This is a genomic window from Paenibacillus algorifonticola (assembly GCF_050481745.1).
GTDB lineage: Bacteria > Bacillota > Bacilli > Paenibacillales > Paenibacillaceae > Pristimantibacillus > Pristimantibacillus algorifonticola_A.
Genome location: NZ_JBCNGR010000030.1, coordinates 57,188 through 114,858 on the forward strand (window position 1 = coordinate 57,188; position 57,671 = coordinate 114,858).

The following is a 57,671-nucleotide window of genomic DNA, read 5'->3' on the forward strand; positions in this document are numbered from 1 at the left end:
CGCCACCGCCTGCCCCTCCGTCCGTGCCGAAAACAATCAGTTGCCTTGGCTGCGGTGCGAATAAGGTTCTGCTTCCCCAGCAAAGCGAGGAATGCGACTATTGCGGGAGGATGATCATGTATCGTTAATCGCATCTAAGCAATAGGATTTGTTTGCGAATCCTTTTTTTAGGGTAAAGTAACATAGAGCCCAAACAAGAAGGAGCGTGTAAAGGATGACGCAAATGAAGAAGGTGGCTTTTCTGCTAGCCGATGGCTTTGAAGATTCAGAAATGCAAAATCCGTATGATGAAATGGTGAAAAATGGTCATGATGCGGTTATTATAAGCTTGCGCAGCAATGAGGAATTAAAGGGCAAGCAGGGGACAGTTGCCTACAAGTCGCATCTGGCGATTCATGAGGCAAAGGCAAGCGACTATGCGGCGATTATTATCCCTGGCGGCGCTTCGCCCTCCCACTTGAAGGAGGATGCGGACGTGCATGCTTTTGTCAAAGACGCTGATGAAAAGGGCATTACCATTGCCGCCATCTGTCATGGTCCGCAAGTTTTGGCGGAGGCTGGACTGCTGCAGGGACGGACGCTGACAGCTTATCCGGAGCTCGCGCAGGAAGTGCAGGCAGCCGGTGGACATTTTCGCAATGAGGAAGTCGTGGTAGATCGCAATTTGATTACTTCCCGTACACCGGAGGACGAGCCGGCTTTTATTCAGGCAACGATTGAACAGTTGGGCGTCAACGCCTGGTAGACTCTCTAGCAGAACAGCTGGATCGTCCATTCCATTCATTAACGCAGCGAGTTTTGTCTTTGGGCAAAGTCAAACTGCAGATCGAAAGAGCAGCAAGCGTTGAGCCTGCTTAAGGTTTAGCGGATGCTGCTTTTTTTACTATGCAATTTTTCCTTAATTAGTAATGACTATTCAAGCCAAATGATTGCGGCAACTATTTAACTGGATTATAATTGTTGTCAGCATGGCAGAGCTTGTGAACGAGTGGTTATTTCGATTATTAAAGGAGTCAAGCATGAAGGTTATCCTTGTAGATGATGAATGCCTCGCTCTGGATTACTTGGAGCGACAACTCGTGAAATTAAATAATGTCGAGGTTTTGGGGAAATATGCGGATCCGATGAACGGGAAAGAGCGGATTTTGCGCGATCTGCCGGATGTTGTATTTTTGGATATTAATTTGCCTGAAGTCAGTGGCATTGCGCTTGCAGAACAGCTGCTTGAGGTCAGGCCGGAGCTGAATATCGTATTTGTAACCGCTTATGATGAATACGCAGTGAAAGCTTTTGAGCTGAATGCGCTGGATTATGTCGTCAAGCCGATTCATCCGGAGCGGTTAATGAAAACGATGGAACGGATTCAGAGGCGCCTGGACTCGTTTGCGAAGGAGAAAGAGCAGACTGTACAGCTAGTGAAAAAAGCGAATGAAGAGCAGCATCTGGTTTTGCAGCTATTGGGGCAGTTCAGTGTGGAGTTTTCCGGGAAAAAGGATGCAGCCATAAGGTGGCGCACGACGAAGGCGCAGGAACTGTTTCTGTATTTGCTCCAGCATCGCGAACAGCTGGTAAGAAAATCGATATTAATCGATTTGCTATGGCCTGATAATGGGACGGAAAAAATATATGCCCAGCTGTATACGACGGTGTACCATATTAGAAAAACGCTTGATCAATTTGGAAAGTGTTTTCACATTGCCAATACAACAGAAGGATACATATTGACGCTGAATCAGGTTGTGCTCGATGTAGAGGAATGGGAGCGGGGCATTGCTGCTGCACCGCCGCTGGCGGCGGCAACGCTTGCGGAATACGAGGAGGCAATGAATCTTTATAGAGGCGATTATTTAAAGGATTATGACTATTGGTGGGCGGAAAGCGAGCGCCAGCGCCTGAAACGCCTGTGGCTGAATACGTCCTATCGCTTGGAAGCGTGGCATGTCGAGCATGGCCAACTGGATAAAGCGATAGCCGGATATATCCGGATTATTGAGGAGCATGCGCAAGCGGAAGAGGCTTATTTTGCCTTAATGCAGCTGTATGCGTCCAAAGGGAATCATCTTATGGTTAATCAGCAGTACCATGCATTAACCACCGTGCTGATGGAAGAATTGAACGAGCAGCCAAGCGCGTACATTACAGAATGGTATAAAGAGTGGAAAAGCAGCTTTAGCACGTTGTAAGGACTATTTTGTAAATTTTCCGAGATTAAACGTCAGATTTTGTCGAGAAATTGTAGAGTTTCCCTATTTATAATGGAGGAGTAGGTGAAAATGGAGACGGACAAGCTTTACGGGCTTCATTTTCAAAAAAATAGCATGTTCAAAGGAATGGGAATGGTTGAAGAAGATGATGATAACCGAGAAGCGGCAAATGAACGTCATTCGCCATTTTCGCTATCCTGAGCTGGCTTGCTGTATAAGCGAGGGAGCCCAGCACCTACGACAGCTGAATTTGAATCAAATGACCAATCACACCATCGTTCGTGGCTTTTATACCCATCATAGAGGTCATTTTATTGGCATTACAGCTACTTCTGAGGGGCCTTTGTTTTTTTATGACAAGCAGTATTTCCAGCTTTCGGAAGGGAAATTTATGATTACTCTGGAGCATGATGATAAGCGGAACACGTTTTCTTTTTGGTGGGACGGGGTGGAAATATGCCGCCTGAACTACCAGCGTCAGCTTTATCAGTACAATGAGGGAATCGTAGATGATGGTATTCGTGATTTTTTTGCGTGGCTTTATTTGTCGACAGGACCAAGGAAGTTTTGGAGATTCCAAAAATTTTATACGGTCAAAAGCAGCTAGACGCTGTTTCGGGTATAGGAATTTTATCAACCGAAATTGGATTGATAAAACGCATGATGGAGTTGAAGTGAGATGGGCGCAGAACATTTGAAAGAATTTCAAAGCTTGAAGCACGAAGATGAAATGCGGTATATGCTCCTGCTAAGAGATGTAAAGGGCATGCTTAAAGAGCGGAAGGAAGAGCCTTTTATGAAACGGTTAAAGCGGAGATGGATGAAAAAAAATCGGAAAATACAAGCCTCAGCTTGGAAATAAAAAAGGTTTAACGTATTGTTTATTGCAAATGATGGGTATATACTAGAGATAATCATAGTTTAATATAAGGTAGTTTTTCTACCTAACACTTCTTACAAAACTTTACACGATAACGGCAAACCTGTCGAAAGGCAGGGACGCAAAGCTAAAGGGCCTTCTCTATTATTTAGATGGCAGCCTAGCCACCGAAGGGAGTTTTTTTATGCGCAAAAGTTTAACAGTTATGATTTTACTTGCACTTATTCTGTCCGTGTTCCCCCAAGCAACTGCTCAAGTGGCAGCGGCAGCTGGGACAAGCTGGCTTGATGAATCCAATGTGGATAAAGGAAGCATCGGTATTCGTTATGGGGTTAAGTCGGGCGTAGATACAAGGCTGGTTGTAGCCAAAGACGGCAAAAATTATACGTATTCGCTCCGGACAAACCAGACAGAAGAGTGGTTCGCGCTTCAACTGGGCAATGGAGAATATACGATTACATTATTGGAAAACGTAAGTGGAACCAATAAATATAAAGCAGTTCAAACGGGCAAAGTTACTTTGAATTTGAGTGATAGCAGCCTCGTCTATTTGAATTCCATTCAAAATATCGATTGGAGCAGCAACAGCAAAGCGGTTAAGAAAGCACTGGAACTGACTAAGGGTAAAAAGACGGATACCGAGAAGGTAACGGCGATTTACAATTATATTGTAGCGAATATTTCTTACGATCATCAGCTTGCAACGAAGGTAACCAACGATTATCTGCCTCAAATCGATCGTACATTTAGTTCGCGGAAAGATATTTGCTACGGCTACGCTGCATTAATGGCGGGCATGCTTCGCAGCTTGGACATTCCAGCCAAGATGGTGATGGGCAAAGCAACCGATGTATCAATTTATCACGCTTGGAATGAAGTTTATTTAGACGGCAAATGGATTACGATCGACACGACGCTTGATGCTGGCATGAAGAACAGCAAGAAAGCGGGTAAAATGATTAAAGACAGCTCGCGCTATACGGCTGCTAAAGTCTATTAAACGGAAATAAACCTATATATCAAAGGGTACACATAGAAGCTTCGTCTTTCCTTTATGGAATGGACGAAGCTTCTTTTGCTGTTATTTAAGCTGTCGAATGAAGGGAAGCTTGTAAAGTTTTTGTACAGTTGGGCTGGATATAATTTTCTTATTTACATGCAAGGAGGAAGAGGATGGAAAAAGACATCGCAATCGTAAGGTAATGTTTTTTACTTGGCATTATTTAGTAGTTACAACAAGAGAGCAACTAGAGGAGATAGAGAAAAAGAGAGGATTGATAAGATGCCCGCAAGTAGACAGAGAGCGATCAGGCACAAGATTTCCTGGATTATGCTGCTCGTTTTGCTGCTGCAAGCTGCATTACAGCCATTCGCAGCACCGGCACAGGCGGCAGGACCGATTACTGGTCTGACTTTTACAAAGACAGCCAGTGTGAGCACCGTTAATGTAGGAGATACCTTCAAGTATACGATCTTGTATCAGGCAGATGGAGCGACTCATGTCGGTAAGAATGTAACGATAGTTGATACCGTACCGGCACAATTTGAAATTGTAGATGGCTGGGAGGATGGAGGCTGGGATACGAAAAATGGCCAAACTCTAACCGTCAATGCACATCCATTGCCTTCCGGTACTTCGGTGAAGCTGGAAATTCCCGTAAAAGCGAAGCCGACTGGCTCAAGCTCGGTTGTGCCTACAACGAATACGGCGACGATTACACTCGTTGATTCAGCGGAAAGCACGACGGCATCGGCGAATGTAACGATTAACGCGGACCCCAATCCGGTAGCGACACCAACGCCAACACCAATAGCGACGCCGACGCCAACAGCGTCGACCTACGACAAATGGTGGGCTTATAAAAGCCAAGCTACTGGATTTGGCAGCACAGTTCCGATTATTGGCGGAGCGGTTGAGTATACGGTAGGCATTAAAGGCGAAGCGGGCAATGCTAACCCTGGCAGCTTGAAAAATGCGACGTTAGTCGATACGCTGCCGCCAGATGCTGTATATGTGAGTTCAACAGAAGGCGGAGTCTATGATTCCACAGCTCGCACGGTCACTTGGTCGAATATTGAGCTTGCTTCTGGACAATCCTTCGAAGCGAAAGTATCGGTCACCTTCCCTGACGATTTAGGGTATGGTCATCCAACCGGAACACCGCTGGAACGCAAAAATAATGTTGAAATTTTGAGCGGCTATACGCTCGAAGGCGGCGGCTCGGTCACTGATCCTGACGCTGATGTAACGACTAAATTCGGAGAGCCGATATCTGGCGTTTCCGGACTAACCAAGTCGCGCGTTTACCAGTATCGCTGGCATGGCCAGACACAGAAGTTCAACATCGGCGGCATCAGCAATACGGGGACGAATGTAAATACGTCCTTGTCGAACCTGGTATTGACAGATGTGCTGCCTGCGGAAATGGACTACAGCAGCATTAAAATGCCAAATGTGTTTACTTCCCAGCTTCGTTATAAAACAAGCGATGGAGTGACTGAAACTTGGCATGCGTATAGTGGCAGCCTTGCTCCTAACGGCACAATAACAGTGAGCACGACAGCTGGCACGAACCGCATTGTGCTAAATGCTGGCGAATATTTGGTTGCCTTGGAGTGGTCGTTCAGCACCCTGGCTCCAGGCGGTACAATTGGCGGCATTGAAATTACAGGGACCGTTAGAGATTTTGCTAATGGCACGAACGCCCCTGTCGTTCACGGTGATCAAGTAACGAATCAAGTCACGCTGGATTATCAAGCGCTCAACGTTACCATTCCGGGCCAATGGGATGACAAGCCTCAGAAAACGGCTCAGGCAGATTTCAACATCAACAATGAGAAGCCATGGCTTGTAGCAAATAAAGCGATTGGAGCGGGAAATTTCCGTCCACTCAGCACGGTGCCGTTCACGCTTACGGTCCGCAACGATATTAAAGCAACGGGACCTTATATTAATCCAGTTGTCTATGATTTATTGCCAACAAGCTTTGATTATTACACGAATCCTAAAATAGCTGATCCTGCTGCGGCGCTGGCAGCCTCGTTTACGTTTACGGGCACGCCTGCTGGAGCAAGTGCTCCACAGCTGGAGCTTGTTGATAAAAACTGGAACGGTACTGGACGGACCCTTGTGAAATGGTCATGGTCCGACGGCACCTCTTTTGATCCAGGCACAAGCTTTGAAATCAGCTATAAAGGCGAGGTCCGTGCAGGTACGCCTCAAGGTACTACCTACACGAACGATATGTATATTACAACAAGTGATCCAAATACAGAGTTCTGGCATGCAGGGGATTCCGCACAGGATAATCCGCAAAGTTCGCCAGCGTGGCAAACACGCAACAATGCGATTAAAGATACAGTCCTGGGCTTTGATCCAACAGCGGGAACGAATGAATTTTTTGTTCATGCCTCAGCAAATGTAACGGTACGCAAAGCATCGCTCGTCCAGTCGACAAAATGGAATCAAGGCGATTTAGAGCCTGTTTTCCGGTCTTCAGATGATGCTACGTATGATGGAGAACCAGCTCTTCCTGTACAGCCATTTGATTATGATGGCGATATTGAATACACCGAGTACCCGCGCTACAGCGTAACGTATGAAGGCGGAACAGCGGATTACAGATTGGCTGTTCGCAATAGCGGCAATACGAGACTTGGCGTCATTGATGTGCTGGATATTTTGCCGCATGTAGGCGATAATGCGCTGCGCGTCAACAGTGGTTCACCTTATGAAGCAAGGGGCACACAGTGGCAGCCTAACTTGGCGGAAGTACTCTCGTCCGGCAATAAAACCTTTACATCTTCCGCGGCAGCGGGAAGCAGAACGGTGAACTACACGCTGTCCACATATTACAGCAAGTCGGTTAATCAGGAGCAGGTTGTCAATTTCACGAATGTGAATGACAGCAAGCAAGGCTGGATCGAGCAAGGCAATTACCAAAAGGATGATTTGACAGACATTAAGTCGCTCTACTTCCAGCTGTCGAACATTGTAGGCAGTGATGGAGCATCTGGACTTGCGCCAGGCGACTACATTGTATTGGATTGGAAAATGGATGCCCCTGTAGGAGCACCTACGAATGAAGTAGCTTGGAACTCTTTTGCCATTCAAGCAACTGAAATCGGCGCAGGCAATGATGAAGGCAGCAAGATGCTTCCGACAGCGCCTAACAAAGTAGGCTTCCTGATTCACCCGAATGACGAGCATGTACCGCTTGGCGAAATCGGCAATTTTGTCTGGTTCGACAGCAACCGTGATGGCACGCAGGATGAAGAATATCCAGGCGACAGCGGCCAAGGTGCAGGCATTAATGGCGTTACTGTAAATCTGTACAAAGCGGGTGAAACGTCACCGTTCAAGTCAAGCAAGACAGGTTATCATTACAATGGAAGCCCAGGCTACTATTTGTTCCAGGGGCTTGAGGCAGGCAATTATTTCGTAGAGTTTGTGCTGCCAGATCGCTACATGCCGACGACAGCCAATGTGCATGGCGCAGATCCAAGCCACACGAATGACAATGACTCCAACCTGGTAACGAAAGGCGCTTCAGTAGACGGTTATACGCCATATCGTACGGATACGATCAGCTTGGGTACTGCTGGTAAAATTCCGACAATCGATTTGGGCTTAATCGAAACAGCATCACCTACTGGCGAATCTTACCCAACCATCACGTTTGAGAAAGAAATTACAAGTGTGACGCAAGGCTCATCGACAATTGCTCCATCGCAGCAATATGTAGTGGTAGGAAACGATGTGCATTATAAGCTTTCTTTGAAAAATACATCTTCTGTTACTTTGCATAATTTTAAAATTTCAGATGAGCTTGACAGACTGCAAGCTGGCTTTGAATTTACTAAGCTGACGTATAATGGCGAGGAAATTGCCTTGAATGGCGGCAGCCATGACAGACCAGACATTATTGGACAGTTGGCTAACAGCGGAACGAATCCATCTATTGTCATTAAAAATCTTGCGGCAGGAGCGGGATTGACGCTTGAAGGCGTATACCGCGTCACGAGTGCTGATTTGGATTTGACAGATTTGGATAATGTAGCAACCGTGTATTACAATGAATCCCCTGATCCGATTAAGGATGACGCTAGCATTCCGACTGCCGGGCTCAAGATTGAGAAAAGAGGCAGTGCAGTCGCTGTATCCGATACAGCAGCAGGAAGCTGGATTAACTACACGGTTAAAGTAACGAATACAGGCAAGCGCGATTTAACGAATGTTGTGATTACGGATACGAAAGTATCCGGCATACCGAGCATTCCATCGCTAAAATCTGGGGAATCGAAGGAATTTACGTATTCCTATCAAGTTACGTCAGTAGATACAGCAGCGGCTTCCATTATCAATGTGGCTAAAGCTGTTTCCGATGAAACACCACCGGTGACGACTGAGCATGAAATTCCTGTCGTTTCGGATGAGCGCGGCTCCATCGGCAACTATGTATGGCTTGACCGTAATGAAGACGGGCTGCAAGATGCAGCGGAAACAGGCATTAATGGCATTATCGTTAAGCTTTATGACGATGCAAACCATGTATTGGCTGAGACTGTGACGCATGATGAAAATGGCAAGCCAGGATTTTATTTGTTTGCTGGATTGCCGCAAGGCGATTATCATGTCCAGTTTGTCATTCCAGCAGAATACGGCGTAACGAAGCCGGAAGCTGGAGCGGCAGATGTGGATTCCAACAAAACGGATGGCCAAGGAATAACTGAGGTCATTACGATTGGACCAGCAGGCTGGAATGATCTGACGATTGATCTGGGCCTTGTTCCACGCGGCGAAATCGGGAATTATGTATGGCTCGATCGCAACCGTGATGGCTTGCAGAACGAAGATGAGAAAGACGGTATTAATGGCATTGTGGTTAAGCTGTATAAAGGCAGCAGCACAGGTACGCCTGTAGCTGAAACTACTACAGCGAATGATGCAAGTGGCAAGCCTGGTTATTATTTGTTCGATAATTTGCTTGCAGGCGAATATTATGTTCAATTCGTTTTGCCAAGCGATTATGTGAAAACAAGCGCGGAGCAAGGAGCGAACGCGGCCCTTGATTCCAATGCAACGGATGCAGACGGCATAACAGCCAAAATTGTTATTAACGAGACGGCTGGCTGGGTTGATCATACGATTGACCTTGGCGTAGTTGCCAAAGGGGTTATTGGCAATTATGTATGGTTTGACCGTAATGACAACGGCAAACAGGATGAACTGGCTGCGGATGGCCGCAATGGCGTTACCGTACAGCTTTTTGATCAAAACAAACAGCAAATTGGAGAAACCATTACAGCTAATGATGCGAGTGGAAATCCCGGCTACTATTTGTTTGATCAACTGCCAAGCGGACAATATTTTGTGAAATTTATTGTGCCAACTGGCTACACCATAACGAAAGCTGAGGCAGACGGCGTTTCTGCTGAGGAAGATTCGAACAAACAGGTAGATGGATACACAGAAGTTATTGTTATTGGTGAAGGAGCGCCACGTGGCTGGGAAGATTTGACGATTGACCTTGGGCTAATTAATAAGCCAACTAGTCCAGGTGGAAATTCGGGCAACCCATCAGTACCAACGCCGACACCAACGCCAACAGCAACACCATCTCCTACACCAACACCTGCTGTAACGGAGACGCCAACAGCGACGCCTACGCCAACACCGGTGGCTCCAACTCCTGTTCAGCCAGGCACACCGACACCAGCACCAACGGCGACTCCTGTAGTAGAGAAAGATAAGACTAAGGAAAATACGCCAGTTGAAGGTAAAGTTGACGTTCCGAAAGGTGGAAATACAGACGTTGGCAAGCAACCGGAGCATGGACAAGTAACGGTTGACGATAATGGACAATGGGTGTATACGCCTGACCCAGGCTATACAGGCAAAGATGATTTCTCCATTATTGTAAAAGATGCTGACGGCAACGAAGAGGAAATATTGTTTGAAATTGATGTGGATGAAATCCCACTCGGGGTAGTGGAGGATTCGGATGGAAATGGAAATAAGCCAGCACCGAATACCCAAGGCACACTTCCGAAGACAGGTGAGTCCAGTCAATTGCCAATCCAGCTCGCAGGTGCTGCATTAATTGCTCTCGGAGCTATATTGCTAAGAAAAAAACGCTCACGTCCTTAAGCTTGATGCATCAAGCTCCATAAGAGTAGGAAAAACTTGATACTGAACATATTCTACTCTACACATACGACCTCCAAAACGAAGATTTTTCATTCGTTTTGGAGGTTTTTTTATAGAAGCGTGCGGCCTGTAGAGAAACTGTAGAGCCAGGCTCGGCATAATAGAGAAGCCTATTAAGTTTAATTAATAGACATATAAGCAGAGGGAGTTGAGAAAGAATTTGCGTAAAATCGCAATTATATTGGTAGCGCTCGGAGTGCTGCTGCTCATTTATCCGCAGTGGAATGAATGGATGGCTGATCGGGAGCAGGACAAGCTGTTAAAAGAAGCGCTGCTGCTCATGGATACGCCCGAGCCTGTAAATATGGGGGCCGCGCAAAGCTACGCACAGCTAAATGACATGTTAAATGCAGGAGAAGAAACCGAGGATGAGGCAGCTTCCCTATTAAACGATTTTCAAAATGGCAAGCCCATTGCAACGATTACGATAGATCGTATTGATGTCTTATTACCGATCCTGGATGGCGCTACTAAGGCGAATATGAAGCATGCGGCTGTACATATGCGAGAGACCGCTATTTTTGGGGAGGAGGGCAATGCGGCTGTTGCAGCGCATCGTGCCCATACAACCGGAAGATTATTTAATCGGCTGAATGAAGTGGAAATTGGCGATGAAATTGTCGTGCAGACGAGCACCGCTAAATTTATTTATAAAGTGTACGAGACGTTAATTGTGGAGCCAACAGAATTATCAGTCTTAGATAGTGTCCCGGGAGAAAATATACTTACACTTATTACCTGTGATCCGCTCATTAATCCGACGCACAGGCTAATTGTACACGCCCGTCAAATAGGGACACTATAGAGGAAAGCGATTGCTAATAGGAAATAAAAAGCAAGGAGTAACTATCGTCGATCCACTGATTAAGCGGACGAAATAGAACTCCTTGCCTCTTGGCTTTATGACTTAGCCTGATTGACATTGCCGTATTTTTCTTTCGGGAGCTTGCTTCTTCCTTCCCGGAAGACAAAAAATCCATTTTTGCCTTGTTTCTTGGCCACATACATCGCAGCATCCGCTTCTTTTACAAGCATATCGTGCTCAGCATTGCGGGACGTGCACATCCGAATACCGATACTAACAGTAATTAACACGTTATAACCTTCGACTGCATAAGGCGTCGTCAGTTTATCCAAAATTTGCGTGGCAGCCCGTTTCGCCAGAATAGGATCGCAGTTTTTGAGAATCATCACGAACTCATCACCGCCAAGCCGGAATAGCTCACGGCGCTTTTTAGACTCCACCTGTTGTAAGCGAACGCTGACCTCCCGAAGCAGTGCGTCTCCAACATGATGACCGAAACGATCATTTATTTCTTTAAAGTGATCCAGATCGAGATATAGAATGGCCATACTTTTCTTGCTGCGATATGTTTTCCAGAATTGTTCAAGCCCATGACGATTATATAGACCGGTAATACCGTCCCTAAAAGCAAGCTTCTTCAATACTGCTCTCTCAACAAGCATGGCACGCATTATTATGATAAGTACGGTAATGATGATGACCATAAAGGTGTTGAAGAAGAAAGGAAGGTTCTGGTTAGAGTAGAATGGCTCGGGGAGTGTGAACAGTTGCGTGAAAAACAGCACCAGCATTCCCGTTATTGCGGCAATCATAATGGAGGTCGGGAGAATCTTAACCCATTTTTTTAAGCGCATGTTTTATCACCATATTTATTTTTTTTGTTCCCCCAACATTATACACGCAACTTCTATACAATTTCTATACTTGCTCTATAACTCATTTGAATTTCCTTCATCGGTTGAGGATTTTGGGACAGAAAAGCTTACAACCGTACCTTGTTTTTCTGTGCTTTCAATGCGTAATCCCTTACCGTACAACTGTTTCAAGCGACGGTCAGTATTGCGCAGGCCAATCCCTCCACGGTTTTGCTCGAGAACGCTCTTAACCTTTTCATCCTCCATACCTACCCCATTATCTATAATCGCAATTTCAATATAATCGTCGTAATCTTTCAGGCGAATACGCACGCTGCCCCCACTTGAACGGGCGAGCACCCCGTGACGGACCGCATTTTCTACAAGCGGCTGAATGGAAAGCGGCGGAATACGAAGCCACGGCAGTTCATCAAGCTCCCATTCAATTTGCAGGCGATTTCCAAAGCGTTCTTTCTCAATGAAAAGATAGGAATGAAGCAGGTCGAGCTCATGCTGGAGGGGAACTACACGCTCTGAATTTTTCATATCAAAGCTCGCTCGCAAATAGTTCCCGAATTCCTCAAGTAATTGCACCATTCGCGATTGGTCAATTACACTTAAGGAGGCAATGGAGTTTAACGTATTAAATAGAAAATGTGGTTGAATCTGCGCTTGAAGCCAAGCAGCCTCAATACGCAGCCGCTCATTTACCGTTTGTTTGAGATCTGTTAAAGCTTGTACGCGAGACTTGAGCTCCATTGCATCGACAGGCTTAGTAACATAATCATTTGCCCCTGCCATAAAGCCTGTGTTGACATCCTCAGGACGGCTGCGAGCAGTTAGCAATAGAATAGGAAGCTCAGAAACGCTGAATCGTTTGCGAATCGTTTGGGTCAACTCATAACCTGACATGTGCGGCATCATAACATCGGCAATAATGAGATCCCATTCCTTCGTTTCAAGCAGCTTGAGTGCTTCTTTGCCGCTCGTAACGGTAGTTACTTCATAAACCTCTGAATCCAGCAGGTTGAATAATATTTTCAAGTTAACAGGATCATCATCCACAGCGAGCACAGTAGCTTTATTTTGTTCCGATTCTGAGGCTGCTTTTCTCTGATCAAGGCGCAGTAATTGAGAATCAGCAGCAATGAAGGACTTTGCAGATACGGCTGCTTCAGTTGCGCTTGGCAGTATAAATTCTGGTTCGTCAGCAGCTGAATGAGAGTCAAGGAGCATGGTGAAAGTGAAAGTAGAACCTTTACCTGGAACCGAATGAACCGTTAGCTTGCCTCGATGGAGCTCGACTAACTGTCTGCAAATGCTGAGTCCGAGTCCAATTCCGCCGCTCATAGCCGTCATGCTAGAATCGCCCTGCTCGTAAGCTTGGAAAATAGTGCGCTGTACGTCCGCATCTATGCCGACTCCAGAATCCTGTATGTGGATATAGGCTTTATCACCAATAGCTTCTGCATGGACACTAACGATTCCCTCGTTCGTAAATTTAATTGCATTATGAATGAGATTAAATAATATCTGAATCAGCCTGTTTTCATCCGCGATTATTTTAGGAAATGAACGGGGGATATTCATTTCAAGCCGGACAGGCTTGTCCTCAGTTAAATAACGCAGCATATCGAATACACCGGAAATAATGTTTTGCAGCCGGACGCTTTCCTTATTCAAATGAATATCTCGATCCTTCAGACGAGTCACATCGAGCAAATCATTAAGCAGCAGCGACATGCGGCGTCCTACGGTAATGAGCAGCATTAAATTATTTTTGCTTGCTTCACTAATGGAAGTGGTGGTATTTTCCAAAACGGTCTGCGCCATATTAATCATGCCATGCAGCGGATTCCTCAGCTCGTGAGAAGTATTAGCGAGAAATTCATCTTTCGCTTTATCGGCTTTTTGTAGTTTGAGAGCAAGCTGCTCCAAATTGGTTCTTGTTTGCAGAAATTGTTTAAACCAGAAGGAGGCAAAGCAGATAAAAGCAAAAATTAAATCAAATGGATAATAGGGCAAATCCCCAGCTGTTCTTAATTTGAGCGTTCCCCATACAATGCTTGATACGACGCTTATAGCAGCGAACAGCAGGAAAATCATATGCTCTTCTCCCCTAAGTGCTAAGCGCAGAATCATAATAAATATAATAAGGGGCGGTAGTGAAATCGTTAGAATCCTAAGGGGAGACAAGGAAATGACTTGTTCAAATGGCAGCAGCAAAATGAAGAGCGCGTAAAGAGCACAAAGCAATAAATAGATGCGTATAACTCTACCTTTACGGTATATCGGGAAAAAATTGGCAGAGAACGCTAGCAGCATTGTGGATGCTCCAATTAAACAAAGTCTTAATAATTTTAAACTCCATTCTAAAGATATAGGCAGCCAAGAGACCAATAATTTATTATCATCTAATAGAGTACCTAACATCATGCAGAATATAACGATTGCCAAATAAACAAGCTCCTTCTTCCGTACACCAAGCAGAGGGAGAAGAGCAACATAAATGAGATGAAGCATGTAGATGATGGTTACCGATAGCTGCATGGCAATTAATAAATGATCCTCGCGTTGAACAGCGGCGAATGTCCCGAATTTAATCGGCTTGGTAATGCCGCCTCCTTCAGGGAAATCATAATTGGATATATGAAGCACCAAATTCATTTCATTTGTGTGTTCAACAGAAGCAATAAAAGGATACATCTTCCCTATATGCTCTTGTGGATTTTCTGATGGTTGGCCAAGTTTGGATACAGAGCGGCCGTTAACAAATAACTCATAGTTGCTTGATATAGACATAGTCTCGATCCCAAACTGCTGAGTGCTATTATCAGGAAGCAAAATTCGGAGACGATAGGTTCCAAAGCCAAAGCCAGAACCATCAGTGTCTTTATTCAAATAACGACCCCATTCATCTGGAACAGCAGCCCAGCTTTTGCTGGAAGGCGTGACGTTAAAGGGATTAGGCGGGAGAAAGGCATTCGGATAAAACTCCCACTGTCCATTAAGTCTAATCGTTTCTTTATCAGTAAAATGCCAGCTGCGCAAATCCAGTCCACCCTGTTGTGCAACAGGATGGACAGGGGGTTTAAACGCTGCGTTCCAGACGAAATGCAGGCAGGTTAGAAAGCTAACAAATAGTACGATATAAATAAACAGTCTGAGTTTGGGCGTGTTTTTTAGTATCATACTATTTACAATTCGACAGAAATAGACAAGTTCCTTTTCAGGCAAAGTCTAGGGGAAACAGAAACCTGTTTTAAGAAGTGATTACTTTTTCTTTTTGCTGAAAATGTGACGGAATTCGTTCTAGCAGACTGTCTGCATAGATGCTTCCAAGCTCCAGCTTTGGTATATGGATATAGCCGATATAGCATCCGCATTTCTTCATGCCGCATGGCCGTTCTGCGGATAAGCCTTCCAGTCCATCTCGATAGAGCTGACCAATGATACGCCGATCTTTGTAGCAATGTTTGACGACACCGCTTCCTTGAACATAAAATACCGAGGAGCCAGCGGAGCAGCGTTGCCCGAAGCTATCATAATCTCTCGTATTCCATAGAAAATAAGGATCAATGGCTTCAAGCCGTACAATTTCCGCCTCTGTGTAATAATTGGGCTTATCTTTAAAAGCATTCACCCAAACATATACATCCTCTGGCAGGCTGCTCCGAAGCTCTTCAATTTGCTCGAAGGCGCTTCGCAGCCCTACCGTTCCAACGCTAAAATTAAGCCCTTGTTGGTACAATTGCATGCACTGTGACCGCATCTGGCTGAGCGTCGTCTGACCAGGGTGGTAGGTAACCCAAAAAGCAGCTTTCTCCGGGTTAAGCCGACTTGTCCAATCCAACTTCGTAGAGAGATTTGTCTGAACAGCTACTTTGGAAATATGAGACATATGTGACAGCTCAATCATAGCCTCGCGATACCAGCGATGGATCAGGGCTTCGCCATAGGGGTTGAAAAAAACAGACAATTCATGGCCAGCGCTACCTTGCTCCCGAACCCAATCCATAAACGTATGCAATTGCTCCTCGTCCTTGCGAAGCGTAGCAGCACTGTCTTTATTTTTGCTAAATGGGCAATAGGGACAGTCATAGTTGCAGGAAGAAAGCGATCCCCGATAATACAGCACGGCCTTCATGACAGCATGTACCCTTCCATCAGTTCTCTAATATCACCAGAAATAAATTCATCACCGATTGCATCGGAATAAGCCATGCCAAGCTCCGTTAATCGAATGGTTTGCCCGGCGTCCATTATTTGTGCAAAGCCGAGTTGAATCAGCTCTGCCAGCTCGGAGTGATCGGCAAGCGCTTCGCTACCAAAACGTTCTGAATAGCTTGCAAGTAACAAGCCTTCGGCGTGCAGCAGCGCTTTTAAAACAAACCTCCGCTTCTGTTCAGCGACATTTAGTATAAATCCGTAATTCGCGAATTTAAAATTTTCTGTGGCAACATAATCGGCAATGATGCTTCTTGTAGCCGCTGCGCTTACGCCATAACGGGAAGCATAGTGTACTTCACGCGTATAAGAGCGCGCACCGCAGCCCAGCCCTGCCATACCTTCCTCCTGACAGCTAAACGGTAAAATGTTTTTGTGCGTAAACGTTATTTCCTTAGCGAATCGCCGCATGGAAAATTGCTTATACCCTGCCGCCTTAAGGCGTTCGCATGCAATATGATAGAGTTCCAGCCGTGCATCGGTGCCTTGGCGCTGAATTTGGTCTGGCTTCAAAATGGTATGCTCTCGCGTATACAGCGGGTAAATGAAAATTTCCCCCGGAGAGAAGCTAATTGCTTTCTCTAGCGAATAAATCCATGAATCGGCCGTTTGGCCTGGCAAACCATAAATCAGATCAATGTTCAGCAATGGAAAATCAAAAGCCTGCAGCATCGTAATAGCTTGTTCAGCAAGCTTAGGCTTCTGTGGGCGATAAATCGCCGAGGCCTCTTCATCGATAAAGCTTTGCACACCAATACTAACCCGGTCAGTTCGGCGGTCTTTTAAAATTTGCAGCCGCTCTTCACTTACTGTATCAGGAGAGGTTTCCACGGAAATAGAAGCCTGCGAGGTATCCAGCCCCATAATATCTTCAGCAATTGTGAACAGCCGATTTAGCTGAGTAGCTTCAAGCAGCGTAGGCGTGCCGCCGCCAATGGCGAAGCGGGAAAAAGGCTTTCCTGTAATAATAGGAGCCCACTGCAAAGCTTGGCGTTCAAGTGCATCTACATATTGCTCATGCACATGGGTACGGCGATCAGGCAGTGTAAACAAATTGCAGAATCCGCAGCGCACGCCGCAGAAAGGGATATGCATATATAAGAAATAATAATCAGCCGCTTCGTGCTTCCAGAGCTCATCAAGAGGCAACGCCGGCGTTATTGGTCGATAAGCAGTCTTATGCGGATAAGAATAAAGATAGGAGCGGTAAGGGGAGGCGAACCAGCGCTTGCCCCATTCCGGCAAATCTGCTGGTCTTGTTAGTGATGTTGGCATAGACATCCGGCATCTCTCCTCTTTCATTATAAAATAAATTCACGGTACGGGACGTTCCATACAACCTCATGTGCCAGTCGATGTCCGTCGTATCCGTCTTCGCCATAGGCGGTTCCATGATCGGAGAAGGCAAGGCAAAGGGTTTTGCCGCGGCTTCGCAGCGCATCGAACAAGATGCCAAGCTGGCTGTCTACGTATCTGAGTGCTGCACGCTGTGACTCAATGGAGTCTTTTCGTGATCCGCCAGGGAGAAAATAATGATTTGGCCCATGAATTGCTGAGATGTTTAGGAACAGAAACAATCTTTCATGGGGATCAGCCTTTTCCAGCAGCTTTAGAGCATGATTAACTTGATGTTCAGTAGAACGAGGGTTGGTAACCCCAAAAGTCATACGCCAGTAGCTTTCTTGGAAATATCCGGGTAGTACTTTTGCCAGCTTATTTTTCTTAGTGAAAAAAATGACGCCTCCAATACATATCGTTCGGTAGCCTGCTTCGGCAAGGCCGCTTACAAGATCAGGTGCGTCAAACTGCCACGTATGGGAATGTGTTTTTAAACCAGTATTTTTGGTATGGAATAATCGCACATGCGATGCTTTATCTGTATTGGCGGGTGTAGGGAGAAAGCCGCCAAAAAAGGCGTGATGTGCAGCATATGTGAAGCTGCCAGGCGTATGCCGTTTCTCCCATGGTCCATCTGCGCATAAGTTGCGGCAGTTGGATTCTTCGAGCTTGGCTACATCATAACGCAGCGTATCGAGCGTAATCATGACAATATCATGGGAGCCCACGATCTGGTTCATATCTATCATCCTGAGCATCCTCTCTACTTAAGCTTTTACTACTTTAAATTAGACATTTGCCATTCGTAAGTATTCATTCCCTTATGCTCGGCATGATAAAGTAAATCACCGAAGGGATTAACATCGCATATGTAGACCCGGCCCCGTTTTTTTTGTACAAGGACATCTATTCCCGCGACTGACGAACCAGTGAAAGCGGCAAGTGCAGATACTGCGGTAGCTTCAACCTGTTCTTTCAATTCAGTTGGCAGCGTGCCATCTGTTATTAAAAGCCTCTCATTGCGCAAATGCAAATTAGTAATTGGCGTGCGGCTTAGCCTTGCCATGGCATGGCAAGGGGAACCATTAACGACAAGCTGCCTAATATCATAGCTGCTGCCTTTGATACTGTCTTTTTCAATCCAACGCTCAATTTGAGCACCCTCACGACATACCCAGTCAATAATTAAGCGAATTGTTGAATGATCGGTGTAACGCCGCAATTTGCCAGAATTGTAGTAAAGCTGTTCGCCGTTATGCTGTTCTACACCAATCGTTGTAATTGCAATTTCTGAGCCGGTTGCAGGATGCCGCTGATAAGCGATAATGCCTGAGGCTGCAGAGCCATAAGCAAGCTTAATGAATAGGCGGTTCATACGGCTTGATTGAACAGCCGCCAGCAGCGATTCATAATCTTGAATAGAGCCAGCAGGAGCCGGCAAAGCAGGTGTAGGAACACCACTTTGTGAAAGCAGCTCCTGGCAGCGGCGCTTGTCGAACATAACGGCAACATCCGCCGGATCGTTGACCCAGCGGATAGGAGAATCACTTTGCTGTGCAGCTTCACGGAGCTCGGCCAGCAAGCGGCAGTAACCACGGTACCATTGCCCTGGAAAAAGGATTCTTCCATATTGTTCGGGAAGCCGCAACGATTCGGCAGCAGTAACGGATAAACCGCTGCTTAAATCTTTCCTGCTGCTTTCGAATTCTGCTCCCCAAGCAATTAAGTCACGCTCCACAAGTGGATTTTCCCCGGGAGCATCCAGCCGGATAATAATAGGCTTGCCCTCAAGGGGCTGTGAGATTGCTGCCATCTGCTGAAACAATTCACCTAAATGAATAGAACGTTTCAGCAAATCGGAATAAGGAAGAACGACAGCGGGGGAAAGCCCAAGCTTGTGTCTGGCAGCTTGTAGGCCAAGCGTACGTTTGTTGCCCGGGTTCCCAATTATCAAATAGGGCTGTGCTGAAGCGGAAGCGGCCATTATTCTGTAATGCAGGGATAGCGCCAATCATCCTCATCAGCATCTTGTTCATCGCTAAGATCAACAGAAAGACCGGTAGCTTTCCAGCGCTCAATCATTTTTTCGCTCATATAGTGGTAATTAAGATCTAAATGTTTAAGCTTCTTTATCCGCTCGCTCGTTATGAGAGCTTCTGCGCCTACGTCGGTTAGTGTACCGTAAGACAAATCAAGCGTGTCCAATTGGTCAACAATTGATGAGTCAGCGATCGCAATGGCTATCTCATCCTGAATCTCACTATTTTTCAAACCCAAATAGGTGAGCTTAGGAAATAGCTCTGGTTTTGCGACTGCCAAAACCTCTTGCAGCGATGCATCAAACCCATAATTATCTACACCGAGATAAAGCTCGAGTCTGCGAAGCTCGGGAAGCTGGGAGCCAGCAATTTCTTTAATTACACTTTTCGGCAATCCGCCGCAAATAATTTTCAGTTCCTGAAGTGCTGCATGCTGCAGGGGCTCAAAGCTTAAATTGGTGCTTCCTTTAACCGTCAGGGAACGAAGATTAGGATAGGCCTCAAGCAGTGGAGCAATGTTTGTCTGATTAATCCAGGATACTTCGCATTCCTCCGATTCCATATCTCCAAGAAACACGCTGCTCAGCCCTGTGAAAATATGTTTGTGTTTAATTAGTGATTCGATGGCATCTTCAGGGCCGTTCTCATAGGCTTGTCCCCAATCACCGATTGTAAGAACGGAAATATTAGCTGCGTTCGGTTTTTCAGTGAGCTGTTCAATAAGCTGGGAAATGCGAACACCATTTTCATATTCATCGTAATCAACGGATAAGCGAATCTCAATCATTCATAATCCCTCCAAAAGTTTCCATGTCAAGTTTAAAAATAACATGCTCTGCTCAGCAGCGTCAATCCAGCTGCTTTCCTGATAATCCAAATAATCAAATGCAGAAGGAAGACGCTGGAATTTCATTGACTAAGAACGTATGTTCCTGTAATATGGATTATAGAACCTTTGTTCCCATTTGGCAAGCCGTAAATATAAAAGGGCATTTAAACATACATGATGACGAAATATTAAAAGTTTATGCATCGAGTTTTATAACTGCGATAGGTGTAAATAGTCTATGTCACGTATTTTTGAGTGTAATTGGTCCTAGCTGTTTAGAGAAAATTTCATTATTTCCTCCTAACGGCATGAAGGGCGTCCTTTCCTTATTATGGTACTATTATGGTAGTCAGGGGACATTATAAGTATCCGGAGGTAGTCAGCCATGATTGTGTACATAACGGTAAAGAGCCTTGGTAAGAAGAAAAGCTATTTAGATCGTCTCGAGTGGACATTTGCAAATAAACCGGATACGTTGAAAGCGCTAATTACGGACCTGATTACTGTAAATGTTCAGAAATTCAATCAGAAGGAGACGGACGTTCCGCTTGTGCCATATTTGACGCAAAGTGATGTGGAGCTGCAAGCCGAGACGGGAAAAGTCGGTTTTGGCTCTATATATAATGAGCAAAGGGCGAGCCTAGATGAAGCGCTTTGCACCGCATTGCTGGCGTTTGAAGATGGACTATACAAGGTATTTATTAATGGCGATGAAATCGAACAAATGGATAGTCCTTTACATATACAGGATGGAGACGATCTCGCATTGATTCGATTTACAATGTTGGCAGGTAGAATGTGGTAGCCAAATTGATTCATATTTCATTTTAGATATACAGGAGGCTGTTACAATATGGAGTTGGAAGCGGGTAAGGAATATTTTAAAGAGATGCTGGATAAAGCGGGTACCTTATATAAGGATGAATCTTATCGCAAGCTTGCCGTTCTAGTAATTGAATCTGCTAAAAATAGATATATGGACAGCGACATGAAGAAAGAATTGAAGCAGCTGTTGATGCAAATAGCAGCAGATGGAAATAGCAGTTGGTTTGAGCCACTCGTTATTATTATGGACAAGCTGTTTGATGACCCTTATGCAGCCGTATTCCGTTATATTGTTAACTATTGCGTGGAGTATCCGCACAGCAATGGTTATTTGCGTCGTCCATTCCGCACGTCAAATTTAGAAATACATACAGAAAGAGTGATGGAGAAATGCATCTCCCTCTTTTATATGCAGGCGGCGAAATTCAATGTAAAAGATTATTTAACAAAAGTGGAGCATTCTTCTCTTTCGAATTACAACCACCTTATGCTTGCCGCAGCAGATATGATTGCCTATGAGATTGACAGAGGCAACGAAGAAACATTTGAAGATTTAAGAGAAATTATATATGGGGACAATAACACCGCACTGCTTTCCCGTTCTATGATTTCCGGTTTATTTTTGAGTCACAGTAAGCGGGCTTATCATATGATAGGCGAGCTTCTTGTTGCTGCCCGTCTGCAAGAAGGCCTCAGACAAAGTATTGTTGAGCAAATGGACTCGGGTACGATTGAGGCTATGATATTTATGCTGAAAATTGTCGAGGACAATAATTTAATTCGCTTTAGTTCAGTTGTTCGTGCGCTGGACGTGTGGACAGGCCTGAATTTGGAGGCTGCTAATGCGCGTGTAGCGAAGCAATGCCTAAGCTATGCCACCCAGTCTCTTAGTAATAAGGCACTATGTGAGCAGTGGCTGCAGAGCAGCAACGTAAATGAAGTATTTATGGCTTTGTGGGCGACAGCTGTTCATGAGGAAGATGATTTGAAAGACAAGATCGCGTATTTAATGGCAAGTCAAGAAACGTACCGTAAAGTGGTTGCCCAGTATGTTCTTGCACAGAGCACCAATACAGCGATGCGTTTTGCCATTGCTAGAAATTGGCTTGATGAGACAGATTTTGAACTGCAGTATTGGCTTCTTGATAATTATGCCTATGGATACAGCTATGAATGGCATATGGATCGAGATAATACGTTGACCTATACAAGTACGCCCTTGCTTGAAGAGAAATCGGAGCGACAAAGTCATTTCCTGAAATTTTCCACGATGCTGTCCGGGATGAATGAAAAGGAAATTATGAGAAACTCCTGTGTATTTGATTGGAGAAGTTATACGCTACGTGCCGATGATATAGTAAGTAAAATGCTTTATCTTATTGCTTACGATATGGACAATGAAATGATTGCTGAAATGATAGCCATTAAAGATACATTGAGCCCTAGCATGCGGGGCGAGCTGTTAAAGTATTTCCTTCCCGATCTGAAAAATAAAGCACAGCGAGGCTTTTTGTTTGCAAGCCTTTCAGATAAAAGTACAAGCAATCGTGAAATCGCGATTAGTAAAGCTGCCAAGCTTCAACTTAATGAGGAGGAGCTGTCCTCCATATCCGCGCTTCTAAAGCTTAAGAAGGGAGCGCTTCGCCAAGGTGCCATTGAGCTCCTTCTTAATCAGCCAGCGTCCAGTCTTAAGGCTGTAACAAAGGAACTGCTGCAAAGTAGGGTGGAGCTGCAGCGTTTGGCTGCGTTGGAATTGCTGACTGAGATGAAGGAAGATGAGCAGCACGCAAAGCTGTTTGCGGAGCTACAGGATCAGGTAGAAGTCCTTACTGAGCCAACGGACAAGGAACGGCTATTACTAGCGAAGCTGAAACAAGAGACCACCTATTCTTTAGCAAATGGTTTTGGCTTGTACAACCTTCCGGAGAAAGTGGATCGGCTTTTGCAAATAGAACCAATGCCGTTGTCAGCCTTGGAAGAAGTTAAGCAATATTTTACTTTGCCGGTGGACAAAATGCAGCGTTTTCTGGAAGGGTTATCTGAGCTTGTGCACGAGTATCGGGAGCATGAGTATGAAATTCAAGATTATTATGAGGCTAAACAGTCTGTACTACTCGGGACAAGGCTGTCCACCACTAGCTGGCGCTATGATCCCGAGGATCCAACACCCGTATTGGAACGATATCCCCTTGCTGAAATATGGAGAAGTTATTTGGATTCGAGCGGCTTTGGCCCGCTTGAGCTAATGCAGCTGGAGTTTTATCGTCAGGCCAATTTCCTGCATCGCTGCTGCACGGGAGAATTGAACAGCTGGGAAATGTACAGGTCCAACGTTAAGGCGATAGAGAACTGGGGCAAGGAACTGATTGAAGCCATTTATCCAATGAATAAGGTGGCGGAAATGCAAGCGATTTATAAGCAATTGAATTATGAGAATCAGGTCAATGAAATTATTGGCGCTTATATTTCAGATAGTGATAAGCTGGAGCGTTTTGACAAGGCGAATCATGCGCTGCGTATAATAATTAGCTGCTTTCCGTATGACAAAGAGGATGAAAATCAAGGCATTTTAAATGCATTGACGAGTTTCTGGCGAAGCTGGCAAAAGTCTGAATGGCATAGCGATAATGCATTCAAAACGTATTTTGAAGTTTATTATTGGTTATTTGCCCTTCAGGACTACAATGGCTATTTGCTTGGACTTAATGATTTTGCAAGGGCGTACAGCTTGGAAATACTGACCGAACATGAACTTATTCGATTATTAATGTCCAGACCAAGAAGCGATAACTATATTAGGGAAATGACTAGCCCGAAAAATCATGATTTAGACTCTTATCCAGCAATCGAAGTTATTAAAGATCGGATTATCGAGCGGATTTTGGAAATTGAACTTAACCGCGGTGATCTTCCAACAGACGTCACCAAGCTCGCAACAAGCATTTCGCATATTCAGGGGACTTCTTATTTCCTTCGTATTTTGACAGGGCTGGATAAAGAATCATTCGTCCGGGGCTACATTTATAGCTATGGCAAAGATACGACGAAGAAAGAATCGTTCAGCCAAATGCTTAAAGTATGCCACCCCGCTGCGGGGGAAAACGAGGAGACGTTGAAAGAGCTGCTTAAAGGAAGCAAAATAAGCGAGGTCAGGCTGCTTGAAGCAGCGATGTATGCACCGCAATGGGTTGAAATTATCGCAAAATATTTGGGCTGGGATGGTCTGCGAAGTGCAGCCTGGTATTTCCATGCTCATATTAATGAGACGTTCTCAGGGGAGAAAGAAACGATTGTAGCACATTATTCTCCAATTTTGCCGGAGGACTTCAACGATGGCGCCTTCGATGTGAACTGGTTCCATTCGGCCTATAAAGAACTGGGAGAGACACGGTTTGACCAACTCTATCAGTCTGCAAAATACATTTCGGCTGGTTCCAATCACAGACGCTCTCAATTATTTGCCGATGCGGTTCTGGGCAAGCTTAAGCTTGCAGATTTGAAAAAATCAGTAGCAGATAAGCGCAATAAAGATCATTTGCTGTGCTATAGCCTAGTTCCATTGGAGCAGGACAAGCAGCGTGATGTACTGGAGCGTTATGAATTTATTCAGCAATTTCTTAAAGAAAGCAAAACATTCGGAGCCCAGCGCCGGGCTACAGAGTCAAAAACAAGCTCTATTGCATTGGATAATTTAGCCCGAAATGCAGGGTACACAGATGTTGTTCGATTAACCTGGGATATGGAAGGGCGGAAAATCGACGAGCTTCTGCATTACTTTGATCCTGTTGCTTTAGACGAGGATGTGACGGTACAGCTTATTATTGATGAAGAAGGAAAAGCAGAAATCCGTTTGCTCCGCAAAGACAAGGAGCTTAAGTCGGTTCCAACCGCTTTTAAAAAGCATGAATACATGGAGACGTTAAAACAAATTAAATCGGAGCTTTCCGATCAATACAAGCGGGCTCGCAAGGAGCTTGAACGCTCCATGGAAACAGGAAGCCTCTTCACTAAGGAAGAGATTAACAAGCTCGCGAAAAATCCGGTTATTGCGCCTTTAATTAGAACATTGGTATTTGGTGCCAATGGGAAGCTCGGTTATTTTGAAAATGGGGCGTTGCTGGGAGCAGATGAGGGGTCATATGAGGTTGGCGAAGGCGAGGAGCTGTTTATTGCCCATCCTCTGCATTTGCTCAATAGCGGACAGTGGAGTTTGTACCAGAAGGATATGTTTGAAAGGCAGTTGAAGCAGCCGTTCAAACAAGTATTCCGGGAGCTATATATACCGAATGCTGATGAACTGGCTAGTGGTGCGATATCCCGCAGATATGACGGACACCAGGTACAGCCTCGTAAAACCGTTAGCTTGCTGAAAAGTCGTTTATGGACGGTAAGCTATGAGGAGGGGCTGCAGAAGGTTTATTACAAGGAAAATATCATTGCGAGCATTTATGCGCTTGCTGATTGGTTCTCGCCATCGGATGTCGAATGCCCGACGATCGAGACCGTCCGTTTCTTTGACCGCCATACGTATAAACCGATTGATATTGAAAATGTGCCGCCGCTCGTCTTCTCTGAAGTGATGCGTGATGTGGATTTGGTTGTCAGTGTGGCGCATGTAGGCGGAGTAGATCCTGAGGCCAGTCTGACAACGATTGAAATTCGCCAAGCTATTGTTCGTGAATCGTTACGCTTGCTAAAAATTGACAATGTAAGATTGGAAGGCAATCATGCTTTGATTGCAGGACAATTAGGTGAATACAGCGTTCATCTGGGCAGCGGTATCGTATATAAACAGGCTTCTGGTGCAGTTGCCATTATTCCGGTTCATTCTCAGCATCGCGGCAAGCTGTTTCTGCCGTTTATAGATGAAGATCCAAAGACAGCAGAGATTTTATCCAAAATTGTTCTGCTTGCACAAGATACAAAAATTAAAGATCCGCAAATTCTTGAGCAGATTAAACGGTGAAAAAAACAGTCATTTTATATAGGAAAAAGAGGAGCAGATTTTAAAATTCTGCTCCTCTTTTTTTTAAAAAAATGATTTTACTTATTAGGATTAAAAAATAGCAGCTTATTGTTTAGCGACAAGCAAAACGCGGCTGATCGATTGCTCGCTAAGCTTGGATGCCGTTTTGCCATTGCTGCTCAGTTGGAACAACTGCCCGTAGCCAGTATCCTTGGAGTCGTCATTGATGTAGTAAATGCCATCAACGTCTTCACTAAGCTGCATATAGTCCCAGTTCAATCCAGGTATTTTTTGAACCGACAAATCCGAGTTCAGCAAATAGCTGGCATTGTCACCAAAAAAGATTGTAGAAGCGATTTTGCCGCCTGACATAATGTTGTATACGGAATGAAGCTTGGAAATGTTAAGATTTTTTTTGCTGGTCACTTTATTGTTTTTTATCGTGGCAACATAACCTTTGTCCGCTGAATCAATAAAAGCTACTTTGTCAGTGCCTACATTTGCAATATCATAGACGCCTGTGCTGTGCAGGGAGAAGGTTTTACCGCTAGTGTTCAAGAGGTAGCCTTTACCGGTGTTATAGTTGAAATGCCCTTCGGAATCAAGGCGAATGCCTTTGTTGAAGAGGTAGTACGTATTTGTTGCCCAAATACCGGAATATGCAGCATTTGCATCAATTGGAGCATTTAAGTTAAGGGCTTTGGCTGCGCCGCCTTTTTTAGGAACACTATAAAGCACGATGCAGTCAAGCGAATACATTTGTTCTTCCGGCTTGGTATTGACAATAATATTGACGGAATTAGAAGTTGCTTGGATATGGTGGTCCTGCTCAATTGCACCCGCTGCAATGTATTGCACTTGCCCTGCGCCTGTAACCGCTTTGGAGGCTACCCATGTGGAACGACCATTACGCACGGTATTGTAATAGATTTTTCCATCAATGATTTTGAATTCTTCAAAGTCTGTATCAGCTTTATCAGCGATTTGTTTTGCTTCTGATACAGCAGCATTAGCAGAAACAGAATAGATTTTCCCAGCGCTTGTCATGTAGTAAAGCGTTCCATTCACAATGGAATAGTGCAGCACATCGTTATAAAATACTTCATCTTCGGTTGCTGTGCCGTCGATCGGCAGGCGCAGCAGCGTTGTTGATCCGCTGTAAGACAAATAATACAAATAGTTGCCACCGCGATTCAGTGCAGTACCGGGAACGTCAAAATCCTCCATTATGAGAGCGGCACCAGTGCCATCTGTTTTAATACGGAACAGGTCTTGGTCGGATGTGTAATAAACATAACCGCTGGCGTTTGCTGCTGCCTCGGCTGTCGGTGCTGTTACTGTGCCAAAGCTAGTAAACAGCAGGGTGAGAATAAAAAGCATGCAAACATTCTTTTTGGTAAAAAGGTGAAGCTTATTCATTACTTAATCTTCCTTTCTAGTACTGTGGAATAGTATTTGCTGTAAACAACTCTCTTTTAGTGAAAAAAAGGAAGCTGCTTGAATACTTATCGGCTTATAGGACGAAAAACATTATACTAATAATATAATTATTTATACAAATTTTATTGAATAAACATGGGAGAAGCTAGCGCGAGTTATTTTATTTGACGCTTGTTGTGGCAAGTTTAGTGAGAAACTGCAGGACAGCAGCACTTAATTGTTCAAGTCCTGGCTGTTCAATCGGAAAATGTCCGGCTCCTTCCAGCAACACCAGCTTTTTTGGACAAGCCAATCTATTATAGAAGCTTTCGCTAAAAGCATAAGGGGTCATGGGATCAGCTTCTGGGTGAACCAGCAGCACAGGACAAGAAGTAAAGTTTTCTGGCTGCACTTCCGGTGTCATGTTCAGAAAAGTTCTTAGCAATTTAAGAGGCACACGGGTTGCTGCTGCACGGGGATCCTCCATAATAAGCTGAGCTAATTCAGGATGGTTGGCTATTAGATTCATGCGCGATACTTTGGAAACAGGCAGCCGAAATGAATCTAGTAAAATTGGGAATGCATCCATTAGCCATTTGCCATATACCGCTACATATTTATTAGGGGCAAGCTGGAGGCGCATAGCAGCGTCACTAGTATCTACGAAGGTTGTAGCAATTAAGCCTTGCACATACGGACTGCGTGCAGCAACATGATAGGCGAGCATGCCGCCAATGCTGGCACCGAGCAGGACGATAGGTTTGCCATCACGTTTATACTCGCTTTCCACTAAATCAACTAAAAGCTGAATCCATTCTTCATAACGGATCGATTTGGAGGGAGGGCTTAATTGGCTAAGCCCATAGGGAGGAAGGTCCGGTGCAAGCATTTCATAGCCGTACTTTTGCAGCATTTTACCATAAGGGGCGAATAAACGGCCATTGCCTCCAGCGCCATGCACGAGTACAATTTTGAGCGGACTTTCGGGTGCGGGCAAACGATCTAAGTGAATCTCACCATTATTCCATTGCCACCATTCTTCAGTAGGCAGGTTGTTTTCCTTTAGCTGTATTTCTGCAGGGAAAAATCGTTGATAGCTCTCCCAGTAGCTGCTGTTATTATTATAATTCCTTTGATTGTTCATCCTTGATCGCTCCTATTCTGCTATCTATTATGAATGGTTGAATTCATAAATAGCAATGCAGGATTATAGGACGAAACGGCTAATTTTCGTAATCCGATCCCCTTTTTCTAGAGGATCTACTGCAGTACCTCTTTCTTCTTAGCTCTACCCGGAGCTTTAACCGGGGCCTTAACGGGTAACGGAGCGCCACCACGGCACTTCCATTTTATTTCAGAGGCGACGACAGCAAGCAGCACAAGCGCTGCTCCGACATAGCCCTGCGGCGGCAAAATTTCATGGGCAAACCTAAAGCCTACGGCTGCCGCAAACACAGGCTCCAGGGCAAAAATAAGCCCCGTTCGTGTTGGTGTCGTGTATTTTTGGGCAATGGGCTGAATAATGAAGCCAAAGGCGCTGCATAAAAGGCTTAGCGCAAGCACAGCGCCCCAGCTGGCGGGAGTTTGCGGCAAAGTCGGGGTCTCGAACAACAGCATGCCAATTAAGCCAAAACTACCCGCAAAGCCTAGCTGTAAAATGCCCAGATTCAGCGTATTTGAAGCTCTCGCCGCCGAGTTCGTTAATATAATATAAAGGGCATAAAAAGCAGCTGACAGCATGCAAAGAATATCGCCGCCTCCAATGCTGAATGGCAGTTTTAGCGTCAGCAGCGCGATGCCGGTAAGGGCAAGCACAACACTGAGCCGCACGGATGGAGCAAGCTTCTGCTTGAACATTAGAACCGACAGCAGCGGAACGAAGATGACGGTCATGCTTACGAGGAAGCCAGCATTAGACGTCGTAGTCGTCTTAAGTCCGATCATGATGCAGGCAAAAACAGCGAATAGCAGGAAGCCGAGCACGGCACTATATTTGATCGTGCGCCAATCTGTCTTGCGCAGCGATTTCCAGAAGAGAAGAGACGTCAGCAGGAAGGCGAGTCCGAAGCGCAGAGCAATTAAATTAAATGCAGCAATGGATTCAAGCCCTATTTTCATAAATAAATAAGAACAGCCCCAAAATACGGTTGCGAGCACGATGAGTAATTCGGCGTTTCTAGGTTTCATGAGATATATCTTCTCCGACTTTAATTGAGTAGGCTTAAGGGCCGAAAACTAGTATACTGGGGTTTGACATATAAGTATAACGGGGAATTCTTGTTTTAAACATGAGAAATGCTCATGTAAATAGAGGAGACACAGGATGAGCATTAATAAATATGAAATATTCGTACAGGTTGCGCGGCTTGGCAGTTTAACGAAGGCGGCGGAAACGCTCGGCTTTACCCAATCGGGCATTAGCCACGCGATCAACAGCTTGGAGAGTGAAATTGGCTTTAGGCTGCTGCAGCGCAGCCGCGCGGGCATTCAATTAACAGCGGAAGGCGAGCGGCTGCTGCAACCTATGCGCGAGGTGCTGCAAGCAAATGTCCGATTACAAGAAGAGATCGCTGCAATCAGGGGGCTGGAGGCTGGTACGATTCGTATCGGCACGTTCACAAGCGTATCCGTCCACTGGCTGCCGCGGATGATGAAAGCTTTCCTGAACGATTATCCGCAAATTGAATTTAAGCTGATGGAGGGAGATTATCAGGAGGTTGAGGAATGGCTGGAGGAGGGGCAAATCGACTGCGGTTTCTTCTCCTTGCCCACGAGCGACAAGCTGGAGGTGTTTCCGTTAAAAGAGGATCGGATGCTGTGCATTTTGCCCCAGGATCATCCACTTTGCGGAGCCGCTTTTTTCCCGCTTGCGCGGCTTGCGGAGGAACCCTTCATTATTCCTAAAGCGGGCTCGGATCATGACGTTCGGCGTGTGCTTAAGAAGGCGGCGATTACGCCAAACGTCAGATTTGAGGCGGGTGATGATGCGGCTATTATTGCCATGGTTGAACAGGGACTGGGCATTAGCGTATTGCCCGAGCTCGTAATTGAAGGGCGCAAGCATCATGTCCACGTCATGGAGCTGGAAGAACCAAGCTTTCGGTCGCTTGGCATCGCCGTCCATTCTATGAAGTTCTGCTCGCCTGCTACGAGGCGATTCCTTGCCCATGTACAATCATGGCTGGAAAAGCAGCAGCTATCGCAGGTCAATAGTACATAACTAAAGTATGGAATCTATTATAGCTATGAAGTCTATCAAAAATGCAATTACAGGGTAAGATATTGGATAGGAGCAAGATTGATAAGATTGGCACAAAGTGGAATACTGGTACATAAGGAGCGTGAATCAGATGGCAAAAAACCATGAGCAGACGGCGAATAAAAAGGTTGTTTTGAGCAGCATCAGTCCAAAGGATAAAGGTTCCTTTAGCCATAAGGAAGAGGTGGAGGAGGAAGCACTAAAGCTCAAGGAGGAATTGGAGCAGCTTCAGGAGAAGCTCGCAGCTGCCAAGGAGCAGGCGGTGCTGTTCGTCATTCAAGGGATGGATTGCAGCGGGAAGGATGGCGTAACGAAGCATGTGTTTGCCGGGCTGAATCCGCAGGGCGTGTCCGCTCACAGCTTCAAGGCGCCGACGGATGTGGAGAAGCGGCATGATTTTATTTGGCGAGCGCACAATAACGCACCCGAGCTGGGGCAAATCGCGATTTTTAACCGTTCCTATTATGAGGATGTTCTGATTACAAGGGTGCATGGTGCAGTGTCTGATCAGGAGGCAAAGCGGCGCTTTAAGCATATTAACCATTTTGAGTCGCTGCTTGCGGATAGCGGGGTTAAGGTTGTCAAAATCTTTTTGCACATTTCCAAGGAGTTTCAGCTGGAGAAGCTGAAAAGCCGAATCGAGGATTCTTCGAAAAATTGGAAATTTGACCCGTCGGACCTCCAGGAGCGGAAATACTGGGAGCAATATCAAGGCTATTACGAGCAGCTGTTTGAAAAATGCAGCAAGCATGCACCTTGGCATATCGTGCCTTCCGACCATCGCTGGTACCGCAATTATGCCGTGCTGCGCATTGCTGTGGACGCCTTGAGAAGCATGGAGCTCCAGGACCCGCCAGCGAATCCGGAGCTGAAAGCTTTTTTGAAGGAAATCAAGGAGCAGGAGCGACCATAACGAATGCGTTCCTAATGAATTACGAAACGAAAATAACCGGTCATGCATCGCAAATCACATCGCGGTACATGGCCGGTTATTTTTTAGTAAGCCGAATCAATCCCTAGCTAAAGAAAAAATCCAAATATTGCTGTCCGTGCTCGCGTCCTATAATCCCCGGGGCAAGCTCCATTGCACGTTCAATAAACTCGCTCTTTACTTCGGAATCCTCGTCTGTAGCATCGAGCTCGAATTCCTCTTCCTCGATCTTCATCAAAGCAGTGGTCATGGCGAAAAAGTCGGCCAGCGAGGCAGCGATTTGCGAATGCCGCTTCTGAATGCTGCCATATACCGGCCCTTGCGGATCGGTCGAATCAACGATAAGCGCATCTCCATTGTAATCGGCGAAGACGATCCAGCCATCCGGCCATTTCGGATCAGGAGCGAGCCCTGAAGCCGTCATTATCCAGCGCCAGCCCTGCTGCGCCCGTTCCAGCTCCGGCAAACGGAAAAATTGCACGGCCAGAACACCGCCAATCATCGGATGCTCCTTTAACTCTATACAGCTATAAAAGGTGTGCAGCGCTTCTCCAAGTGGGAGCGGCTCCTGAACAGGCAGCGGCTCATGATAATAAACCTCGCCAAGGTCAATGTCATGCCTCCCAAATACAGAAGCGAATTGTTGTAATTGTGTCATTAATGTACGGTTTACGCTCATGTAGCGTTCCTCCTCGTCGTCCATTTTTCCAAAATATCAATTAAATCCAGCCTTAATAAATCCACGCGGTAGTTTAGTTTTTTCTTGCGCAGCTTCTCTTCAAGCAGGTCCACAATAATGAGCATATCCGCTTTAAACAACTGCTGCTGCTCATGTATTGGCAACTCGCCTTCCGCTCTCGTAAAATGCCTCGTCACTTCCAGTGTGAGCTCGCCCTTGCGTGAAGCCAGCCTGCTTCCCTCCGTGGCAAAAATAGTAATCAGAGGCATCTGGCTATCTCTTATTATGCCATACAATACCGTGAATTTCCTGTATAGCGAATGAACGTAAAAACCTTCGATAGCCGCAGCAGCTTCAGCGGAATCGAAGGTTTCTCTAACTCTAGCATAATAGCGTTGTTTCATTCTGGTCTCTCACAGTATGTGGAAATCAGGTTGTAGCCTTCTGGAGCAGCTCGACCTCCAGCTCGTAGTTGCGCTTCTCAATCGGCTCGTTGTTGATCTGGCGAATTAAATAGTCCATAGCTGTCCGGCCAATCGTATAAATTTGCTGGGAAACGGTGGATAGTTCTGGGTAGACCATATCCATCCGGATGCCGTCAAAGCCAATCAGCTTGATCTGGGACGGGATGGATACGCCAAGCTCATGCAGCGCCTTGAGCGCCCCTGCTGCCATAAGGTCATTGCCGGCAAACACGCCGTCCACGTCGGGATGCTGGCGAAAAATATGCTTCATGGCCTCGTAGCCGCCAGCGACGCTGAAATGACCGGACGCGGTTAGGCTAGGCGTAAACCATGGCAGATGAGAACACATTTCCTCATAAGCGAGCGTCCGCTCACGGGCGGAATGCACATGAGATGGCCCGCATATATGGGCGATTTTGCCGCAGCCCGCGTATAGCAAATGCTGCACGGCGAGTTGGCCGCCGTAGCGGTTAGCTGCTGTAATCGTAACGATCGGATGGTCTGGAAAGCTATTATCAATGACGACGATCGGAATCGAGCGTTTCTGCAGGGAAATAATTTGCTCGGGTGAAATCGTATAAGAAGAAAGGATAATGCCATCGATTTGTTTATTGATAAGCGCTTCGATATACATTTTTTCCTTGTCGGGGTTATTGTCTGTATTGCAAAGGACAAGCGTATTGCCTTGTGAAGCGGCTGCATCCTCAGCAGCACGAGCAATTTCTGGGAAAAAGGGGTTTAGGATGTCGGGTACCATTAACGCGACGGCAGCTGTTTTTTTGCCTGCGAGGCTTCTGGCGATTGAATTAGGTTTGTAGTTAAGCTTCGCAACGGCTGCCTGAATAGCGGCTTCTGCTTCCTTGCTCACGTAACCGCTCTGATTGAACAGGCGTGAGACTGTAGCAACCGACACGCCAGCCAGCTTGCTGACATCTCTGATCGTGGTCATTTCTGGCAAATTCCTTTCAATGGTCTGGCCTTTTGAATAAGCGAGCTAGCGGGCGAGCAAAACAAGTGTGCTCACGTTTGGGAAAACGTTAGCACACTTGTTTTGGTCCGTCAAGAGAACAGGGGCCAGCTCTTATTTTGCAGCTGCGGAATCCTTCGTTATAAGTTCAAGATCAACGGGAATTGATTTTTCAACCGTTTCTCCCTTAACGATTTTAACGGCCGTTTGTACAGCTAAAATGCCCATCGCATCCGGTTTTTGAGCAACGGTTGCGCTCATGGTGCCTGCGAATACTTCCTTCACCGCATCATCCGTTGCATCAAAGCCTACGACGATAATATTTTTCAAACCAGCTGCTTCAGTATTTTTGGATGAAGTGCTGCGTTATGGGTCGTCATCTCTACGGCGATAACAGCCTTCTCTACCTCCATATCTGCAAGCACGGCCCCGAGTGTAACCATAAAAGAAGGGAGGCCGGGCATAAGCGCCAGATCAATGCGCTTTACCGAATCGGGTATCGGCAGGCCGCAATCGGCAATAACGATGCAGTCTGTATGCCCAAGTCGACCAAGTACGGATGTAATTTCGCTGTTTAGTATGCCTATTTTTTTCATGGAAATATCCTTTCAAATCAATTCAATTTCGGTAAGGGCATCAGCTTGATTGCTTAATGAATGCCTCGACAGCATGTCGAAGCGGCATACCGCTTTGTGCGCCAAGCTTTGTGACAGACAATGCGCTTGCAGCAACGGCAAACTGGGCAGCTTCCTGAAGAGAGGCCCCTTCGCTTAGCTTTACAGCTAAAGCGCCATTAAACGTATCGCCTGCACCTGTCGTATCTACAACTTCGACCTTATAACCAGGAATATGGCCCAATTCGCCATTTGCTCCTTTGTAATAAGCACCGCTGCTTCCCGCTGTCATTACGATTGGATTCGGATATTGCTCCAGCAGGGATTCTGGCGTGTTCTTGCGCCCCAGCCCCGTTACAATAGCCAGCTCGGATTCATTCGGCGTAATAAGATGAAGCTGGGCTAGCAGCTGCTCGGGCAGTCTTACCGCAGGGGCAGGATTCAAAATGACTGGAATACCAAGGGAATGGGCAAGCTTAATGGATGCCTCAACGGTTTCAAGCGGTATTTCATGCTGAAGCATCACCATATCGGACGCGGCGATGACTTCTTTCAGTGCAAGTATATCCTCCGGCAGCAAGCAGTGGTTTGCACCTGGAATGACGATGATGCGATTGTCGCCTTCCGTGACGGTTATCGCAGCGATACCGGTTGCCTTATAGGGAACCGTTTTCACATATGTCATATCAATGTTCTCCGCACCAAGTGCATCCCTCAACTGCTGCGCCATTGCATCCTCGCCGACACAGCCAATCATCGTAACCGCTGCTCCAAGCCTTGCACAGGCTACAGCCTGGTTCGCGCCTTTTCCGCCTGTAAAGCTTGAGAAAGCGTTGCCAATTAAAGTCTCGCCTTGCTGAGGCATAACATCCGTTTCTGTTACCATATCGATATTTAAACTGCCAATGACGGTAATTTTCGCTTGAGCCATAGGAACACCTCTTGTTTATGAATGTGTGATGTAATCGGTTACACATTGATATTTCTCATTTTAAGTCGCTAGATGCCGATTGTCAATAGGCAGGCGCAAGAAGAAGGGATTATACTAGTTCTATTGGCATGGCTGGTGTAAATAATCAGTCGACAGGCTGATATTATCGGGTTATAGCCGTATGATACAATTGTAAAATCATGTTTTTTGAGTTCCGGGGCATAATGGCCTTGGCTGGGAGGTGCTTTTATGGGGAAAGCAGAACTTACATATAAGCTGATCACGGATCATGCGGAATATAATAAAGAAGCGATTGAAGCATCGCTTATCACGGATGTCATATATGGATTTGAACCGGATTATGAGGATTTTATCGTGCTTGAGCCGAGCTTGCCGCTGGAAAACAGCATCTATTTGCAGGCCGCAACCGAAGGGAAAGGCATGAGCGGCTTCGTTGTGGAAATCCGGTTCGTGTATGCCGATGATTCGTTTAAACACTATGATTACAAGACGACGGATAAAGGCGAGATTGTTCGAATGTTTCTTGAATATTGGGGAGCACAGAAGCTGCCTGACCACTCGCAATGGAATGATATTACAAGCACGTTCGAGTAATCGTTACATAAGCTTAAGCGGAGGAGTAACATGCAGTACAAGCGTTTTATACTTTTTTCAATAGTCATAGTGGCATTGCTTATTTTACTCGTTAATACTAGCTTGTTTCAGGAAAATGCGGCCAAGGCAGCTTCCCATTACTATGTTCGTTCTCATTATGCAAGCAGTGAGTTTACTTTTCTGAAAATTGTTTATGATACTGACCACGGTAATTACACGGTTACATATAAGGACAATACGGAGCAGCAGTTTAGCTTTACGATGGCTCCACGCTATTTTCCTGTATTTGTGCGTTATGATCCGCTGGAGAGTCGCCTCTAAATAACAAAAGTTCCGACCCCTTTCAGTGGAGGTTCGGAACTTTTTTATTTAGTCATTTTTAATGAGCAGGCTCATATAGCCTAGCGTATGATAGCCTTGCTTTTTAAAATCATCGAGGATGTTTTTAAGAAACAGCGCGGTATGTTCATAGTTTTTAGAATAAGCTTGAATGAGCTTTACGGTCAGCTCCTCGGTTAATTGCTGATGGTGCGCAGCTATGCCGATAAGATGCAGCTTGATCATGGCAAATTCGGCCACGAGCATTTGATAGCTGTCAAAAACGGGGATGTTCACATGCATTTCCGCAAGCATCCGGCTATATAAATGATTCAAAATGAAATTCTCTAAAACGTGCGCATGCTGATCCATAAATGGCTTGTAATAATGCTCGTAAGAGTGAATATAGGTGCCTGCGATTGCTTCCAAAGAACTTCCATTTCGCGTCATTCCTTGTTTATAATCATGGATACATTCCCGGTAGCGGGCATTCCATATCGTATCATCCAAAATATCCATCAAATAATTATTCAAATATTGCAGTTGAAAAATAGGATCTAACGGATACACATTATAACTGCGCAGCTCATCGTTGTGGGAAACCTCTTCCTGAAACTGAACGCATAAATGAGGCAGCTCCTTATATTTTTTCTCATCCATCAGCAAGTTGACATTATCGCAAAACACACCAAGCAGAATAAGGCGATGGGGCACGCTGAATTCCCGATATTTCATAATCTCCATCATCTTGCGTATTTCAGGAAAGTAGAACTCCGGGCGATTCGGATCGAGAGCAGCGGCTGCTTTATGTTTATAGGTAACGGAGCCGATGTGAGCTAAATCGACCTCTACTAATTCCATCGCTTGCTCATCAAGCAATACTAATCGGGCCACCTCTGGGCAAGAAAGCTGGGCCGTCATTTCCAAGGCATTGCCTGTCTGATTAATGACACGGGGGTAGGTTCGGCATGTTTGGGACAGGTATGATTCGCCGAGTTCTAATTGAATCGAGCACATTCCTTGATCAAGCATGGCACAATCGCCTGTATTCGGGTTCAACTGCATTTCAGCATAATCTTGAACGCTGCTCTGCGGTTTAATGGATAAGTTTTGCTTCAATTTGCGTCTTAAGCTAGTATTGGTTACCGATTGGTATTTTATTTCGTATAGGTATGTTTATCAATACTGATCCCCCACCAAGCGCAGCAAGTATCTTCACAGGCAGAACCAATGCAAGTAAACTGCTTCATGTATTCTGGGACTTTATGTTGTGGAGATGTCATGCGAACTCTGTAACCTCACTTTCTTATTTGTTTTAAACATTATATATTTCAAAAATAGTGTATTAAGAAGAATAAATTCATGTCAAGCTGTATTTGAGTGAAAAGTTACAACGCAAAAATCCCGAACACTCCATATACAAGGTGATGCTTGGGATTTTTGTATAGCTTGCTGGCTAGACTATTTAGTTAGAAGAACCAAGCTCCGACACAACAACATCCATTTTCATGCTGTTCGCTAGAGTGCCGAAGTTGATCCAATGTCTTGCATTTACGAAAACGACATGGCCCTCTATAACGGCCGTTACCGATTTCCACACGGCAGATTGCTCAATCGTATTGAAGCTTCTGCATTTATATTTTTCAACAGCTTAGCGCTAGCGTTCACTTTTCAGCCTGTTATTCATTTAATGAGAATTGCAATCAGTTGTAGTTTGTACGAAATTTATAGTCTTTACAACCTCTTTTCCCGTTTTACAACCGCGTAGCTTGTCCCGTTAGATTTAAATTATAGCTGGACATATATTATTTGTTTGGTAAGCTTGTTATAAGGCCTCTGACGCAGAGGCCTTATATTATTTTAGGAGGAGAACAGCATGGAAAAAGCGGTTTATTGTTTATGCAAAATCAGTAATGTACGCATAGGGAGTGAGGTCTACTATGAACCATAGTATCGGTTTGTCCTATGCCCAAGAACAGCTTGTGTCGCAGCTTGCCGTGTTAGGTGTCGAGAGGAAACGCTTCCTCGACGCCTATTTTGTTATGCCGGGGAAAGAGCGTATGGAGATGGAACAATTTCTATTCTTGTATACGGAGGCCGTGCAAGAGCTTCTCTCGGAAACGGACATGCTAATGGAAGAAAAGCTTCAATCCATGGTGCTTATTGGCAGCCATATTACGATTGAATATCCTGAATATGAAGCGTTGGATTCCTTTACCATCGTGCTGCCTGAGCAGGCCAATCCAGACGAAAACCTCATTTCCTTTCTGTCGCCTGTTGGCAGGCAATTGCTTTTGGCACGTCTAGGCGAGTCGATCACTGTAGCGACACCATCGGGCCCCATGCGTGTCATTCTCGCTTCAATTAAGTTCACTGCTAACCTATTATCCAGGGAAGGAGGGGACGTAAGTGGATCTTAGAGAATCGGAATTGCCCGGTATTGGCCGAAAATACAGCCTGCGAACCCGCAGCGGGGAGCAGCTGGTTATCGTCGTTCATAATGATGAACGACGGGATATTTTTCATATGGACACAGATGAGCCTGATGAGATGCGGTCAATGGTCACACTTGATGACGAGGAAGCCAGAGTCGTATCGGCTATTATTGCGGGCATCACCTATAAGCCTAAATTTCTGGAGAATCAGGAAATAGCGTTAGATAGCTTGGTTATCGAATGGATTCGGCTGGAGCCTTTATCTAAATGCGTTGGCAAGCAGATTGGGGAGCTGGATATCCGCAAAACGACGGGTGCGACCATTTTGGCCGTAGTAGAGAAGGATAAGACGAAGCATATTAATCCTGGAGCGGAATACGTGTTTACGCCAAGCGTAACATTAGTCGTGGCAGGTGAACGCATTCAACTGAACCAATTAAAAAAACTTTTGCTGAATGGGGCACTTTAGCCCATGGAGACGCTCATATTTGAAGTCGGGATGGCACTGGCGCTCATTACGCTGACAGGCTTGCTCTCAGCGAAGCTTCGCTTCTCGGTTATTCCTTTTTATATTTTGATCGGAATGGCTGTAGGACCGCATGCACCGCATTTTTGGATTATTGATTTGCGGTTTATTGAGAGCTCCTCCTTTATCGAATTTATGGGACGTTTAGGCATTTTATTTTTGCTATTTTATTTAGGGCTGGAGTTTTCGGTAGCGCGGCTGTTGAAATCAGGTAAAGCGATAATCGTAGGCGGCTCCTTCTATGTCGCACTGAATTTTCTATCAGGGCTGCTGCTTGGCTGGATTACGGACTTGCCCATCAAAGAAACGCTAGTCGTTTGCGGCATTATGACCAGTTCCTCCACTGCTATTGTGGCCAAGGTGCTGGTCGACTTAAAGAGAACCGCGAATCCGGAAACAGAAATCATTATGGGTATGATCATGTTTGACGATTTGTTTATTGCGGTACACATATCGATTTTGACGGGGCTCATATTGAGCGGCGCATCTTCTTTTTGGAGCGTGTTGCTAATCTCTTTGACTGCACTTGTCTTTATCGTTGTATTTTTATATGTAGGCAGGAAAATTATTAAATATATTGATTTTGCGCTTAATATTAAATCGTCAGAGCTGTTTCTGCTGATGATTATGACACTGCTGTTTCTTGTAGCAGGCTTCTCGGAAACGCTTCATGTAGCAGAAGCGATTGGAGCATTGATGATCGGGCTTGTACTTGGTGAATCCAGGCATGTGAAGCGGATCGAGCAGCAGGTGTTACCCTTCCGCGATTTTTTCGGGGCGCTGTTTTTCTTTAGCTTTGGATTAACGATCGAACCAGCATCCTTGGGCGGTGCGGTCGGGATGACGCTGATCGCGGTACTGTTGACGCTGGTTGGCAATTTGGGAGCAGGCATGCTGGCGGGCCGTATTTCAGGCATTTCACCAAAGGCATCGCTTAATGTAGGCTTTACGCTCGTTTCCCGAGGCGAGTTCTCCATCATTATGGCGAACATCGGCAAAGCGGGCGGTTTAATGGCCTCCATTCAATCCTTTGCGGTGCTGTATGTCTTAATTCTTGCTGTGCTCGGCCCTTTGCTTACGAAGGAGTCCAAGTGGATCTATCAAAGCTATGAGCAGATGAGGAAGAGACTGAGGCGCTCAAGAGGATAACGGACGGTGTTCGAAAAAAGAACAGGAGCCACTCAGTAAGCAGTATGACTGCTAAAGGAGTGACTCCTGTTTATTTTCCAGCCGCGAAACGGTAGCTTTGCCGCGAGAGAATGGCGACAGCCGCTTACGCTTAGCTGACGGATTTTTTCTGCAATAACCGCTGCAGCTCTTCCTCTACTCTTGCGCTTTGCTGCTCATTTTGCTGGGTATTTCCTGCCGTGTCACGACCCACACCGTAGGGGGATTTAGACAACTCCTGCTGTGCTTCCCGTTCCATCAGCTTCTGCTCAATACGGTCAAAACCTCGGGAAGCGAAGCTTCCGTGCAAGTAATCCGCTGATGAATAGCCAGTGGCTCCGTCTGTTTTTTTCATGCGCAGCACGAGCTCTTTGCGTTTTTCATGCAGCCGAATTTTCTCTTCCTTGAGCGATTCCAGACGCAGACCGAGCTCAAACGCGCTCTGCTTGGCTAGCTGAGCCAGTTTTGAGGTTTCTTCGCGTTGATCGGCATAAGCCAGTTTTGCTTCAAGTGCAGCACGTGCTTCTTCCTCGCGTTCACCTGCGACCGCTTGCTCTGCTTTGCTTTCATAGTAGTCGGCTTGTTGCTGCAGCTCCGAAAGCTTTGCCAGAAAAGCACGCTCTTGCGCCTGCTGATGCAAGCTCTCTCGTTCAGTGTTTGCAATGTCCTCGTCCAGATCCCGTAAATACTGGTTAAGCATCGTCACCGGGTTTTCCATTTTATCTAACATTTCATTGGCCGCTGCCTTCGTCATACTAAATACACGTTGTAAAATTCCCATTCTATCATCTCTCCTCAAAATTAATTTTTAGTAGTTATCAGAAAATCTGAAATCGCCATGTGGAGCCTTTGGAACCACCAACGTCGCAATGAAGTAGGCAAGGATGACTGCACCGCAGCTGAAAAGTGATGCAATAACAACAAGCAATCTTATTATAGTAGGATCAATGCCGAGCCAGTGGCCAATTCCTCCACAGAGACCAGTTAGCTTGCTGTCCGTCGTTGATCGAAATAATTTTTTCATAACGTTCATCCTTTCCCGTGTTCGTCTATGTCCTTATTGTAATGCGCTCCGCGAGGTTGCGTAACGGACCGCAGTCCGTTCAGCATACTAGCCTTTAGGCGGGCATCAACGCGACAAATGTCGGGGGAAGGCAGGCTGTCAGAGAAAGCGGTACCTGATCTAAGTTAATCTTCGCACGCTCTCGCGTTTTACAAGCTCCGTGTTCATAACAATATGGTGGCTCACATTGCGTCCTTCCAGCAAATCGACAAGCAATTGGGCGGCTTGATAGCCAAGCTCATATTTATGCTGATTTACCGTCGTAATAGCGGGAGAATGGTAAGCGGTAATATCAATATTGTCGAAGCCGACAATGGAGATATCACCTGGCACACTACGGCCAAGCCCTCTAACAGCTTGAATGGCTCCAAGCGCCATGAGATCGCTGGCACAGAATATAGCCGTTATTTCAGGATGAAGGGACAGCAAGCGATAAGCGGCTTCCTTGCCGCCAATATCAGAGAAGGAGCCATCAAGCACATAAGCGTCGTTATAGGTGATATGACAGTTCTCCAGCGCTTCTTTATAGCCTTGTAAGCGATGAATGCTGACATCTGCTTGATTGTGTCCGTTAATCATGCCAATATGGCGGTGGCCGTTATCAAGCAAGTGGCTGACTGCCGTGTAAGCGCCATGTACATTATCGGCGGTGATGTAGCCCACGTTAGGTCCTTGTAGTGGAATATCAATCAGAATGCATGGAATATCCGATGACACTATTTCTTTGAGGTAAGGATCATCCAGCCGAATGCCCATTATGATGACGCCGTCGACTCCACGTTCTTGGCAGAGCGTCTTATACGATTTCATTTTCTGCTTCTGCGGCGTTGTGCTGAACAAGACGAGATCATAGTCGAGTTCTCCAGCGCGGTCATTCATTCCGCATAAAACCTCAAATGCGATATTGTCTTTGGAACTGGCCCTTGTTACGTTAGAGAGGAGCAGACCGAACGTTTTCGTTTTTTTGGATACGAGCGAGCGTGCCGCCATATTTGGACTGTAGCCCAGTTGTTCGGCAATCGCTTTTATTTTTTTGCGCGTCGTTTCATTTACGTCGTCATAGCCGTTCAAGGCTCGTGATACTGTCGTGACAGAAACGCCTGCGGCTTTGGCAATATCTTTAATGGTTACCATCTGCGTCAATAGACTCCTTCCAAGCATATAAATAAATAATAGGAGAAGTGGGCATCCATATTATTTTATAATAGGGGTTGTAAATGCTTACATCGTGCTCTATAATGCAATTATAAACGATCCGAAACGTTTTGGGAATGATGGAACTATCGAAATAATAAGCTAGTTATTTTTTTTGTTTTGTTTCCGAAGCGTTTCGGATTGGGAATTTAGCTTGTTCTACATCAAGAGAAATGAGGGTTACTATTGGATTATCGTGTTATAAAGGAGAACCAATTATTTTTGATTACCGATAAGAATGGAGACATTTCTCCAGAGAGCGGAAATGGCTTATATACTTCAGATACGCGGTTTTTAAGCCGTTTCGAGATCGATATTAATGGGCAAAAGCCCGTGCTGCTATCGTCCTCCGCAGATGAGAACTATATTGCAGAGATTCGTCTGACGAACCCTCATATGGAGAAGGATGGGCAGCTAATATTATGGCGTGAATCGGTCGAAATTATAAGAAAACGCTTTATTTACGAAGGTTCGCTATACGAAACGTTTCGGATAACGAGTTATTTTCCTAAGCCGATTAGGTTTGATTTTTCCGTATGGCTAGATGCTGATTTTACGGACATGTTTATCGTTCGCGGGTTCCAATATGGCGATATTGGCAGCAAGATTGGCGATGTTACTTATCCCGGCAAGCGAATTATCTCTTACAAGGGCGCAGATCATGTGACAAGGGAGACGAGAATTAATTGGCATGGTTCAGCTAGCACAGTGGATGAGGCTGGAAAAATTCATTTTGATGTGGAACTGTCGCATGGCATGTCTACGGAAATCACTTTTACGGTCATGCCGGTTATCGATGGCCAGGCTCCGAAGCGCTATGAAGCTGAAGAAGCGATACAGAAGCTGCGCGACTCTTATGAGGAGTGGGATGGCAGCTGCACTTCCATTAGCAGTGATCTTCCAGCATTTAATCGGCTGTTCGATCGCAGCGTTCAGGATTTGCGAGTTTTAATGACGGATGTCGGCCATGGTCCGTTCCCAGTTGCGGGTCTTCCTTTATTCGCGGTGCCGTTTGGACGTGATAGTCTAATTGCCGCTCTCCAGATGCTGTCACTTAATCCGTCGATCGCTAGGGGAACGCTGCTTACGATGGCCTTCTATCAAGGAACGAAGGAAGATGAATGGCGGGATGAGCAGCCGGGGAAAATTATGCATGAAATCAGGTATGGCGAGCTTGCAGGGACGAATCAGGTACCTTTCACGCCTTATTATGGCACGATTGATGCAACTCCACTCTTTCTGCTGCTGGCAGCAGAATATTTTCATTGGACGGCTGATACAAAGCTGATTAAACAGCTGCTTCCTAATATCGATGCGGCGCTGCAGTGGATCGACCGTTACGGTGACGCGGATGGAGACGGTTTTGTCGAGTACGTACAGAAATCGGCGAAAGGAATCGCTAACCAGGGCTGGAAGGATTCGTCGGATTCTATTGTTCACGCAGACGGTGAATATGCGCTTGCTCCGATTGCTCTGGTAGAGGTGCAAGGCTATGTGTACCAGGCGAAAAAACGTCTGGCTCCGCTGTTCCGCCACATTGGGGACAGTGCTCGTGCAGATGCTCTGGAGCGTGAGGCCCTACTACTGCAGGAACGCTTTGAGGAGCATTTCTGGATGGAGGATGAGCAGTTCTATGCCATCGCGCTGGATGGGACAAAACGGCAGGTGCATTCCGTTACGTCCAACGTTGGACATATTCTGATGAGCGGCATCTCTTCACCGGAACGTGCCGAGGCAGTAGCCCGAAGGCTGGTAGCAGCAGACATGTTTAGCGGATACGGCATTCGGACGATGAGCACGGGAGCCGCAGGCTATAATCCGATGAGCTATCATGACGGAAGCGTTTGGCCTCATGATAATGCGATGAGCGTTATTGGCTTAAGTCAAAGCGGTTTTTCAAACGAGGCGATTGCTGTCATGAACGGCTTGCTGCGGGCATCAGAGCAATTCGAGTATGCGCGTCTCCCTGAATTATTTTGCGGCTATGAAGATTCACTGGGCTATCCCGTCCAATATCCGGTCGCTTGTTCGCCTCAGGCATGGGCTGCGGGCACCTCGCTCACATTCGTACAGGCGATGCTGGGCATCGTCCCGGATGCGCTGGAGCGCAAAATTACGCTGCAGCCGAATTTTCTGCCAGGGATGAATGAGCTGAAGGTCGACCGTCTATACGTCGGCGAGGGATATCTTGGGCTGCGCATTGTCACCGGTCAGTCAGGAGTGCCAGAGGTCACAGTGCTGGCGAACGATACAGGGTACAAGTTGGAGATCGTATAAGCGAGGCAGCACCGGAAAGCGTAACCGTTTGCGTATGCTTAAAGGCAAGCAGGAAGCAGCTTTCCGATTCCATAACGTTAATAATAGGGAGGGTTTTTAGGATGAAAAAGAAATGGATTTCGCTGTTATCTGTACTAATTATCTCAACTAATCTGCTTGCAGCATGTGGAGGCAACAACTCAAATGCTGGAACGAATACGGGAGCAGGCGCTTCGCCAGGAACAGAAGGAGAGCCAGTGACGTTGACCTTGGCTGGCTGGACGTCCAGTGCGGATGAGAAAGAGCTGCTCCAGCAAACGCTGAATGAATTTGAAGCGAGCAATCCGGGCATCAAGGTGAAATACGAAATTATTGCCGATCAATACATGGATGTTATTAAAACCCGCTTAATTGGTGGCAATGGCCCTGATGTATTCTATATGGATGCTTCGGAAGCTCCGGGCATCATCAAGAGTGGGGTGCTTGAGCCGCTCGACAGTTATGTGACGGCGGACTTTGACGTAGCGGATTTTGAGCAGCCGCTGCTCAGCGCATTCCAGCAGGATAACAAGACATACGGTTTCCCTAAAGACTTTTCCACGCTCGCCATGTTCTATAACCAAAAAGATTTCGCAGATGCCGGCATCACAAGCCCGCCGAAAACGTGGGAAGAACTGCTCGCAGCTGCCAAGAAGCTGACAAAAACCGAGAATGGCAAAATCGTGCGATACGGTTTCGGGGCTGCACCTGAACTCGCTCGTCAAATGTATATGTTGAAAGCGTTCGGAGGAGCAATGTCCGACGATAACGGCAATGCTACCTTTGCATCTGAGGATGCACTCAAAGGTTTGCAGCTCGTTGTGGATATGCATAATGTAGATAAATCCTCCGGCGAGCCGAAAGAAGTTGGCGCGGGCTGGACGGGTGAAATGTTTGGTCAAGGAAAAGCGTCGATCGTATTCGAGGGCAACTGGGCAGTGCCCTTCCTTGAGAGCAACTATAAGGAGCTGAAGTACGGTACTGCACAATTGCCGACTGTAAACGGCAAGCAAGGCACGATGGCATTCCCGGTAGCTTATGTGATGAACAAAGATTCGAGGCAAAAAGAAGCAGCATGGAAGCTGCTGTCTTATTTGACTGGCAAGGAAGGCATGAAAACTTGGACGAGCAAAGGATTCGCCCTCCCTACACGCAAATCGGTAGCTTCAGAGCTAGGCTATGACAAGGATCCTATTCGCGGTGCTATCGTGGCAGGTGCCTCCTACGCAACACCTTGGGTAGACAAAGAGACGCTTCCGACGATTATGAACAACTTCAACAATCAATTCATTGATGCTTATTCTGGCAAGACACCGCTTGCTGATGCATTGAAAAAAGCGCAGGATACCGCTAATAAAGAAATTGAGGCTGCAAAATAGGAAAAGAGGAGCACGGGGGAGACAAATTCCCCCTTTTGCTTTTTTCTTTAGAAAGGAAGGCGCGTCAGATGAACGATCGCACGGTCTTAAAGCGGAAGCTTCGGAACACGCTGACTGGCTATTTGTTTCTGCTCCCGGTATTGCTCGTATTGGGCACATTTTTATTTTTACCTGTATTTTATTCGATGTATTTATCTGTCAACAAAGTCACCCTGCTAGGGGAAGTCAGCTACAGGTGGATAGGCTTCGACAATTTTTCACGAGTCATTCTTGATGAGCGTGCACTGATCGCTTTGAAAAATACGGCCTCATTCGTTTTGTTCGTAGTTCCGCTTCAGACGGTTCTAGCTATTGCGCTGGCGGTCGTCCTAAATGCGAAGATTAAATTTAAAAATTTGTTCCGCACCATTTATTTTGTTCCAACGGTCACCTCATCCGCCGTTCTTACGCTTATATTTATGTGGATTTTTAATACGAATGGCTTGCTGAACAAAGTATTGGAGTTCGCGGGCCTCCATGGCTATAACTGGCTGGGTGATCCGGCTGTTGCCCTCAAGGCGATTATGATGATGAACATTTGGTCAACAGCACCATTCTTTATGGTCGTGTTTCTAGCCGCTTTGCAGGACATTCCAGATGCACTGTACGAATCTGCGAGTCTGGATGGAGCAGGCAAGCTGAGACAGTTCTGGTCGATTACGCTGCCCCAGCTGAAGCCCGCGACCTTTTTCACTGTCGTCATGGGCATTATCGGAACATTCCAGCTCTTCGACCAGTCCTATATATTTTCGGCCGGCTCTGGTGGGCCTAATAACTCGACGTTAACAGTGGCGCTGCTGATTTATCAATATGCGTTCAAAAACTTGGATTTCGGCTATGCTTCGGCGCTTGCGGTTATGCTGGCAGCAGTTATCCTCCTTATTACGCTCATTCAACGCAAATTATTTACGGAAGATACAAACTGAGGAGGGTGTATCATCATGCAGACCCGTTCATTCAAAATCGCGAATATGCTGCTGTACGCCGTCTTGATCTTGTATGCGTGCATCACATTGATTCCGTTCCTGTGGGCGATCTCTTCCTCGTTCAAGACGCTGGCAGAGATCGTCTCAGGCAGTGTTAACTTTATTCCGAAAACGTTCACCGTGCAAAATTACTACGATATTTTTGTCAAAGAGCCGCTCTTTGGACGGTGGATGCTGAACAGTGCAATCGTAGCTATCATAGCGACAAGCTGCAACATCTTGTTCAATTCAATGGCTGGTTATGCGCTGGCACGGATTGATTTTTATGGCAATAAGATCATGTTCGTTCTTATTCTGGCCGTACAGATGATTCCAGGGCAATTAACGATTGTCCCTTCCTATTTAATAATGAAAAACCTGGATTTGCTCAATACGTATGCTTCACTGACGCTGCCGATGATGGCGAATGCCACCTTCATCTTTATGATGAGGCAGTTTTTCGTCAGCTTTCCGAAGGAATTGGAGGAAGCCTCGCAAATCGATGGCTTAAACCGCTTCGGAACCTTTTTCCGCATTGCTCTTCCGCTTGCAATGCCGGCACTTGCGGCACAGACGATCTTCGTATTTATGGGAGCCTGGAATGAGTTTCTGAAACCGCTCATGTTTATTTCCGATGCAAACATGTTCCCGCTGACACTAGGCTTGAACACTTTCAAGGGTCAATATATTAGCAATTGGAACTATATTATGGCGGCCTCCATGGTCTTTACGATACCAGCCCTGCTGATTTATGTGTTGTTCAATCGTTTCTTTGTCAAAGGGGTTACATTCACAGGAGGAAAATAGCGCAGCGTCCGTACAGAAGCCGTTTCTTTGTTGCACAAACGCAACACTGAAGCGGCTTTTTCCAGAGAGTTCGGGATTTCCTTGGTTGAGCCCGGTTTCTGTACAACTAAGCAGTCCTGTTTGCGAATAAAAAAGAGCCAAGCCATTGCCAGTCCGCATAAATGTCCAAGTTCCCTCATACACATGAATCAGATGGCAAAACATTGTGAAGAGGGGATGATTTTAATGCGTCGCATGACATGGGCCGCGGCAATGATATTATGTTTTTCACTCGTATTGGCTGCCTGCGGGACGAAGGATGCCGAGTCCGTGGTGAAGGATCTGGACAAGGTAGTAAATGGGCTTGAGAGCTATCAAGGAAGCGGGACAATGACACTGCATACGGGACAACAGCCGCTTACCTACAAGGTTGAAGTATCCTACCAGAAGCCGCAATATTACCGCATTAAGCTAACTAATGAAGAAAAAGACATTACCCAAATTGTATTGCGCAATGACGATGGTGTTTTCGTCCTGACGCCGCGACTCAATAAAGTGTTCCGTTTCCAAAGCGACTGGCCGCAAAATCAAGGCCAGGTTTATTTGTACCAGACACTGGTGCAGAGCATTCTGCTTGATAACTCGCGCCAATTTGCTTCTGAAGAAAGTGCCTACGTCTTCGACGTCATGGCGAATTACAATAATGGTTCATTGGCGCGGCAAAAGATTTGGCTAGACAAGTCGAGCTACAAGCCAGTCCATGTCGAGGTCAGCGATGCCAATGCTGCGCTTATGGTCGAGGTGCAGTTCAATACGTTTGAATTCGGCTCTAAATTTGATAAAAGTGTTTTCGAAACAGAGGCTAATATGAAGTCGACCCCATCGAGCAGCGGCACAGGCGACCAAGCGACTTCGGCTATGCCGGAGGATAATGCCAATATCAATGGCATGGACAATAATCAGGCATCTGGCTCGGACAATAATGCAGGCGGGCAGAACGATGTGGACAGCAGTACAGGCATCTCCGGCAATGCCAATACAGATGGCAATTCGGAGCAAAACAACGGCACCGATCAAAATGCGAGTACAGAGCAAAATACAGACGACAGCTCGAATGCAAATGAGGAAGCCAATGAGACAAGCGCGCTGCCGGATGATGGCGTGTTCCTGACAATGGCTCCGACTTATTTGCCAGATGGTGTCGTTTGGAAAGACAGCAGTGATGTGGAGTTCGCTGGGAATCCTGGGCAGTTGACTCGCTATACAGGTGTTTACGACTTCTCGCTCATTCAGACTCAGCCGCACGATCAAGCAGCTTCGCTCGTACCGGGCATCTTGGTGGATCTTGGCTTTACGTGGGGAGAGCTCACCTCGGGAACCGAGCAGCAAACGCTCAGCTGGACTTATGAAGGCGATCAGTTCAGGCTGGCAAGCGCCACGCTGCCAGAAACCGAAATGATTAAAATTGCCCAATCCGTGCAATCGGGTGTCGATAAATAGGAAGAACCGTGAATTTCCAAGACGTGCTAATCAAATCCGGCAGTCATTTCATTGACAGTCCTGACGGCAACGTATAACATTATTACTATTGATGTTTACTGGCCTTAATGTATGAGGCTGCCGGATAAGGAGAAGGTGAACGACTTGGAGGGGTATTATCGCCCAACACGGGTAGAAATTTCTTTGGATGCGCTGCGTCGCAATTTGAGCGTGTTTCGAGCGCATATGGGCGAAGGCGTACGCCTGATGGCTTCTGTGAAAGCCAATGCTTATGGCCATGGAGCGGTGGAAATTGCACGGGAAGCTGCAAGCAGCGGAGTAGATTATTTAGGGGTCGCTTTTCTGGATGAGGCATTGGAGCTGAGACGGGCAGGCATTTCCATCCCTATATTGGTGCTCGGCTATGTTGCGGCAGATGCGCTGTGGCTTGCAAGAAAACATGATATAACGATAGCCTTGTTTCGTGAGGATGTATTAGAGGCAGCATCCAAGCTGCCAGCTCCGGATGAGGATCATATTAACCATAAGCTAAAGGTTCATATTAAGGTAGATTCTGGCATGGGACGGCTTGGGCTGATTGGAGCGGATGCGGCTATCCCTTTTATTGAAAAGGCGCTTTCCGTTCCCCAGCTCGAAGTCGAAGGGTTATTTACCCATTACTCCCGTGCAGATGAGCATGACAAAAGCTATACGATTTTGCAGCATGAGCGTTTTCAGGAAGTCGTTCGTTATGTGTTGCAGCAGAAGCTGCCGATTCCGATCATTCATGCGGCGAATAGCGCTGCAGGCGTGGATACGCCAGAGCTTGCAGGCAATATGCTGCGGCTTGGCATCAGTATGTATGGTCTTTATCCTTCAGATGAGGTGCGCCATGATAAGCTGCTGTTGGAGCCAGTATTGTCGCTTAAGACAGAGATTGTCATGGTGAAAAATGCACCTTCTGGCTGGGGCATCAGCTACGGTTCACGTTATGTGACGCAGGGCGAGGAGCGGATTGGAACGCTCCCAATTGGCTATGCCGACGGTTTTAGCCGGATGCTGACGGGCAAAGCGCAAGCACTCGTTCGTGGTGTAAAGGTTCCTGTCCGCGGGACGATTTGTATGGATCAGTGCATGATTGCGCTTGATGAGGCGGCGACGGAAGCTGGCGGAGTCGTAGAACAAGGCGAAGAGGTTGTACTCATTGGCGAGCAGGGCAATGCCCGGATTTCTGCAGAAGAGGTTGCGAAGCAGCTCGATACGATTAATTATGAGGTCACCTGCATGCTGGCTGCTCGTGTACCGCGTGTCTATTTTAAGGAGGGAAAGGCGCTATCCGTCGTAAATCCTTTAATTTGACAGCATAAGTGTGCGGGGAAAATTTCAAATGCCATTTTTACGCAAAAAAAGAGGGATTTCACCATTTGTCTCGAATTAATGCTAGGTCGGGTTTAAAGACGCTAAAGTACGTCATGTTCGTACAGCATATTTGATATATCGCTGACATAGATATGTTGAAGTATAGAGGGGCCTTATTATTGCAATAATGTGTATTAAAGGTTGTGGAAAAGTTTTGGAGGTGCTTGTTCGGTGGCCAATGTGCAGAACACCAAGAGGATCATGATTAGCTTGCCGGATCATTTACTGGAGGAGGTTGACGGTATCGTAGCTAAGGAGAACTCTAACCGCAGTGAATTTATAAGGCAGGCTATGAAGCTGTACCTTGTGGAAAGAAAGAAACGGCAAATCCGCGAGTCCATGCAGCGTGGGTATCTGGAGATGGCAAAAATCAACTTGAACATGGCCTCGGAAGCTTTTCAAGCGGAGGTAGAGGCTGATCACACGCTCGGCCGTCTTGTAAGCGGGGTGTAGAGCTTGATCGTAAAACGTGGAGACGTGTTCTTTGCTGATCTGTCACCTGTCGTCGGATCGGAGCAGGGAGGAGTGCGGCCTGTTCTTGTCATTCAGAATGATATCGGCAACCGGTTTAGTCCGACCGTCATTGTGGCGGCCATTACCGCGCAGATTCAGAAGGCTAAGCTCCCTACACATGTAGAAATGAACGCGGCTGCACATGGCTTTGACCGGGATTCCGTCGTTCTGCTTGAGCAGATTCGAACGATCGACAAACAGCGGCTGACCGACAAAATTACGCATTTGGACGATGAAACGATGCGTAAGGTCGATGATGCGCTGCTGATTAGTGTGGGCTTGATTGATTTTTAAAAATATAAGCGTTTATAAGTTTCACCCTTATAATGGGCTTATATTTCACTCTCAAAACGGTAGCTTTGCCACCAAAGGATGGCGACGGCCGTTTTACCATTTCTTCTTATCGGGCTAAATTTTGTGTAAATGCGCTTTTTTATAGCATCGTTGATGCTGTAGGAGAGTGCATTTGTGCATGAACCGCGTTGGTAAATTTATTTTTAAAAAAAGATGGACAAGAAATGTTTCCTTTGCTATTATGTGGTTAATCAAGAAACAAACCAATTACATATGAGCAATCTTTAGCGAAGAACGCTAGTAGTTAAGCCTTTTACAGGCTGCTGCTGCGTTCTTTTTTTGTTGTCTGCTAATGGCTCGGAAGGGAGAAGGAATGAATAGGAAAAGGAATATTTGGATCAGTGTGCTGGCTGCGCTGTTGTCGGGTGCGCTTGTTTACGGCCTGTTCCAGATTCAGCAGCTGCAATTGCAGCGTCAAGAAATGGTGGCTGTCGTCGTGCCCAAGCGTTTTATTATGGCTGGCGCAACTTTGACGGCAGGGGATCTCGCCTACCGGTATGTACCGAAAGCCGCTTACGACAATGGGATGCTGCTGGATGCTGCGACTGCTGCCGGAATGGAGACAATTGTACCGCTCGGCAAGCAGGAACCGATTCTCAGTTGGAAGATCGACCGTTTTCACCTGCTGCCAGGCAGCGGCGAATCGACCTTCCAAATTCCGCGCGATTATGTACGGTCCATCTCTAACGGCATTCGCGCCGGGGATAAGGTGCTGGTGTATTTATCCGGTGAAGGAGAAGGTACCGGGCGCCTGTTTGATCAGGCAATTACAGTAGCGTCAGTCAAATCCTCAGGCAATGTCGAAATCGATAATATGGACGATCCGAATCTGCTCTCCTTAGCGGATGGGGATAAGGAAAAGATGTACGCCTCGCGACGTGAGGCCAATGGGATGATCGATTACATAAACCTCAATCTGACCGAGAGGCAATGGCTTGCAATCGATGGCTATTGCAAGGATGGGAGCCATAAGCTTGTCGTTGCTTTCAGCCCTGAATCGCTTAATGTTGCGGATGAAATGAAGGAGGAGCAGCCTTGATGAAGCAGCGAATACCGCTCATTGCCTTTGTGGGAACGACGCCTAATATTGGGACTACGACAGCGGCTTTTGCGGCGGCGTACCGAATGGCCGAAGCCAGCGGCCTGCATATCGGCTATTTATGTCTGCATCTTAAGAGCGCGAAGCTCCATCGCTACCTCGGCATCAAGGAGCCGCAAAGCACGCTCGACAAGCTGCGGCCTGAGCTGCAATCAGGCTCGCTGACAACGGGAAGATTGAAGAGTGCTATGCATGTGGTTGAAGGAAGAGGGAATTTGCGAGTGCTGTTCGGCAATGTTGTGCGTGATCAGGCCGAATTTTTTACCCCTGAGGAGGCAGAGCATTTGATCCATATTGCAGGGCAAACCTTTGAGGTGCTTTTTATGGATGTCAGCGCTTATTGGGATAATGCAGCTACCGTTTGTGCATTACGGCTGGCGAGTACGCGAATTGTAGTCACGACGGGCGCGCTTTCCCATTTTCAGGAGGATGGAAGACGCTGGATTACACAAATTTCTCCGTTATTCGGCCTGACAGCTGCTCAATACAATACCGTTATTATAGAGCCCCCATGGGGCAGAGGAGGCTATCGAATGAAAGATATTTGCAAGGAAATGGGTACGGTGAAGCTAGGTGAAATGCAAATGACGAAGGATACATTTATCCATTTGGACAGCGGCAAGCTTGGTCAATGGCTGGGGGAAGATCAGGTGGGCAGGACAGCAATGAAAAAACCAGCGCAGCAGCTAATGGAGCAATATGGCATTCGGACTTTAGCCCCTGCTTTTAAGCTGCAGCCTTGGTATCGCAAGCTGCTCTCGCATCGCAATGAGGCACGCTCTTGAAGGCGGGGGACAGCCGATTTTCTCCTTTTGATTATTCAGCCCAGCTGAGAGTGGGGGCGACTGGAAGCAAGGAAGGAGAGGCCGGAGACGTGGACCTGCCAGATCCGTCACGTGAAGCGGATTTTGACAGGCTTGCTGATGAGATGAAAGCTTTTTTGGCAGCGCCGCGTGGACTGAATGATGAGGAGCGCAGACAGTACAATGAGACGCTGAACCGTGCAGTACTTGGGTTTATGCCAGAGCGGGAGCAGATTTATGCGGTCATTAATGATCGTCTGCGGCGAATGCGCATTCATAATCAAGATGGTTATCATCATCCCTATCAAACGCTTGCTGAGGCCTTATTCGCCGAGGTTATTGGGCTGAATGTGCTTGAACTCGTTTTGCAGCATAAGGAGGGGCTGGAGGAGGTGCAGGTCGTAGGTACGCAAATTTTTGAGGTTCGCAGTGGCGAGGCTGTTATGTCGCAGCATCAATTTGCAAGCGTTCGCGATGTTGAGCGCATTCAGAGTAACCTGGTGCTGTATAACAATGATCGGTTTACCCCGCGCAAGCGCTGGGCGGAGGTGATGCTGAGCGACGGCTCGCGCGTCACGATGACAGGATTCGGCTTCACCTCGAAGCCGACGCTGACGATTCGCTTTTTTACAGTTAAAAGCTTTGGTCTGCCTGTACTCTGCGAGCCAAAATACGGAACGATAAGTCATGCAATGCTTGCCATGCTGCACGCTGTGCTGCATGCAAGATTCAATCTTATTATAATTGGGCCGACGAATTCCGGCAAAACCCATTTCATGAAGGCGCTAATTGCGTGCCTGCCTGATGAGGAGCGGATCATTACCATTGAAGGGCGCTTCGAAATGATGCTTGGAAGGGATTTTCCGGAAAAAAACATCGTCGAATACGAAGCGATCGAGGACGATCCCCAGCACCAGGCCAGCCGTGCGTTCAAATTGGCCCTTAGGCAATCTCCTCAGCGCATCGTGCATGCGGAGATTCGGGACAGCGATGCGAATATTTATGTGAGAGCCTGCACTAGAGGGCATTCCGGCAGTATGACAACTGTGCATGCGAATGCGCTGGAAGATGTGCCCGAGACGATCACCGATATGTGCATGCTGGATGGGCGCGGCATGAACCCGGAACGACTAACGAAACGGATAGCCGAATATGTGGTGGAGATTGGAATTGAAATGCGCAACATCAAAGGACGGCGCGTCGTATCGCGACTTGCTGAAATAGGCTGGGCGGACAACGAGGTGAAAGTACGGGATTGGGCCGTTTATGATGAAGCGCTGGAGCAGTGGCAATACCCACAGCGGCCTTCACAGCGAGCTATGAAGAAGCTGGCGAGGGGAGGTTTTGTTTTTTGACTAGGCTGTATGTGCTTGGAGGCGGTGCACTGCTATTTTTGTTCCTGTTTATTATGGTCGCTGCATTGCTACTTATGTGGCTGGAGCGGCATGAGCGGTTAGCAAGACTAGTCTATCGGCAGCGAGGGCGCTTCCGCCACCTTCTGGAGCAGCGACTGCAGCGGATGGACAAGCTCTATCGTCCGCTAGCTGATTTATTAGAGGCGCTCCATATCAAGCTTCAGCCATTGGCATTTTTATGTTTGTCGGGACTGCTGCTGCTGATTGGGCTGGCGGCGGGCGGATTGTTTTTTCAGACGATAAAAGGCACCTTGCTGTTCGGGGTTGTATTGGGGATTTTGCCGTATACGGTGCTGCGGGCGCTGCTCGTCCAGCGTCAAATGCAGACACAGGTCGAATTTTTACCCGCCATCGAGCTGTTTTATCAGTGTTATTTAGTAACAGGCGGGGTACAAGTGAGGGCAGCGCTGCAGCGAACGGTTGATGAAAGAAGGCTGCTCGGCCCGATGAAAGCCGTTTTTGAGCAATTATATCGCAATTTGTCTATTCGTGGTGATGATGAAGCGAGTCTGCGGATTTTTGCTGCATCGCTTGGGCATACATGGGCGGATTACTTCGCTAATATTTTGCGCGTTGCGCTTGCAGAAGGCATGCCGATGGCAGACGGCCTCAAAGATTTGCTGACGGATATGCGCAAAGCGCGCCGCGCGAATGAGCAGGAGCGTAATCGGCTGCTGGAAATCCGCATTGCCAATTTTACGCCGGTGTTGTTTTTGGCTTTATTTATTGGCATCAATATGCATTATAACGAGCAGAATGCCTACTACTATTACGTTCTGGACGCGAAGGGCAGAGATATGCTTTTAAATGCGCTGCTGCTCATTTTTGGCTCCTTTTTAATGGGACTATGGCTATCTCGAAAAAAAATGTAAGCGGCTGTGCATTACGTATGTGCAAGCAGGAAAGGAGGCAAGGCAGCGATGCATCATTGGGTCGAAATCGGTGTGCATATTGGAGCAATTGCGGCCCAGTTTATTTTCGGATTTACTGCAGTGACCGCAATACTTAGGCTGCTGCCGCAGAAGAAGCCGCGCTGGCTGCATCTCACCGGAATCAAATGGCGTTCAAGAAAAATACCGGATGGATGGCTTAGCAAGCTTAAGCTCTCAAGGGAACAACAGTCATATGTCGACCGGGAAATGCTGCTCGCCGGATGCGGAGTGGAAGCAGACCCCGGTTGGTACGTAGCTGCTCGCAAATTGCTGCTCATTATATGGCTAATAGGCATTTCCATCTGTGTACCTGTAAGTGCGGGTCAGGGTCAGGGCAGCATTATGGCCTATTTAACCGCATTGCTCGTTTTTTGCTGGATTATGCTGCTGTGGGATTTGCCATGGATGCGCATGCTGCGCAGACTTCGATCGCAGCGCATGACTAAGGAAATTTATGTAATGAGCAATCAATTGCTTTATTTGGCTGATTCATCACTGCATATACATACGAAGCTGACACGCTGCATCCCGTATACGAGAACGCTTCGCGGCGATTTGGAGCGGCTGCTCGGAGAATGGTATCACGATGCTGAACAGGCATTGCGCCAATTCAAGCTCAGTATGGGAACAGATGATGGCATGAGCTTTGTAGAGACCATTGATTCGCTTCGCATCGATGACAGCGAGGAGTATTATACGCTTTTGCGTGACCGTATTCAGGAGTATAAAGAGAAGCTGGAGCTTGCCAAAGACAGCCGCAAGGAGACAACATCGTATTTGCTCTTTATGCTCGCGGGAGTTCCTATTTTATATACATTTCAAGTTTTTATATATCCATGGGTGATGGAGGGGCAGAAGCTGTTTGCATCATTGGGCTGAGGACGACGAAACGCCCGTATAATAAGGGGGTGAATTCGCAATGCGCAATATTTTAATGACCGTCATGCTGCTAGTTGTCGTTATTTTGCTTTTCAACGGCATTATTGCTAAGGACACGACTGGCACCAGCAGCCAAATCCAATCGCAAGGAGACGCTGCCAATGAAAAAATCAGCAAGCTGCTGCAGTAAGGTTTATGGACAGCGTTAGCAGCAAGGAGAGGGGAACGGCGATGAGGAGTCTGCTGGCAGCCATTTTGCTGCTTGTGACGATTGTTATGATCTACTCTGGAGTTGCAGAAGGGGAACAAGGAATGAAAAAACAGCTCGAACGCTCCGGTGATGCCACAAGCAGCTATATAAGGACGATGAGCCCATGAAGAGCATTTTAGTATTCGTGCTGTTCGCAACGATTTTATGCTGGCTAATGTTCTCGCCTATTTATAAACATGTGCTGATTGTAAGACAAGCAGTACTGCAGCAGGAGGTCGATTATTTACTTGAAATCGGGGCGAGCGGCAAGTATGGCTACATCAGTTCAGAGATGCTTGAGCAGT

Annotated in this window: 52 protein-coding genes and 1 riboswitch (2 of these 53 running past the window's edge); of the genes, 32 read left to right on the plus strand and 20 right to left on the minus strand. The window is 46.5% G+C overall.

Going from position 1 to position 57,671, the window contains the following annotated elements; translation table 11 throughout:
- The 7 genes from ABEW34_RS22190 to ABEW34_RS22220 form a co-directional block, all read left to right on the plus strand.
- A protein-coding gene (locus ABEW34_RS22190; RefSeq protein WP_430161471.1) for a hypothetical protein crosses the window boundary here: on the plus strand, positions 1 to 128 show its 3' portion. Its footprint begins 115 nt before the window's first position; the window shows 128 of its 243 coding nt (coding positions 116–243); its start codon lies beyond the left edge, outside the window; the stop codon is at positions 126 to 128.
- Between the two features lie 95 nt (positions 129 to 223).
- Positions 224 to 745, plus strand: a complete 522-nt coding sequence (locus ABEW34_RS22195) for a type 1 glutamine amidotransferase domain-containing protein (RefSeq protein ID WP_430161570.1) — start codon at positions 224 to 226, stop codon at positions 743 to 745.
- A gap of 274 nt (positions 746 to 1,019) precedes the next feature.
- On the plus strand, positions 1,020 to 2,183 hold the full coding sequence (locus ABEW34_RS22200) for a response regulator (protein WP_430161472.1): 1,164 nt from the start codon (positions 1,020 to 1,022) through the stop codon (positions 2,181 to 2,183).
- A 157-nt stretch (positions 2,184 to 2,340) separates the two neighbouring features.
- Positions 2,341 to 2,811: a hypothetical protein gene (locus tag ABEW34_RS22205; RefSeq protein WP_430161473.1), complete on the plus strand. Its 471-nt coding sequence runs from the start codon at positions 2,341 to 2,343 to the stop codon at positions 2,809 to 2,811.
- Between the two features lie 359 nt (positions 2,812 to 3,170).
- Positions 3,171 to 3,256: riboswitch (cyclic di-GMP riboswitch) on the plus strand.
- Between the two features lie 12 nt (positions 3,257 to 3,268).
- The gene (locus ABEW34_RS22210; protein ID WP_430161474.1) at positions 3,269 to 4,084 is read left to right on the plus strand and encodes a transglutaminase-like domain-containing protein; all 816 of its coding nucleotides are present in this window, start codon (positions 3,269 to 3,271) and stop codon (positions 4,082 to 4,084) included.
- A gap of 282 nt (positions 4,085 to 4,366) precedes the next feature.
- On the plus strand, positions 4,367 to 10,234 hold the full coding sequence (locus ABEW34_RS22215) for an SdrD B-like domain-containing protein (protein WP_430161475.1): 5,868 nt from the start codon (positions 4,367 to 4,369) through the stop codon (positions 10,232 to 10,234).
- Positions 10,235 to 10,454: 220 nt separating this feature from the next.
- Entirely contained in the window at positions 10,455 to 11,099 is a 645-nt protein-coding gene (locus tag ABEW34_RS22220; protein ID WP_430161476.1) for a class D sortase, read from the plus strand.
- Between the two features lie 95 nt (positions 11,100 to 11,194).
- Here the strand turns inward: ABEW34_RS22220 and ABEW34_RS22225 are convergent, their stop codons facing one another.
- From ABEW34_RS22225 to ABEW34_RS22255, 7 genes are all read right to left on the minus strand, one after another.
- The gene (locus ABEW34_RS22225) at positions 11,195 to 11,953 is read right to left on the minus strand and encodes a GGDEF domain-containing protein (protein ID WP_430161477.1); all 759 of its coding nucleotides are present in this window, start codon (positions 11,951 to 11,953) and stop codon (positions 11,195 to 11,197) included.
- A 75-nt stretch (positions 11,954 to 12,028) separates the two neighbouring features.
- Positions 12,029 to 15,004, minus strand: coding sequence for a hybrid sensor histidine kinase/response regulator (locus ABEW34_RS22230; RefSeq protein WP_430161478.1), 2,976 nt, complete (start codon positions 15,002 to 15,004; stop codon positions 12,029 to 12,031).
- Positions 15,005 to 15,215: 211 nt separating this feature from the next.
- Positions 15,216 to 16,100: an STM4011 family radical SAM protein gene (locus ABEW34_RS22235; protein ID WP_430161479.1), complete on the minus strand. Its 885-nt coding sequence runs from the start codon at positions 16,098 to 16,100 to the stop codon at positions 15,216 to 15,218.
- Positions 16,097 to 17,455 carry an STM4012 family radical SAM protein gene (locus tag ABEW34_RS22240; protein WP_430161572.1) on the minus strand — a complete coding sequence of 453 codons (1,359 nt, stop codon included), beginning with the start codon at positions 17,453 to 17,455 and terminating at the stop codon, positions 16,097 to 16,099. Before ABEW34_RS22240 ends, ABEW34_RS22235 begins: the two co-directional genes overlap by 4 nt.
- A 26-nt stretch (positions 17,456 to 17,481) precedes the next feature.
- A complete protein-coding gene (locus ABEW34_RS22245; RefSeq protein WP_430161480.1) occupies positions 17,482 to 18,267 on the minus strand; it encodes an STM4013/SEN3800 family hydrolase in 786 nt (261 codons plus the stop codon).
- Between the two features lie 29 nt (positions 18,268 to 18,296).
- Positions 18,297 to 19,529 carry an STM4014 family protein gene (locus ABEW34_RS22250; protein ID WP_430161481.1) on the minus strand — a complete coding sequence of 411 codons (1,233 nt, stop codon included), beginning with the start codon at positions 19,527 to 19,529 and terminating at the stop codon, positions 18,297 to 18,299.
- Positions 19,502 to 20,344 (minus strand): STM4015 family protein, encoded by an 843-nt coding sequence (locus ABEW34_RS22255; RefSeq protein ID WP_430161482.1) that lies wholly within the window; start codon positions 20,342 to 20,344, stop codon positions 19,502 to 19,504. The genes ABEW34_RS22250 and ABEW34_RS22255 overlap by 28 nt, the downstream gene beginning before the upstream one ends.
- A 427-nt stretch (positions 20,345 to 20,771) precedes the next feature.
- Between ABEW34_RS22255 and ABEW34_RS22260 the strand changes: the two genes are divergently transcribed.
- Both ABEW34_RS22260 and ABEW34_RS22265 read left to right on the plus strand, forming a co-directional pair.
- Entirely contained in the window at positions 20,772 to 21,191 is a 420-nt protein-coding gene (locus ABEW34_RS22260; protein WP_099518809.1) for a hypothetical protein, read from the plus strand.
- A gap of 48 nt (positions 21,192 to 21,239) precedes the next feature.
- Positions 21,240 to 26,177, plus strand: a complete 4,938-nt coding sequence (locus tag ABEW34_RS22265; RefSeq protein ID WP_430161483.1) for a DUF4132 domain-containing protein — start codon at positions 21,240 to 21,242, stop codon at positions 26,175 to 26,177.
- A gap of 105 nt (positions 26,178 to 26,282) precedes the next feature.
- Here the strand turns inward: ABEW34_RS22265 and ABEW34_RS22270 are convergent, their stop codons facing one another.
- The 3 genes from ABEW34_RS22270 to ABEW34_RS22280 form a co-directional block, all read right to left on the minus strand.
- Positions 26,283 to 27,596, minus strand: a complete 1,314-nt coding sequence (locus tag ABEW34_RS22270) for a DUF5050 domain-containing protein (protein ID WP_430161484.1) — start codon at positions 27,594 to 27,596, stop codon at positions 26,283 to 26,285.
- 181 nt (positions 27,597 to 27,777) lie between these two features.
- A complete protein-coding gene (locus ABEW34_RS22275) occupies positions 27,778 to 28,740 on the minus strand; it encodes an alpha/beta hydrolase (protein WP_430161485.1) in 963 nt (320 codons plus the stop codon).
- A gap of 116 nt (positions 28,741 to 28,856) precedes the next feature.
- Positions 28,857 to 29,783 (minus strand): DMT family transporter, encoded by a 927-nt coding sequence (locus ABEW34_RS22280; protein WP_430161486.1) that lies wholly within the window; start codon positions 29,781 to 29,783, stop codon positions 28,857 to 28,859.
- 136 nt (positions 29,784 to 29,919) lie between these two features.
- On the opposite strand from ABEW34_RS22280, the gene ABEW34_RS22285 reads away from it, so the two are divergent.
- Together ABEW34_RS22285 and ABEW34_RS22290 are read left to right on the plus strand one after the other, a co-directional pair.
- Positions 29,920 to 30,816, plus strand: a complete 897-nt coding sequence (locus ABEW34_RS22285; protein ID WP_430161487.1) for a LysR family transcriptional regulator — start codon at positions 29,920 to 29,922, stop codon at positions 30,814 to 30,816.
- Positions 30,817 to 30,946: 130 nt separating this feature from the next.
- Positions 30,947 to 31,768, plus strand: a complete 822-nt coding sequence (locus ABEW34_RS22290; RefSeq protein ID WP_430161488.1) for a PPK2 family polyphosphate kinase — start codon at positions 30,947 to 30,949, stop codon at positions 31,766 to 31,768.
- 103 nt (positions 31,769 to 31,871) lie between these two features.
- Here the strand turns inward: ABEW34_RS22290 and ABEW34_RS22295 are convergent, their stop codons facing one another.
- The 6 genes from ABEW34_RS22295 to rbsK form a co-directional block, all read right to left on the minus strand.
- Positions 31,872 to 32,465, minus strand: coding sequence for a hypothetical protein (locus tag ABEW34_RS22295; RefSeq protein WP_430161489.1), 594 nt, complete (start codon positions 32,463 to 32,465; stop codon positions 31,872 to 31,874).
- Entirely contained in the window at positions 32,462 to 32,869 is a 408-nt protein-coding gene (locus ABEW34_RS22300; RefSeq protein WP_430161490.1) for a hypothetical protein, read from the minus strand. The genes ABEW34_RS22295 and ABEW34_RS22300 overlap by 4 nt, the downstream gene beginning before the upstream one ends.
- 25 nt (positions 32,870 to 32,894) lie before the next feature.
- Positions 32,895 to 33,878, minus strand: a complete 984-nt coding sequence (locus tag ABEW34_RS22305) for a LacI family DNA-binding transcriptional regulator (RefSeq protein WP_430161491.1) — start codon at positions 33,876 to 33,878, stop codon at positions 32,895 to 32,897.
- Between the two features lie 132 nt (positions 33,879 to 34,010).
- Positions 34,011 to 34,226, minus strand: a complete 216-nt coding sequence (locus ABEW34_RS22310) for a hypothetical protein (protein ID WP_430161493.1) — start codon at positions 34,224 to 34,226, stop codon at positions 34,011 to 34,013.
- On the minus strand, positions 34,223 to 34,492 hold the full coding sequence (gene rbsD, locus ABEW34_RS22315; RefSeq protein WP_430161495.1) for a D-ribose pyranase: 270 nt from the start codon (positions 34,490 to 34,492) through the stop codon (positions 34,223 to 34,225). The genes ABEW34_RS22310 and rbsD overlap by 4 nt, the downstream gene beginning before the upstream one ends.
- 40 nt (positions 34,493 to 34,532) lie before the next feature.
- A complete protein-coding gene (rbsK, locus tag ABEW34_RS22320) occupies positions 34,533 to 35,441 on the minus strand; it encodes a ribokinase (RefSeq protein ID WP_430161497.1) in 909 nt (302 codons plus the stop codon).
- A 249-nt stretch (positions 35,442 to 35,690) separates the two neighbouring features.
- Between rbsK and ABEW34_RS22325 the strand changes: the two genes are divergently transcribed.
- Together ABEW34_RS22325 and ABEW34_RS22330 are read left to right on the plus strand one after the other, a co-directional pair.
- Positions 35,691 to 36,056, plus strand: a complete 366-nt coding sequence (locus ABEW34_RS22325; RefSeq protein ID WP_430161499.1) for a hypothetical protein — start codon at positions 35,691 to 35,693, stop codon at positions 36,054 to 36,056.
- Between the two features lie 30 nt (positions 36,057 to 36,086).
- Complete coding sequence (locus tag ABEW34_RS22330; protein WP_430161501.1) at positions 36,087 to 36,377, plus strand: hypothetical protein; 291 nt, start codon at positions 36,087 to 36,089, stop codon at positions 36,375 to 36,377.
- A gap of 48 nt (positions 36,378 to 36,425) precedes the next feature.
- Here the strand turns inward: ABEW34_RS22330 and fliB are convergent, their stop codons facing one another.
- On the minus strand, positions 36,426 to 37,535 hold the full coding sequence (gene fliB, locus ABEW34_RS22335) for a flagellin lysine-N-methylase (RefSeq protein WP_430161574.1): 1,110 nt from the start codon (positions 37,533 to 37,535) through the stop codon (positions 36,426 to 36,428).
- 779 nt (positions 37,536 to 38,314) lie between these two features.
- Here fliB and ABEW34_RS22340 point away from each other — a divergent pair.
- Genes ABEW34_RS22340 through ABEW34_RS22350 form a run of 3 tightly spaced genes read left to right on the plus strand, consistent with a single transcriptional unit; the run spans position 38,315 to position 40,484 of the window.
- Positions 38,315 to 38,794, plus strand: a complete 480-nt coding sequence (locus ABEW34_RS22340) for a GreA/GreB family elongation factor (RefSeq protein WP_430161503.1) — start codon at positions 38,315 to 38,317, stop codon at positions 38,792 to 38,794.
- Entirely contained in the window at positions 38,784 to 39,278 is a 495-nt protein-coding gene (locus ABEW34_RS22345; RefSeq protein ID WP_430161505.1) for a cation:proton antiporter regulatory subunit, read from the plus strand. Before ABEW34_RS22340 ends, ABEW34_RS22345 begins: the two co-directional genes overlap by 11 nt.
- 3 nt (positions 39,279 to 39,281) lie before the next feature.
- On the plus strand, positions 39,282 to 40,484 hold the full coding sequence (locus ABEW34_RS22350) for a cation:proton antiporter (protein ID WP_430161507.1): 1,203 nt from the start codon (positions 39,282 to 39,284) through the stop codon (positions 40,482 to 40,484).
- A 130-nt stretch (positions 40,485 to 40,614) separates the two neighbouring features.
- Here ABEW34_RS22350 and ABEW34_RS22355 read toward each other — a convergent pair whose 3' ends face one another.
- From ABEW34_RS22355 to ABEW34_RS22365, 3 genes are all read right to left on the minus strand, one after another.
- Positions 40,615 to 41,283, minus strand: coding sequence for a PspA/IM30 family protein (locus ABEW34_RS22355; RefSeq protein WP_430161509.1), 669 nt, complete (start codon positions 41,281 to 41,283; stop codon positions 40,615 to 40,617).
- 27 nt (positions 41,284 to 41,310) lie between these two features.
- Positions 41,311 to 41,526, minus strand: coding sequence for a PspC domain-containing protein (locus ABEW34_RS22360; protein ID WP_430161511.1), 216 nt, complete (start codon positions 41,524 to 41,526; stop codon positions 41,311 to 41,313).
- A 159-nt stretch (positions 41,527 to 41,685) separates the two neighbouring features.
- On the minus strand, positions 41,686 to 42,699 hold the full coding sequence (locus tag ABEW34_RS22365; RefSeq protein ID WP_430161576.1) for a LacI family DNA-binding transcriptional regulator: 1,014 nt from the start codon (positions 42,697 to 42,699) through the stop codon (positions 41,686 to 41,688).
- 246 nt (positions 42,700 to 42,945) lie between these two features.
- On the opposite strand from ABEW34_RS22365, the gene ABEW34_RS22370 reads away from it, so the two are divergent.
- The 16 genes from ABEW34_RS22370 to ABEW34_RS22445 all read left to right on the plus strand — a co-directional run.
- Entirely contained in the window at positions 42,946 to 45,036 is a 2,091-nt protein-coding gene (locus ABEW34_RS22370; RefSeq protein ID WP_430161513.1) for an amylo-alpha-1,6-glucosidase, read from the plus strand.
- 101 nt (positions 45,037 to 45,137) lie between these two features.
- Positions 45,138 to 46,433 (plus strand): ABC transporter substrate-binding protein, encoded by a 1,296-nt coding sequence (locus ABEW34_RS22375; protein WP_430161515.1) that lies wholly within the window; start codon positions 45,138 to 45,140, stop codon positions 46,431 to 46,433.
- 68 nt (positions 46,434 to 46,501) lie between these two features.
- Positions 46,502 to 47,398: a carbohydrate ABC transporter permease gene (locus ABEW34_RS22380; protein ID WP_430161517.1), complete on the plus strand. Its 897-nt coding sequence runs from the start codon at positions 46,502 to 46,504 to the stop codon at positions 47,396 to 47,398.
- Between the two features lie 15 nt (positions 47,399 to 47,413).
- Positions 47,414 to 48,244: a carbohydrate ABC transporter permease gene (locus ABEW34_RS22385; protein ID WP_430161519.1), complete on the plus strand. Its 831-nt coding sequence runs from the start codon at positions 47,414 to 47,416 to the stop codon at positions 48,242 to 48,244.
- Between the two features lie 225 nt (positions 48,245 to 48,469).
- Complete coding sequence (locus tag ABEW34_RS22390) at positions 48,470 to 49,723, plus strand: DUF4367 domain-containing protein (RefSeq protein ID WP_430161521.1); 1,254 nt, start codon at positions 48,470 to 48,472, stop codon at positions 49,721 to 49,723.
- Between the two features lie 144 nt (positions 49,724 to 49,867).
- On the plus strand, positions 49,868 to 51,061 hold the full coding sequence (gene alr / locus ABEW34_RS22395; RefSeq protein WP_430161578.1) for an alanine racemase: 1,194 nt from the start codon (positions 49,868 to 49,870) through the stop codon (positions 51,059 to 51,061).
- 231 nt (positions 51,062 to 51,292) lie between these two features.
- The gene (locus tag ABEW34_RS22400) at positions 51,293 to 51,574 is read left to right on the plus strand and encodes a CopG family ribbon-helix-helix protein (RefSeq protein WP_046233825.1); all 282 of its coding nucleotides are present in this window, start codon (positions 51,293 to 51,295) and stop codon (positions 51,572 to 51,574) included.
- 3 nt (positions 51,575 to 51,577) lie between these two features.
- On the plus strand, positions 51,578 to 51,928 hold the full coding sequence (locus ABEW34_RS22405) for a type II toxin-antitoxin system PemK/MazF family toxin (RefSeq protein WP_046233824.1): 351 nt from the start codon (positions 51,578 to 51,580) through the stop codon (positions 51,926 to 51,928).
- Between the two features lie 373 nt (positions 51,929 to 52,301).
- A complete protein-coding gene (locus ABEW34_RS22410; RefSeq protein ID WP_430161523.1) occupies positions 52,302 to 53,027 on the plus strand; it encodes a flagellar biosynthesis protein FlgA in 726 nt (241 codons plus the stop codon).
- Positions 53,027 to 53,872 carry a hypothetical protein gene (locus ABEW34_RS22415; RefSeq protein WP_430161525.1) on the plus strand — a complete coding sequence of 282 codons (846 nt, stop codon included), beginning with the start codon at positions 53,027 to 53,029 and terminating at the stop codon, positions 53,870 to 53,872. Before ABEW34_RS22410 ends, ABEW34_RS22415 begins: the two co-directional genes overlap by 1 nt.
- Positions 53,869 to 55,245, plus strand: a complete 1,377-nt coding sequence (locus ABEW34_RS22420) for an ATPase, T2SS/T4P/T4SS family (RefSeq protein WP_430161527.1) — start codon at positions 53,869 to 53,871, stop codon at positions 55,243 to 55,245. The genes ABEW34_RS22415 and ABEW34_RS22420 overlap by 4 nt, the downstream gene beginning before the upstream one ends.
- Entirely contained in the window at positions 55,242 to 56,177 is a 936-nt protein-coding gene (locus ABEW34_RS22425; RefSeq protein WP_430161529.1) for a type II secretion system F family protein, read from the plus strand. Before ABEW34_RS22420 ends, ABEW34_RS22425 begins: the two co-directional genes overlap by 4 nt.
- A gap of 48 nt (positions 56,178 to 56,225) precedes the next feature.
- Positions 56,226 to 57,116 carry a hypothetical protein gene (locus ABEW34_RS22430; protein WP_430161531.1) on the plus strand — a complete coding sequence of 297 codons (891 nt, stop codon included), beginning with the start codon at positions 56,226 to 56,228 and terminating at the stop codon, positions 57,114 to 57,116.
- Positions 57,117 to 57,156: 40 nt separating this feature from the next.
- Positions 57,157 to 57,306, plus strand: coding sequence for a hypothetical protein (locus ABEW34_RS22435; protein ID WP_200931697.1), 150 nt, complete (start codon positions 57,157 to 57,159; stop codon positions 57,304 to 57,306).
- Positions 57,307 to 57,311: 5 nt separating this feature from the next.
- A complete protein-coding gene (locus ABEW34_RS22440) occupies positions 57,312 to 57,494 on the plus strand; it encodes a hypothetical protein (protein ID WP_430161533.1) in 183 nt (60 codons plus the stop codon).
- Positions 57,491 to 57,671: the start of a hypothetical protein gene (locus ABEW34_RS22445; protein ID WP_430161535.1), read on the plus strand. It continues 245 nt past the right edge of the window; only the first 181 of its 426 coding nucleotides appear in the window; its start codon is at positions 57,491 to 57,493; its stop codon lies beyond the right edge, outside the window. The genes ABEW34_RS22440 and ABEW34_RS22445 overlap by 4 nt, the downstream gene beginning before the upstream one ends.

Coding starts and splice junctions, on each gene's coding strand:
- ABEW34_RS22195 (WP_430161570.1), top strand. CDS start 224: ATGAAGAAGGTGGCTTTTCTGCTAGCCGATGGCTTTGAAGATTCAGAA.
- ABEW34_RS22200 (WP_430161472.1), top strand. CDS start 1,020: ATGAAGGTTATCCTTGTAGATGATGAATGCCTCGCTCTGGATTACTTG.
- ABEW34_RS22210 (WP_430161474.1), top strand. CDS start 3,269: ATGCGCAAAAGTTTAACAGTTATGATTTTACTTGCACTTATTCTGTCC.
- ABEW34_RS22215 (WP_430161475.1), top strand. CDS start 4,367: ATGCCCGCAAGTAGACAGAGAGCGATCAGGCACAAGATTTCCTGGATT.
- ABEW34_RS22225 (WP_430161477.1), bottom strand. CDS start 11,953: ATGCGCTTAAAAAAATGGGTTAAGATTCTCCCGACCTCCATTATGATT.
- ABEW34_RS22235 (WP_430161479.1), bottom strand. CDS start 16,100: ATGAAGGCCGTGCTGTATTATCGGGGATCGCTTTCTTCCTGCAACTAT.
- ABEW34_RS22240 (WP_430161572.1), bottom strand. CDS start 17,455: ATGCCAACATCACTAACAAGACCAGCAGATTTGCCGGAATGGGGCAAG.
- ABEW34_RS22245 (WP_430161480.1), bottom strand. CDS start 18,267: ATGATAGATATGAACCAGATCGTGGGCTCCCATGATATTGTCATGATT.
- ABEW34_RS22255 (WP_430161482.1), bottom strand. CDS start 20,344: ATGATTGAGATTCGCTTATCCGTTGATTACGATGAATATGAAAATGGT.
- ABEW34_RS22260 (WP_099518809.1), top strand. CDS start 20,772: ATGATTGTGTACATAACGGTAAAGAGCCTTGGTAAGAAGAAAAGCTAT.
- ABEW34_RS22265 (WP_430161483.1), top strand. CDS start 21,240: ATGGAGTTGGAAGCGGGTAAGGAATATTTTAAAGAGATGCTGGATAAA.
- ABEW34_RS22270 (WP_430161484.1), bottom strand. CDS start 27,596: ATGAATAAGCTTCACCTTTTTACCAAAAAGAATGTTTGCATGCTTTTT.
- ABEW34_RS22275 (WP_430161485.1), bottom strand. CDS start 28,740: ATGAACAATCAAAGGAATTATAATAATAACAGCAGCTACTGGGAGAGC.
- ABEW34_RS22280 (WP_430161486.1), bottom strand. CDS start 29,783: ATGAAACCTAGAAACGCCGAATTACTCATCGTGCTCGCAACCGTATTT.
- ABEW34_RS22285 (WP_430161487.1), top strand. CDS start 29,920: ATGAGCATTAATAAATATGAAATATTCGTACAGGTTGCGCGGCTTGGC.
- ABEW34_RS22290 (WP_430161488.1), top strand. CDS start 30,947: ATGGCAAAAAACCATGAGCAGACGGCGAATAAAAAGGTTGTTTTGAGC.
- ABEW34_RS22295 (WP_430161489.1), bottom strand. CDS start 32,465: ATGAGCGTAAACCGTACATTAATGACACAATTACAACAATTCGCTTCT.
- ABEW34_RS22300 (WP_430161490.1), bottom strand. CDS start 32,869: ATGAAACAACGCTATTATGCTAGAGTTAGAGAAACCTTCGATTCCGCT.
- ABEW34_RS22305 (WP_430161491.1), bottom strand. CDS start 33,878: ATGACCACGATCAGAGATGTCAGCAAGCTGGCTGGCGTGTCGGTTGCT.
- rbsD (WP_430161495.1), bottom strand. CDS start 34,492: ATGAAAAAAATAGGCATACTAAACAGCGAAATTACATCCGTACTTGGT.
- rbsK (WP_430161497.1), bottom strand. CDS start 35,441: ATGGCTCAAGCGAAAATTACCGTCATTGGCAGTTTAAATATCGATATG.
- ABEW34_RS22325 (WP_430161499.1), top strand. CDS start 35,691: ATGGGGAAAGCAGAACTTACATATAAGCTGATCACGGATCATGCGGAA.
- ABEW34_RS22330 (WP_430161501.1), top strand. CDS start 36,087: ATGCAGTACAAGCGTTTTATACTTTTTTCAATAGTCATAGTGGCATTG.
- ABEW34_RS22340 (WP_430161503.1), top strand. CDS start 38,315: ATGAACCATAGTATCGGTTTGTCCTATGCCCAAGAACAGCTTGTGTCG.
- ABEW34_RS22350 (WP_430161507.1), top strand. CDS start 39,282: ATGGAGACGCTCATATTTGAAGTCGGGATGGCACTGGCGCTCATTACG.
- ABEW34_RS22355 (WP_430161509.1), bottom strand. CDS start 41,283: ATGGGAATTTTACAACGTGTATTTAGTATGACGAAGGCAGCGGCCAAT.
- ABEW34_RS22360 (WP_430161511.1), bottom strand. CDS start 41,526: ATGAAAAAATTATTTCGATCAACGACGGACAGCAAGCTAACTGGTCTC.
- ABEW34_RS22365 (WP_430161576.1), bottom strand. CDS start 42,699: ATGGTAACCATTAAAGATATTGCCAAAGCCGCAGGCGTTTCTGTCACG.
- ABEW34_RS22375 (WP_430161515.1), top strand. CDS start 45,138: ATGAAAAAGAAATGGATTTCGCTGTTATCTGTACTAATTATCTCAACT.
- ABEW34_RS22380 (WP_430161517.1), top strand. CDS start 46,502: ATGAACGATCGCACGGTCTTAAAGCGGAAGCTTCGGAACACGCTGACT.
- ABEW34_RS22385 (WP_430161519.1), top strand. CDS start 47,414: ATGCAGACCCGTTCATTCAAAATCGCGAATATGCTGCTGTACGCCGTC.
- ABEW34_RS22390 (WP_430161521.1), top strand. CDS start 48,470: ATGCGTCGCATGACATGGGCCGCGGCAATGATATTATGTTTTTCACTC.
- ABEW34_RS22410 (WP_430161523.1), top strand. CDS start 52,302: ATGAATAGGAAAAGGAATATTTGGATCAGTGTGCTGGCTGCGCTGTTG.
- ABEW34_RS22415 (WP_430161525.1), top strand. CDS start 53,027: ATGAAGCAGCGAATACCGCTCATTGCCTTTGTGGGAACGACGCCTAAT.
- ABEW34_RS22430 (WP_430161531.1), top strand. CDS start 56,226: ATGCATCATTGGGTCGAAATCGGTGTGCATATTGGAGCAATTGCGGCC.
- ABEW34_RS22435 (WP_200931697.1), top strand. CDS start 57,157: ATGCGCAATATTTTAATGACCGTCATGCTGCTAGTTGTCGTTATTTTG.
- ABEW34_RS22440 (WP_430161533.1), top strand. CDS start 57,312: ATGGACAGCGTTAGCAGCAAGGAGAGGGGAACGGCGATGAGGAGTCTG.